The following is a 55,668-nucleotide window of genomic DNA, read 5'->3' on the forward strand; positions in this document are numbered from 1 at the left end:
ATCGCCGAGCGCGCCAAGCCCCGCAAGGTCAGCATCGGGGCCGGATCCGGCCGCAAGCAGATCTCCGGCTGAACCACCCCCCCAGCCGGTCGCGGGGGGGGGGGGGGGCGCGCCCCCCCCCCCCCCCCCCCCCCCCCCCCCCCCCCCCCCGGACAGGGGTACGGGAGCGGCGGTTCAGCGGCGGCGGGCGCGGGTGCGCTTCACCTTCAGCTCCTCGAAGCGCGGCAGGTCGCCGTCCCGGATCCGCCGCCAGGCCCGGCGGTAGAGCTCCGCGGCCGGTTCGACCGGCACCAGTACGCCCAGCGAGGGCCGGTGACCGGCGCTCAGGCCGTACATCGGGAGCTTCCACTGCTCCACCGGCAGCGTCGGGGAGGGCATCTCGGCCCACCCGCCGGGCAGGAACAGCGTGCGTCCCGCCCGGCTGCGGCCGGCCGTCACCACCAGGTCGGTGGCGGCCAGTTCGGCGCGGGCGGCCTTGATCCGGGCCGGCTTCCAGCCGGTCCACCGCGCGGTGTTGCGGTCGGTGGGGTCGGGCATGGCGAGCAGCATGAGGTAGACGGTGGCCGCGTCGGCGCCGATCCCGTGCCGGGTGCTCGCCTCCTCCACCACCTCGGGCACGGAGCGGCTCGGGTCCTGCGGCCACCAGGTGCCGTCCGCGGTCACGGCGCCGGCCGCGGGGGCGCCGGGGTCGGCGAGCAGCTCGGCGAAGCGCGGGTCGTGGGTGGTGCGCAGCGCCGCCTCGGCGGCGGAGGGACGCTGGTCGTCGCCGCGCAGCACCGGCAGGTACGGGTCGGAGCCGGTGGAGTCCAGCAGCGCCGGGCGCACCGCGGGCTTGGGCTGGTCGTCGTGGGTGGCCATCACGACGGCGCCGTAGCGCTCGTAGCCCTCGCCGGTCTCGGTCGGGGTGCCCGCCGCCTTCCGGAAGTCGGGCAGGCTGGTGTAGTGCCCGATCTCCAGGAGCAGTTCGGGCGCGGCGAGCCGCTGCCGGACGGCGGTCAGCACGGGCGGCAGGGCCGCTCGTACGGGATCGCCCGCGGGCAGTCGGTGGGCCAGCCAGGACGCCATGGCCACCGTTCCGCTCAGGACGGACACGGTGAAGAGGCCGGTGGCCGGCTCGGCGGGTTCCACGTGGTCGCCCTTCACCGTCCAGGGCACGTCGACCGAGAGCTCGGGCGAGGCCGCCGGGTCGAGCAGTGCGGCCAGGGCGCGGTGCGCGGGCCAGGAACCGCCCACGGCGCGCGCGGCTTCCGTGGCCAGCCAGTCGGGGACGGGGGTACGGCGGCCCACGCGCCGGTTCCAGAGTTCCGCGGCGGCGGCGACGTCGGGACCCTCGCTCCACAGCTTCGCCGGATCGGCGGGCAGCAGGGCCGCGACGACGGCGCGTCGCAGCTCGGTGTCGAGGGCCTTGAGCTCGTCGCGGGCGTACGCGGCGTCGGTGGCCTTGACCCCGAGGGCGGTGCGCAGTTCGGGGGTGAGGAAGTTGCGTTCGTGGCTGTCGACGCCCGGGAACCCGGCGATCACCAGCCGGGCGAGGGCGCCGGAGACTCCGGTGAGCTCGGCGAACTCCTCCGCGGCTGCCGGGTGGAAGGGCACGGGGCCGTGCTCGGCGGCCGCGCCGAGGAACGCGGTCAGCCAGTCGGCGCCGCGTTCGCGGTCGCCGAGCGGGGCGTCGCCGCGCACGGTGTAGGGGCCGGGGACGGTGAACCGGCCGGTGGGGTCGTACAGCAGGGCGCCGAACTCGTGGCCTTCGGGCACGGAGGCGCTGTGCTCGGTGAGCGCGAGGACGCCTCCGCCACCCAGCGGCAGCAGACTGCGGTGGTGGACGTTGCGTTCGCCGTCCGGGGTGACCAGGTGCTGCTTGTCGAGGTGGAGCAGGACCCGGCGCCAGCGGTCGGCGGAGCCTTCGGCCGAGGCCAGGCCGAGGCGGTCGACGGCGGCGAGCAGGGTGAGCAGGCCCTCCCGTTCCTCTTCGGTGGGCGCGACGGTGACGGCGCGGTAGGCGACGGCCGCGGGCTGGTCCAGGAGCGGGGTCCAGGTGAAGGACCAGTACGGGAGCGCGGGCGTGTCGAAGTGCAGCAGGCCGGGCACCGGGGCGTCGTCGGTCCGCGTGCGGGCGGCGGCGAGTCGGCTCAGCGTGTAGTGGGCGGCGTCGCTCTCGCCGCCCCAGCGGTAGTAGCCGGAGCCGATGAGGCCGCTGAGCCCGTCGGCGATCAGCCGGTCGCCGGGACCCTGCTCGCGCTCCTCGACGGGGGTGGTGTCGGGGTGGAGCCGGGCGGCGATGTCGTCGAGTGCCTTCTGCTGGGTGAGGGTGAAGCGCAGGACCTCGACGACACCGCCGATGATCTTGGGGGCGGTGATTCGGGGCAGGGCCGCGCTCACCAGGTCGGGCAGGTCGGCGGCCTTCTCGGCCGCGGCCGCCGTCTTGAGGAGTGCGGCCACGGTCTCCCGGTCGACGGCGCGCAGGACGGCCGAACCCTCGGTGTCGCGGGGGCGCAGGGCGTACCAGTGCGTGAGCGGCGGGAGGTCCACGCTGCCGGTACCGAAGGCGGAGCGGTGGTTGTGGCCGTCGCGCGACCGGGCGGTGAGCACACCGTCCGGGTCGGTGATGCTCAGCTGCCGCCATTGCTGGGACAGCGCGCGGGGCCGGTCGTCGCCGGGGAAGACGAGGGCGGCGACGGGCATGTCGTGGCCCTCGGGGACGACGACGGTGCGACCGCCGGTGTCCGTGCCTTCCCAGCCGTTGTCGCGGACGCTCACGGTGCGCCAGCCGAGCAGGCCGTCGGTGGGCTCGCCGAGCACGGAGCCGGCCACGGTGGGCGTCGGCCGCAGCCGGTTGGAGTATCCGCCGCGGCGGCCGGTGGCGGCGTCGGCGCGCAGCGCGTCGGCGAGGAAGGCGGGCAGGGAGGGTCGCCCGTAGGTCCCGCCGACGGGGTCGTACTCCAGCCAGCCGGTGTCCTCCTGCTGGTCGCGGCGCTGCCACACCCAGTACGAGGTGCCGTCGGACAGCAGGGGGCGCTCGTCCGGCAGCTTGGTGTCGCCGCGGTGCAGGACTCCGCCGCCGGTGGCGCGCCCGCCGCCGGGGAGCGGCAGGGTGAGGTGGTCGCCCCGCAGCGACCAGTGGTTGCGGTCGGTGTCCAGGGTGAGGACGTTGCCGGGCGAGTGGTGCCAGTAGCCCTGCACTCCGTCGGTGCTCCAGGAGGACCAGAAGACGAGCAGTTCGCCGTCGACGTAGTGGAAGCCGTAGTTGTACGAGTTCCCGGTCGGCACCCGCAGGTCGTGCGTGAGGACGGTGGACTCGGCGTCGATGACCCGGACCTGGGTCCGGTTGGCGACGATCAGGTACGGCCAGGCCTCCACCACGGTCAGGGCCTCCCGGCCCTGACCCGGGGCCAGTTCGGTGAGGGCCTCCTCCCAGGAGGGCCAGGCCAGCTCCTCGAAGAGGCCGCCGCGCAGGGTACGGGCGAGGGTTTCGGCGAGGTCCACGGCCGCGGCGGCGGCCACTTCCTCGGGGGCGAGTTCCAGGGCTTCGGTGGGCAGCCACTTCAGGCGCGCGATGGCGTCGGGGACTCCGGGCAGACCGGCGGCGGTGGAGGCGAGGGCGACCTCGCGCATCCACGCGGCCAGCAGCGGGCGACCGCCGGGCGAGGCGGCGACGGACCGGACGACGTCGGCGCAGCCGTCGCCGAGGTTGCTCAGCGCGCGACGGAAGGCGGGGTGGAAGCGCTGGTCGGCGCCGATGGCGAGCAGATCGCGGCGTCGGTCGCCGTCGGCCCACTCGGACAGGTTGAAGTGGTCGTAGCGGTGGCGCCGGCCCTCGGCGCCGGCCTCCGGGTCGATGACCGGGACGTCGAGGGCGAGGAGCAGGTCGAGGAGGTCGGCGTCCTCGACGCCGATCCGCAGGCCGGTCTCCCGCTCGGGGCGGTCGAGTTCGGTGCGCAGCCGGTCGGCACAACGCTCGACGAGGTCGAGGAGGAGCGGGAGCGTGGGGCGCCGGCCCCAGCCGGAGTGGCGGGCGGCGTGGAAGCGCTCCAGCCAGCCGGCCGTGCCGTCGGCGCAGCGCTGCTCGGCGGGCAGGTCGCCGTCGGCGAGGCCGGCCGAGGCGCCGGACTCGTCCAGGATCTCCAGCCACAGGGCGGTGAACTCGCCGCCGTCCCCGCTGGGCGGAGTGAGTCCGAGGAGGGTGCCGCGGACCGCGGGAACGCGGTGCGCGAGGGCCACGAGGGCGCCGCGGTGTGCCTTCCACCAGCCGAGCGCGGCGCGCAGGGTGGCGGGCAGGGGCAGCAGTTCGGCGAGGTAGTCCTGCTCGGGTTCGGTGCCGGTCAGGCCCGCGGCGCGGGCGAGGCGGCGCAGTTCGGCGGCGGCCTGGGCGGAGGGCGCCAGCCCGCCGGCGGTGCGGCGTACGCACAGGCGGCGGAAGCGCTCGTAGGCCTCGGCGGGGGTGACCCGGGCGGCCAGGGCCTTGCCGTAGCCGGTGAGCACCTTCACCGGCAGGGCGCCGACGAGGGCGAATTCGAGGAAGACGGCGTCGAGGCGGTCCTCGTCGATGTCCAGCCCGTACTGGGCCTCGGCGGCGCGGGCCTTCCCGAACAGCTGGGCGGCGTAGGTGGTGTTCTCGACGGCGAGGAAGAGGCGCGCGGCCTGCTCGTGGAAGAGGGGCAGGAAGTGCGGGACGGACGCGGCGAGCCGGCCGGCCAGTTCGACGCAGGCGTCGAGGGCGGCCTTGGGCTTGGTCTTGGCCTGGCGGGCGATCCGGTCGAGTTCGGGGACGACGGCCAGGGCGTGGTGGCCGTCCTCGGGGTGGTGCACGAGGACCCATTCGGGGAAGCCGAGGGCCTGGCGCCGGCTCAGGCCGACGACGGGCGCCTCGCCCTCGTCCCGTACGAGTCCCAGGAATCCGGCGGCGAGGTCCTCGGCGGCTCCCAGTTCGGCGGGCGCGAGCCGCACGACGACACGGTCCTCGCCGAGGCCGGGGTGGCGGTAGGAGCGCGCGGTCAGATCCACGGCGTCCGGGCCGGCGCCGGTGGTACCGGGCGGCAGTACGGCGCCTGCCTTGAGCAGCAGTTCGGCCTTGTTCATCTCGATGTCTTCCTGGTTGGTGCTCACGCGTCCCCGCCCTCCTCGATCGTCCGCCCGGCGTACAGCGCCGCGGCCATCCGCATGCCTTCGGACCAGGCCACCGGTCCGACCTCGGTCAGGCGTACCGCCCGGCCGTCCTCGTCGTGCCAGCTCAGCGCGCCGGTGGTCGTCCCGTCCTCGTAATAGGGTTCGCCGATCCACACGGCGGCCTCGGCGGCGGACCCGGAGTCCCGGACCTTGCAGGTGGCGTAGCCGCCGGAGACCCGGTAGCCGAGGCTCGTGGCCCGGGCGGCGAGGCTGAAGCGGGTGGGGAAGGACCCGCCCGCGTAATCGCGGACCTCGGTGGCGGTGGCGGCGACCTCGGCCGGCTTGTGCCAGGTGGCCCGGTGGATCTGCTCCACCCGCTGGACGATGCCCAGCTCGGCCGCGAACTCCCGTACGTCGTCCAGGTCGGGCAGCAGCACCGGGTGCGGCAGGGTCACCGTGCGCGGGGAGAGCCGTACGGTCTCGCCGTCGAGGTTGACCACCTTCAGCTCGCCGGAGGCGGTGGCGTCCCGCAGGAAGCCGACTTCGTCCGGGTCGTCGCCGACGACGGCCACGTCACGCAGGGCGCTCTGCCAGGCCTCGTCCGGCCAGACCCGGGCGAGCAGTTCGGTCGGCACGGGCAGCGAGGAGACCATCCAGCTGTCGACCTGTGCGGCGCAGGCCGCCTCGTGCCGGTCGAGCCATGCGGCCAGCCTGCGCAGCCGGTCCACCTCGGGATGGTCCTTCAGGGCCTTGGGCAGTGTCTTCAACTGCCGTCCCGCCGTCCGCCCGGTGGCGGACCTCGCCGCCACCCGTCCCTCCACCAGGGCGATCTCGTACCCCTCGCCCGCCGCCAGCCATGCCATCAGCCGTGCCCCTCCGCCTGTACCGTTCCGGTTCCGCGCAGCCTTGACAGGGGGGAGCCGACCCCCCTGAGCTGCGGTATGTCGGGAGACTAGCGAGAGCCACTGACAACGGCCGCCGGAGGGGCCTCGGTAGGTTGATTGTCCGGTTCTGGGTAGGGTTTCCGGGACAGCGTGCGGAGCGGTACCGGCTCGGGGTGGGGTTATGGGACGTCAGATACGTGTGTCGGGTGCGGTGCTGGTGGCGCTGCTGCTGGCCGCCGGCACGGGGTGCTCCGATCCGGCCGCGCCGGGCGGCGGGGACCCGAAGGCGTCCGCGCCCGTGGGATCGCCGTCCACCGCGGCGCCGAACGCGCCGAACGCACCGGGCGGTGGTGCCGAACCGGCCGGTGGGGACGTCCTGCCCGGTATGGTCAGCGCCGCGGTGGCGCGCACCCAGTTGGCGGCGCTCCAGGTGGCGCCGGTCGGCACGATGGCGGGCTACAGCCGGGACAAGTTCACGCACTGGGCGCAGCAGGGCAACAAGTGCGACACCCGTGAGGTGGTGCTGAAACGGGACGGCACCGAGGTCACCCAGGACGCCGAGTGCAAGGCCGTCTCCGGCAACTGGAAGAGCCTCTACGACGGGGCGGTCGTCACCGAGGCGGGGAAGATGGACATCGACCACATGGTGCCGCTCGCCGAGGGCTGGCGCTCGGGCGCGGCCGGGTGGGACTCCGCGCGGCGCAAGGCCTTCGCCAACGATCTGACCCATCCCCAGTTGCTGGCCGTGACCGCGGCCTCGAACCGTTCCAAGGGTGACCAGAGCCCCGACCTGTGGCAGCCGCCGGACAAGGCGAGCTGGTGCCGGTACGGGCGGGCCTGGACCACCGTGAAATCCACGTACGGACTGACCGTCACCGAACCGGAGAAGAAGATGCTCGCCACGATGCTGGACACCTGCGCCTCATGACGGAACCGCACCGGTGGCAGGACGAGGTGCTCGCCGGGCCGGGCGGCGCCATGACCGACGAGGTCGGCGTGATCACCGGCCCGCTGACGCTGCGCACCACGGTGGTGGCCGGGGGCCTGGTCCGGTTCGACGTCCGGTACAAGGACGCCGACGAGTGGTACGTGCTCACCGGCAGCCCCCGGGCCCACCACGACGCCCCGGCGGCCCTGCACACCGCCGCCCTCGCGGCGATCCGCGCGGGCGGCGGGGCCGAGGCGCCGGGAGGCGACCCCGGCTGAGGCGCGGGGGGTCAGAGGACCACGATGCCCAGGGGCCGGGCGCCCGCCGCGAGCCGGCGGGTGGTTCCGGTGTCGAGGTCGACGACCGTGATGCCGTTCCAGTAGCCGTCCCGGGTGTAGCCGCCCGTGACGTAGGCGGTCCGGCCGTCGCGGGAGACGGCCACGTCCTCGTGCGGGCCCTGGAGCGGGTGCACCCGCTCGGTGCCGTCCGGAGAACGCACCGTCAGGGAGGGGCCCTGGCCGTCGCCCGGCCGCACGGGGCCCGTGCCGACCACCAGGAGCCGTCCGTCGGCCGTGGTGGCGGCGCCGTGCTGATGGGTGTCGGCGGTCATGGGTTCGATCCGGGTCCGTCCGGTGCGCGGGTCGACCACCGCCGGCCGCTCGCCCTCGAAGGGGAGCAGCAGTTGTCCGTCGGAGGGGCGCACGACGCCGTGGTGCGGCTTCAGCCAGGAGCCGAGGCCGCCCTCGGTGCCGTAGGGGGCCACCTCGATCCGGCGGGGGCGGAGCGAGTCGGCCGCGACGGCGGTGACGTCGAAGGAGTCGTGTCCGGTGACGTAGACCTCGGCGCCGTCCGCCGACACGTCCACGTCGAAGGGGCGCCTGCCCACCGGCACGACGGCGGTGACCTCGCTCCTCGCCGTGTCGAGGACCTCCAGGACCCCTGTGGTGCCGGGGACGTTGACCCCGACGTAGGCGTGCGCGCCGTCGGGCGACAGCGCGATGCCCATCCCGCCGCCTCGGTACTCGCCGTCGGTGACCGGGCCGGTGTCGGTCCGGTACGGGATCCGGGCCACCCGTACCCGGGTGCGCGTGTCGACCACGGCCACGCCCTCGGCGGTGGCGACCCACGCCCGGCCGTCCGCGCCCAGGGCCGCCCCGTACGGGGCCCTGCCCACGGTGACCTGGGCGACCGTGCCGCGCTCCGGGTCCACGAAGGAGACGGTGTCGGCCCCGAAGTCGGCGGCCAGCAGCAGCCCCTGCGGGGTGGGGGCGGTGGCCGGCAGCGGGGAGGCGGCGGAGGGCGCCGGGGTGGGCGACGCCGACGGCGCGTTCCCGGCGCAGGCGCCGAGCAGCAGGGCAGCGGCCGTCGCCACGAGGGCGCCGCGGGTACGGGTACGGGCACGAGGGCGGGTACGGGCGCCCCTCGTGCGGCGGTTCATCGACCGGACCCGGTCGCCGCGGTGTCGGCCGCCGCCTTCAGTGTCCGCGCCATGCCGTCGAAGCCCCGGCGGGCGGCATGCTCGTACGCGGTCACCCCCTCGTGGTCGGGCAGCAGCGGATCGGCGCCCGCCGCGATCAGGGCGGTGACGACCTCCTCGTGGCGCGGGCCGCCGTCGCCGAGGATCACCGCCTCCAGCAGGGCGGTCCAGCCGAGCCGGTTGACGTGGTCGACGTCGATGTCCGTCTCCTCGATCACGGCGCGCACGTACGCGGTGTGCCCGCGCTCGGCGGCCGGGATGAGGGAGATCCCGCCGAAACGGTTGCGCTGCTTCAGGTCGGGTCCGGCGGGCAGCAGCACCCGCATCATCCGCACACTGCCGGTGACGCCGGTGACAAGCCAGGGGCTGTCCTCCCGGGAGTCCGGGGCGTTCGGGTCGGCTCCCGCGGCGACCAGCAGTTCGGCGACGGCCACGTGGTCGCCGAGCGCGGCGAGCAGGAGCGGCGTGCGCAGTTCCTCGTCGCGGGCCTCCACGGCGGCGCCCGCGGCGAGCGCCGCGCCCACCGCCGCCGCGTCACCGCGGCGTGCCCCGTCGAGGAGGAGTCGGTCGTGCGCGTTCATGGTGTCCCTCTCGGCTCCGGGGCGGGGAGGGCCGGGTACGTCCTCCCGCTCCCCCGGTCCATGGTCGCCGCGCCGCGCCCACCGGCGGGTCCGACCGGCGGCCGGAGCCCGCGAGCGGTCCGGTCGACCCGTGGGTCGACCGATCGGCTGATGCGGCCGCGCCCGGCTCACCGTCCACCGATCACCGTTGGCCGTCGTAAGGGGGTGTCACGCACGCTATTGCGTATCACCCACACGAGTTATAACCTCTCACAATCGATTGAATATCTATCGTTCAGTAAGGTCCGCCCACGGAACGCCCAAGGGGAACTCCATGTTCGGCACACTCCGCACCGGCATCCGCACCACCCTGGCCATCGTCCCGCTCGCCGTCGGCCTCCTCGCCACCACCGCGGCACCCGCCGGGGCGACCGTCGACCCTCACCCCCGGCCCTCCCTCACCTGTCGCGGGGCCGGCGTCGACCCGGACGCCCGCGTCCGGTACCGGGCCGAGATCGTCATCGACGCGCCACTGCGCACGGTCTGGAATCTCCAGACCGATGTGGAGCGCTGGCCCTCCTGGCAGGCACCCGTGACGACCGCGGAGCGCCTCGACGGCGGCCCGCTCCGCCGGGGCTCCGCCTTCCGGTGGACCACCCCGGTACCTCCGAACCCGACTCCTGCCACCAGCCTGGAGATCACCTCGACCGTCGAACAGCTCGGGCACCACGCGTGCATCCGGTGGACGGGTCCCGCGACGGGCGAGGGCCTGCACATCGACGGCGTCCATGTGTGGAACTTCGCGAGGACCCGCGACGGCGGCGTCCGGGTGAGCACCGAGGAGACGCACACCGGCCCTCAGGTCGACGCCGACGTCCCCACCGCGACCGCCATCCTCCGCCAGGGACTCGAAGGATGGCTGAGCGACCTGAAGGTCACCGCCGAGGCCCGCACCCACCACCAGCCGCACTGACCCACGGCGCCGGATCCGGCGCCACCGCCCTCGCGGTTCGGGTTCACGCGCTCACCGGGGCGGCTCGCACCGCTGAGGAAGCGTCACGGTCCCGGGCCGGTGCTCGAAGGTGTCCATGACCAACCACTCGTCCAACTCGGGGTCGTAGAGGTTCTGGACACCGAACTGCAGCACCTGCCAGAACGTGCCCCGATCGTTCTCGTCGACGTAGATGTCGCCCAGCGCGAGCGGCAGGCGCGGGTGGTTCCCGGGGGGCAGCTCCGGGAAGACCACCCCCACCCGCCAGTGGTTCACACGCCGCTCCGGGGTGCGCCGCAGGGTCTCCCGCCCGACGAACCGGGCGTTCTCGAACCCCTCGTTCAGCTCTTCCAGATCGAAGCCGGGGATACGTGAGCAGGGATGCTCGTCCAGACCCGGCCATTTGTACGTCAGCGTGTAGAGCGTGTCGTGGTAGATCAGGTTGGTGAACCAGATCGGGTACTGCGGGCCGCCCGCGGTCATCTGGCTGTCGCCGTCCCTCCCCTCCCAGGTGAACGGCACGGTGATGTCCAGGTCCCGGACGATCCACTTGCCCTTTCCACGGAAGTCACGGGGCAGGCGGGGCGGAGGGGGCGTCGAGGTCGGGGAGGCACCCTGCGCCACGGCCACACCCCCGAACGGCGGCACGGTCCCCGTCCGAGGCTGGGCGCCGACCGGGGCCCCCGCCGCCAGGACGAGGGTCACCACTCCGGCAAGAGCGGCCGATACGGCCTTGCGACGTGCGCCTTTCCAACCCATGGTCTCCCTCGGATGTCGCGTCGGGCGCCGGCGCGGCGCGGCTTCGATCACGGCGATGCGGGGACACCGTCCCCGGAATGACAGATTCCGAAACCGTCGGTCGCGGGGGGCGCACCGGCGCTGGGGACCTGCCGGTGGTCGCTGGAACGGCCGCGTCCACCTGGTCGGCGGCGGCAACGCCGGAGCAGTTGGGGGCCATCGGAACCACCGTCGCACTCGGCAGCCGTGACCCCGCCGAGGCCGAGGCGGCCATGGCCTCGATCCGTGCGCACGTGGCCGGGGCGCGGGTACGGGCCGTACGGCTCGACCTCGCCGATCTCCCGTCGCTCGGAACAGTGGCGCACGCCCTGGACGTGGCGCGCCTGGACCCGGTGGTCCACGACGCCGGCGTCGCGCTCGAGGTCCCGCCGCGCAGGGTGACCGAGCACGGTCGCGAGCTCATGTTCGGCACGAACCGGATACTTCGCCTCGGCCCGGTGGCTGAGGCTCCTGCTGTCGGCCGCGCCGGCGGCCCGCGTCGTGACCGTGGGCACCTTCGCGGCGAAGTCCGAGCGGCTCGACCCGGACGATCCGGCAGTCCCGGAAGGACCACCGGCCCAAGCGCGCCTACGGACGCTCCACGCCGGCGCAGATGTACTGCGCCGCCGGGGTACGACCGGCCACGGCCCCCGCGGTGAACCGATGTGGCACCACCTCGTCGACCCGTCGGTCGCGGCGCGGTGGTGGGGCGCGAGCTGTGCCCTGACCGGCGTGGACCCCGGCGCCGCCTTCGGGTGAGCGCTCACGGCCGCACGGGCACCGGCAGGCTCAGGCCTCGTACTCCGTGAGGTCGATGCCGTGGACCCGCACCGCGGTCCCGTACCGGGGATCGGTGGTGTCGCGCTCCTTCACCATGCCCAGCTTGCGGATCACGTTCTCGGAATCGGTGTTGCTCAGCCGGTTGACCGCGACGACCCGGTCCAGGCCGCGGTCCTGGAGCGCGAACTCCAAGGTGGCGTGGGCGGCCTCGGAGGCATAGCCCTGACCCCAGTACTGGCGGCCGAGCCGCCAGCTGATCTGTACGTCCGCCCGAGCGTCCGGCAGGTTCTCCAGGACCGACAGCCCGACGGCACCGATGAGCTCGCCGGAGCCGAGGAGCTCGACGGCGAAGAGCCCGAAGCCCTCCTCGTCCCACTCCTCTTCCCAACGCTCGATCTCCCCGGCCGTCTCGTCCAGGTCGAGGGTCTCGCCCTCGGCGATCCAGCGCATCACCTCCGGGTCGGCGTTGATCTCCGACAGGGGGACGAGGTCGTCGTCGGTCCAGCGGCGGAGGAGGAGTCGGGGGGTAAGGATCTCGGTCATGCCCCCATCCTGCCGAATCTGCGCCGACCAGCGGTAATCGGCCGTTGCGGCGGTGTCTCGGGGGCGCGGACCTCGCCGCGGGCAGCTCCCCGCCACCCGCCCCTGGTCCCGTACGGCGGCGGTGCGGCGGCGGTGCCGCCCGGGCCGCGCCCGTCGCCGACCCGGTGCCGCGCCCCCTCGGACCACTGCCGTCCGAGCTGGTCCGACCGGACCCCCGCGGCCGCCTGTCAGGGGGTGTGGAAGCGGACCTCCGGCGCGTCGGGGGACGGGCCGTCGAGCACGGGCTGCGGGCTGCCTCCCAGGTGCTGGTCGAAGAAGGCGACGACGTAGCGCCGGGTCAGTTCGACGGAGCGGGCACCGGGCAGCGGGGCCTCGTCGTCGGGCAGGCCCAACTGTTCCGCGATCGCCGGGAAGTCGGTGAAGGTGAAGTGGCCGGAGTCGGCGAAGGTGATCCAGCGCTTCCAGCCGTCGAGCAGCGGCCAGTCGCGGTCCCAGCTCGCGTTGCCGCCGGGGCCGCGCTGCTGTGCGCCCAGCAGCATGAAGGGGCGACCGCCGAGTCCGGTCGCGGGCACGGGGGTGGAGAAGCCGCCGTCCATGTTGACCCCGGCCCGGATCCTGGGGTCGGCGGCCATCGCGGCCGCGGTCGAGGAACCGCCGATGGAATGGCCGGCCATCGCGATGCGGCTCTTGTCGATGAGTCCGGCGTGGCGCCAGACGGGGCTGCGTCCGGTGAGGCGGTCCAGGAGGAAGGAAACGTCACGGGACCGGGTGTCGCTCACGGTCCGGTAGCCCGCCTCGTCCTGGACCTTCTCACAGGCCAGGCACCGCAGTACGCGCCCTCCGGGGAAGGCGGTGCCCACGCTCTCGTAGGCGTGGTCCACCGCGGCGACGACGTAGCCGCGGGATGCCAGGTCCTCGGCGAGCGCGGTGAGGGTGGCCCGGTGGACGGTGAACCCCGGGGAGAGCACGATGAGCGGGTACCGCCCGGCGAGCGGGCGGGCGCCCGACCGGTCGTGGGTCCGTGTGCCGGTCAGGGTCTCGACCGGGATCACCTGGTCCAGCCCTCGATCGACGAGCAGCAGGCGGGCTTCCTCGGAGGTGAGGTAGCGGGTGGTGCGGCCGGTGTCGTGCCGCGCCGGGTAGCGCATGGTGACCATGAGCTCGCGCGGACCGGAGCCGGCCCAGGGGTCCGTGCGGCTGCGGTCCACCAGGTGCAGGTCCTCCCGGCCCACCGCGAAACGGCCGGTGGGGCGCGGGAGTTCCACCGTCGTGCCGTGACTCTCGGGGCCTGCCGCCGGGCGCCCGGCGACGACCACGGAGGCCTCCGCCGCGAACGAGGTGCCGGCAGTGGCGAGCGGGAGCGGCAGCAGGAGGGCGAGAAGAGCCACGGAGGCGGCGGTTCTGCGGCTCGGCAGAGTCATGGGCTTCATCGACTTCATGGACGTCATCGACTTCATGAACGTCACGCTATGCGCGGCATCTTGGCGGATCGTCAGCTACGAGAGCGATCCGCCGTCCGACCCCGGGCGGACGAGGATGCTCCCCGTCACTCCTGAGTATGACCCACGCTGATCGCGTCGAGTTTGCCGCGCAGGTACGTGTGCGAGTCGACGGGGTCGTGCACCACCCGGCCGACGGGGGCGGGCAAGGACTCCACCCGGGTGTGCGGATCGCATTCGTAGAAGTAGACGAGGGAGAGCAGTTCCTCCGCGGGGGTGTCGGTGGGCGGCGGCAGCACGCGGTGGCGGCCCGCGCGCCAACGGTCGCCGGTCCAGCGGGCCATCAGGTCACCGATGTTGACGGTGAGCGCTCCGGGGTCGAAGGGCGCGTCCTGCCAGCCGTCGGCGTCGGTGTGGATCTGGAGCCCGCCCGCGCCCAGCTGCCGGTCGAGGACCGTGACCGTACCGAAGTCGGTGTGCGCGCCGATACGGAACTGGCCGGGCAGCGGCGGCCCGAGGACCTCGGTGCCCGGGTACCAGTTGAGGTTGAACCCCCAGGTGGGGTGTGAGGTGTGGCGGGTGAAGTGGTCCTCGCCCAGGCCCAGGGCGCCGGCCAGGAGCTCCAGCAGCTCGTCGGAGAGGCTCCGCATCAGGCGCAGGTACTCCGTCACCAACGGTCGCAGTCGCGGTACTTCGGCCGGCCAGATGTTGGGCAGGAACCATTCGGCGTCCACGGAGGGAACGCCGGTGGGCTCCTCGGCCGCGAACGACCAGGATTCCTTGAGGTCGGGTGGCGAGACCGTCCCCTCGGCGTAGCTGTTGGCCTCCGCCCCGGGGCCGAGCCAGCCCCGGCCGCCGACCGTGACGGCGTACGGGGTCTTCGCGCTCGCGGGCAGCCGGAAGAACTCACCCGCCGCCTCCCGGATCCGCGCGGGCAGCGAGGGGTCCACGCCGTGCCCGGTCACCAGCAGGAAGCCGGCCGCGCGCAGCGCCTCGTCCACGCGGGCGGCCGTTCGGGCGCGGGCCTCGGGTCCGCCGGACCGCCACGGCCCGAGATCGATCACGGGAATCTGGGATCCGGCCATGCGAGACCTGCCTTCCGGGGCTGCGGGGCGTCCGGGACCGAGGTTATCGCCGTGCGCCACCGGCCGGGATCGACACGGAGCGTGATTCTCGGACACCTTCTGTGCGCATTCACCCTTGTCATTCGCGAGGATCCTCCCGAGAAGGACCAGAATGAGGCGGAGGGTGAGCGGGTCGTCAGGGACGGAGCGAGTGGTGGAGATTTCGACGAGGGAAGTCTTCGGGGCACCGTGCTGGGTGAGCCTGATGACGCGCGACCTCGGTACGGCCCAGCACTTCTACGGTGCGGTCGTGGGCTGGAGGTTCCGCCCGACCCGCCTCGGCGAGGCGTTCTCGGTGGCCTTCCAGGGCCGGGACCCGGTGGCGGGCATCGGAGCACTGGCCGCGGACCTGGGCGTCGCGGCGGCCTGGACCCCGTACTTCGCCGTCGACGACGCCGATGTGGCGGTGGACCGGATCCGGGAGCGGACGGGCACGATCGCGGTCGGCCCGGTCTCCTTCGAGTCCGGCGGCCGCGCCGCGCTCGTGGCCGACCCGGACGGCGCCGTCTTCGGGATCTGGGAGGGCAATGTGGAGGCGGGCTGGCGGGTGGGCAGGGGCCCGTCACCCGCCTGGCTGGAACTGCGCACCAGGAACGCGCTGGACGCGGCGATGTTCTACGGCGCGGTGCTGGAGTGGGCCACCGGCCGAGCGGGCTGCTGCGAGGTCTCGTACGAGGAGGACCAGGTCGTCCTGCGGCAGGACGGCGAACCCGTCGCCCGGCTGAACAGCGGTCCCGTGGAGATCGCCTCCTACTCCCCCCACACCCGGCCGCGCTGGCACGTCCACTTCCGGGTGCCGAAGCTCCGGCCGGCGATGGAGGCGGCCGTCTCGCTGGGTGGGCGGCCCGTCTCGGACATCACCTCGAACGCGGTGGAGCGCTGGGTGACGCTGCGCGACCCGGACGGGGCCCTGTTCACCCTGACGACGGCCCTCGGGTCGGACACGGACTGACCACCCCGTCGGTCGGCCGTGGTCGTGGGGGCGACTCACACTCGGGGACGCTTCGAGATGCGGGCGCACGGCAGTCCTGGTTCGCTGAATCCGCCCGCTCTCCCCCACAGATCCAGGAGCGAACATGAGCGTTTCAGGTGAGTCCCGCGGCCGGTCCCAGCAGATGCGCGCCAAGGCCAAGGAGCTGAACGACGCGGCCGAACGGTCCACCGACCCGGAGGAGCGCCGCCGGCTGAAGGAGAAGGCCCGCCGTCTCCAGGAGCAGAGCGAGCAGGAGGGCCGTATGGACGACCGGGGCATGGACCCCATGTAGCCGTCCCCTCCCGCACACCCGCGCACCGGCCGGTGTCCGCCGCGACTTCCTGTCGCCGCGGCCACCGGCCGGCGCGCGGCCACCGGCCGGATCGAGCCGTCCGGGACGTGTGTCAGAGCATGATGAGCAGACGTGTCCTGGCCTTGAGCTTCCGGTTCACCGAGCGGCTCTGCACGTACACCTCCAGCTCGGGATTGCGCCCCGCCTTCACGGAGACGGTCCCCTGGATGCCCGTGCCGAACAGGAGAGTGCGTGCCGCGTCGCCCGTGTACGCGCGATCGGTGTCCTTCTCGACCACGACGACTTCCTTGTCGGGCTGCACCTGGACCCGGGTGCCCAGCTGGTAGTAGCAGGAACCGCGTTCATAGGTCACGCCCGGATGCGAGTCGACGAAGGACCGGATCTCGACCTCCTCGTCGACCTTCAGGAGCCGGTACTTGTCGGCCGGGACCGGCTCGAGGTTCGCCCGTACGTCGTCGACCGAGAGGTCCTGTCCGACCGCGAACAGGTTCTTCGTCCCGCGCACCCCCTTCTCGCGGCCCCGGAGGAAGCTGGTGGCGGCGGCGCGGACGGTGCCGATCGCCTCCTCGACGCCTTCCCGCGAATCCGCGTCCCAGATGGCGATGTTGCCGGCCGGGAAACCGTAGTTCTGGGCGGTCCGCTTCGCCAGGGAGTTCGGGACGAGGATCGCGGAGGTCCAATGCTCCGGTAGCGCACCCATCTTCGCCGCGATCTTGTCGAGCCACGGCCCGAGGATGGTCATGTCCCCGTCGTGCCGCCGGTCCCCACCGGAGGCGTTCTCCTCGCCGTCCGTCACCACGATCTGGAGGAAGCTGTGTTCGCCGTACTCCTCCCAGATGTGGCCCAGGTCGTCCAAGGACTTCAGCGAGGCTTCGATGAGGGCGGTCGCGCCGTTGTTGACCTTGTAGAGACCCCGCATGGACGGGAGATGCTTCACGTCCATGTCCCAGACCAGGTTCTCCACCTTGTGGTCGAAGGAGTAGAGGCTGATCCGGGTCTCGTGCCCGAGACTGTCCGACTCCGCCTTCAGGCCGGCCACGAACTCGTCGACGACACGGACGAGTTGCCCCTGGTGCTGCCGCATGGACCCCGAACAGTCCACAACCAGCGCGACGTGGTTCACCTTGTGCTGGATCTTGTTTGCGGACATGACTCTGCTCCTTCTCCGAAGCTCCCCGAGTGATGTGTTCACACTAGGAGGGGCCACTGACATCGATCCCTGATGCCGCGCCGCCTCGTCGGACGTCCGGCAGCCGGGCCCGGCCCGGTACGGCGACGGTCCAACGATCGTCTTTTTCGGAATGAAGTTCAGGATGCACATCCTGGAAGACCTGTCCCCGCTCTCCGAGCGTGCACAGGAACTGTTGCGACGTACGGGCCGACAGGAAGAACCGACTCGGTTCGGGCTGCCGATAGAACTCTGGCGCGTGCGGGACCGTACGGGGACGCAGGACACCTGGGATCCCCGGGACACGCTTCGCCACACGCTCGTGCCGTCTCGCGGTGAAGCCGGTCACCGCCGGGTACAGGACGTCCTGGACCGTTCGCGATGACCGGCTCACCGGGGGACGGCGGACCGGTTACCGCGTCTTGGGTTTGGTGGCCGGCCGCGGGCGAGGTGCCTCCACCGGCTTCTTCTGCGGCGGAGGCGACTTCGGCGGATAGCTCGGTGGCAGCTTGGGCCCCTTGGCCTCCGAACCGGTCAACTCGTCCTCCTCGCAGCGCGGAACAGCGGCCGGCACCGTCGTGGCCACCGGTGGGCAGGGTAACCCGTAGCCTTCGCTCGCCCGCACCGTTCGGGGGTCTCGGAGAGGACCCTCAGAGTCGGACGTTCCAGTCGACCGAGGAACGCAGGGTGCGCTTCACCTTCGGATCGCGCACCGACGGGGTGCGGTCCTCGGCGGTGACCGTCAGGCGGTGGGTGCGGAAGTCGAAGAGCCACAGTTCCGCCACCGAGACCTCGGTACGACCCTCGAAGCGCCTCAGCTCCCGGCCGTCGAGGTACCAGCGGACCACGGGCTGGCGGCCCTCCGCTCCGGCCAGCTTCGGTACGGAGGCCTTCGCCGTGTGGCGCAGCCGCAGGGTGCGGTCGGTCGGGGTGAGCGGGGTGACGATCCGGGCGTGCTGGTAGAAGCCGGCGATCATGGACTCGACACCGGGCAGGTTGAAGGGCTTGCCCAGGACCCGCATGAGGGAGTTGTCGGTGGGCCGGTACAGCCCGGTCACGAAGTAGTTGCCGCCCTCGTACGCGCCGACGGTGCCGCCGTCGGGCGATTCCTCGCCGAGCCAGCGGTACCACTTGGCCCGCTGCGCGGCCATACGGTCGGCCGGCAGGGCCGAGCTGTTGGATTCGCCGGGCTCGGGGCCGGTGTACTTCTCGTACTCCGGGACGCCCGGGTAGAAGTACTCGTCGGCGAGCTTGCCGAGCGAATGCCCGGTCTCGTGGATGGCGACCTGGCCGGACTTCGGGTGGCCGGCGGAAGCCGTCGATATCCCCTCGTACCCGAGGGTGGCGCTGCGCTCGTTGTAGCCCGCTCCGCCGTACTTCGCGCTGTTGGCCAGGACGATGACGAGGTCGGCGGCGGGCGCCTTCGCCACGTACGTGTCCACCTTGGGCTGGTCGACGCAGAGCAGCCGCTCGATGTCCTCGCACCAGAAGTAGGAACCGAGGGCGGTGTCGCGGACGGTGGCCGGGTCGGGGTCGCCGGAGACTCCCGACTCGTGCGAGACGGCGTCGACCGTCCAGACGTTGAAGAGGTTCCGGTACGTGGTGTAGGGCTCGACGGCGGTCACCTCGGCCCATTTCTGCTCGGCGTCGGCGTGGAACCGGTCCAGCTCGGCGGCGGTGTATCCGTCGCCGATGACCACGACGTCGAGGCGGTCGGTGGTGGAGCCGTTGTCGATCATCTTGGTGACCTGGCCGTCGGCCGATCGCTCGGCCGGGGACGGCCGACCCGTGGCCTTGGCGGGGCTACCGGCGGCCGGTACCCGGGCGTGACCCGATCCGGCGTCGCCGCCGTGCTCCGGCCCCGGTATCTCGACCTCCACCCGGGGGCCCGTCGCGGCGCCGGCGGCATCGGCCACGCCCACGGGTCCGGCGGCCACCAGCGCGGCGGTCGCGCAGATCGCCGCTACGGCCCCGCGCAGCGCCGCTCGTCTCGCGGAGCGTCTGACCGGATTCATGAAGTCCTCCCCGAGGAACGGAAGTTAAGTCGTTTGTTAAATCCAGTGAACTGGTTGCTTAAACTAGGTGGCGCGCGGGGCGTGCGCAATGCCTGCTCCCCCTGAATACTGGGGAGTTCGAACGACCAGGGGGATTCCATGGACGAACCGGCCCGAATCGGCCGCAGGGTGCAGCGCAAGCGCGGTGAACTTGGATTGACCCAGCGGCAGTTGGCGGAGCCCTCCTACACCCCCGCCTACATCTCCACCCTGGAGTCGGGCAAGGTCCGGCCCTCCGAGACGGCGCTGCGCTTCCTCGCCGCCCGCCTGGGCACCTCGTACGAGGAACTCGCCACCGGCCGCCCCGCCCACCTGGCCACCGAACTGCGGCTCGCCCTCACCGACGCCCAGCAGACGCTCGCCACGGGCGCGGCCGACGAGGCCGCGGCGCGCTACCGGCGGCTGCTCGCCGAGGCCGAGGAGCTCGGGCTGGTCCCCGAGCAGGCGGAGGCCCGACTCGGCCTGGGTGAGTGTGCGCTGGAGTGCGGTGAACTGCCTGACGCGATCGGCCACTTCGAGGCCGCGGAGCGGCTGCTCGCGGATGAGCCGCTCCCCCGCCGGGCCCGCCCGATCCGCGGCAGGGCCGTCGCGCACCTGCTGGCCGGTGAGCTGCGCTACGCCTGCTACCTGCTCGAGTCCACCATCGACGAGCTGGGCGCGAGCGGGCTGGCCGACCCCGAGGCGCTGGTGCTGCTCAACGCCGCGATCATCGGGCCGTACCTCGACATGGGCGCCCATGCCCGGGCCGCCCGCGCTGCCGAGCTCGCGCTGGCGCTGGCTCCGCAGGTCGGCGACCCGGCGCTGGTGGCGGGCATGCACCGGCAGGTGGCCCGGACCTTCCTGGCCGGCGGGCGGGTGGCCGAAGCCGATGCCTCACTGGCGAAGGCCCAGGAGATCTACGGGCAGTTGCGCCTGCGGACCGATCTGGCGCACTGCCACTGGATGCGCGGCTACGTACTGGCGCAGAACAGCGATCTCGCCGCGGCGGAACGCGAGTTGCGCATCGCCCGGGACATGCTGTCGGCCCGTCGCGCCGGGCTCTACACGGCCCAGGTGGAGGTCGAGCTGGCCGACGTACTGCGCCAGCTCGGCCGGTACGAGGAGGCCGCCGGACTGCTGTCCGCGTTGCTGGAGCTGGGGGACAGCCACGGCGCCGTGCACGCGGGCGGCGCGCACCGGCTCCTCGGCCTGATGGCCGAGGAGCGCGGTGAGTCGGAGGCAGCGGAGGAGCACTACGTCCAGGCGCTGGCGCTGCTGGAGCGCAGTGGGGCGACCGGTGATCTCGCGGACCTGTGCCGGCTGTTGGGCGATCTGTTGCGGCGTACGGGTCGGGTCGAGGCGGCCATGGACGCGTACCGCACGGGCCTGGGGCACCAGGCGGCGCCCGGCACCACCACCCTGGGCCCGGCGCCCGCCGCGCCCGCGGTGCGACCGGCTCCGGTCAGTGGTTCTCGGTGGGCTGCAGGTCCCGCGGAATGAGGGTCCAGGTCGTGGCCGCCGCGGCGACCGCGAGTACGGCGGCCAGCAGGAACGCCGGGGTGATCGCCAGGGTGTAGGCGTGCGAGGCCGTGTCGAGCAGGGCCTGGCCGACGGCGCCGCCGATGCGTTCGGCGGTGTGCGCGGCCTCGCCGACGGAGCCTTGGACGGCGGCGGCGCTCGGGCCGTCCAGCTCCAGGACGGGCAGGTTGCCCCGGTAGAGCGCGGCCGCGGTGGAGCCCAGGACGGCGACGCCCATGGCCGAGCCGAGTTCGTAGCAGGTCTCCTCGATGGCGGCGGCGCTGGAGACCTCGGCGGCGGGGGCGGCGGAGACCAGGGTCACCGAGGCCACGGTCGTGGCGAGGCCGGCGCCCAGGCCCATCACGGTCAGGGCGGTGGCGAAGGCCGGGTAGCCCAGGTCGGTGAACTGCTGGAAGGTCCACGGCAGGGCCATGCCGACGGCCAGGACGACCAGCCCGGCGCCGAGCACGTGGCGGATGGCGAAGCGGTGCATCAGCGAGGGCGCCACCATCGAGGCGACGATCAGCGCGAGCGGGGCCGGCAGCAGGCGCACTCCGGCCTCCAGCGGGGTGTAGCCCTCGCCGTACTGGAACCACTGCGTGACGAGGAACAGGATCGCGCCCATGCCCACCATGGGCAGGAAGATCGCGGTGGCCGCGACGCCGAAGGCGGGCTCGGCGAACAGCCGTACCTGTAGCAGCGGGTTGTCCAGGCGCAGCTGGCGGCGTACGAAGACGGTCAGCAGGACGGCGGCGGTCAGGAGCAGGGCCCAGGGCAGCGGGTCGGCGATGCCGCTCTTGCCGAGCTGCTTGATTCCGCCCGCGAGGGCGAGCATGCCGACGATCGACTGGCCGACGCCCCACCAGTCCCAGGTGCCGCCGGCGCGCGGTGAGCGCGATTCGGGGAGGTAGCGCAGGCCGGCCGTGACGATGACGGCGACGACGGGCAGGTTGAGGAGGAAGGCGGAGTGCCAGCCGTGGTCCTGGACCAGGAGTCCGCCGACGACCGGCCCGAAGGCCATGCCGCCGCCGAACACGGCCGCCCAGACGGCGAGCGCGAAGGCGCGCTCCTTGGCGTCGGTGAAGACGGTGCGCAGGATCGAGACGGTGGAGGGCATGATGGCCGCGCCGCCGATGCCGAGCAGGGCGCGGGCCGCTATCACGTGCCAGGCCTCGGTGGAGAACACGGCGATGAGCGAGGCGAGCGAGAAGATGCCGAAGCCCGCCATGAGCAGCCGCTTGCGACCCCAACGGTCACCGAGCGCGCCTGCGGTGACCAGCAGTCCGGACAGGGCGAGCGCGTAGACGTCGATGATCCACAGCTGCTGTACGGCGCCCGGCTGGAGGTCGCCGACGAGCGAGGGGAAAGCCACGTTCAGGATCGTGGTGTCCATGGAGATGAGCAGGAGGCTGCCGGAGAGGATCGTCAGGACGATCCACCGGTGGGGGGCCTGCGCGGGGGTGTGCATGAGGTTCCGTTCAGAGGTGCGCCTCGTGCGCACGGTGGAGGGGAGTTTCAGGGCGCGGGATCGCCGGCGGGGGGCTGCGCGGGCGGCCGCGTCCCGCTGAGGAAGGAGGTCAGCACCAGGTGGGCGATCCGGCGCGGGGCGAAGTGGCCGTCGCGCACGCCCTCGGCCGCGGCGTCGAGCAGGCCCCAGAGCGAGTACCAGATCCAGTACGGCGGCAGGTCCGCGCGCAGTCGGCCCAGCCGCTGACCGAGGGCGATGAAGGCCACGGCCTGTTGGTCCTGACGGTCCACGCCGGCCCGGAACTCCGGGTCCGCGAGGACGGTGGCGTCACGTGAGGTGAAGCCGTAGAGGTGGGCTGCGGGCATCAGGGCGACGACCAGGTCCTCGATGGCGACGTCGAAGGCGGCGGCGTCGACGTCGCGCGTCAGGTCGAGCGGGGCCAGGCACCCGTCGACCACCTCGATCGCCCGGACGGCGACGGCCTTGAGCAGGGCCTCGCGGGTCGCGTAGCGGCGGCTCAGCGTGGCACGGCTGGTGCCGATGCCGGCGGCGATCTGCACCATCGAGGCGCTGTGATCGCCGGCGAGGACGCGGGCGGCGCCGTCCAGCAGTTCTTCTTCGTTCACCATGAGTGAGCCTCCTTCGCCTCGAACGATACAAGATTGTCTCATTCGAAGCAAAGAACACTCAATCGCAAGCCTCTATTGAAAATGGCAATCATTTCCGTATACTGCCTGCATGGCACGCAACGAAGTACGCCCGATCATCAAGCTCCGCTCCACCGCGGGTACCGGCCACACCTACGTCACCCGCAAGAACCGGCGCAACGACCCCGACCGCATGGTGCTGCGCAAGTTCGACCCGGTCGTCCGCCGGCACGTCGACTTCCGCGAAGAACGCTGACCCGGCCCCTCCTGCCCGACCCACCCCGTCCCTCCCGAAGGAGCGCACCGCCGTGAAGCCCGGAATCCACCCCGCCTACGGCCCCGTCGTCTTCCGCGACAAGGCCGCCGACTTCGCCTTCCTCACCCGGTCGACCGCCACCGGCAACGGGACCGTCGAGTGGGAGGACGGCCACACCTACCCCGTCGTCGACGTCGAGATCTCCTCGCGGAGCCACCCCTTCTACACCGGCACCGCCCGCGTCCTGGACACCGCCGGCCGCGTCGAGCGCTTCCAGCGCCGCTACGGGAGCACGCGGTGACCCTGCCGGTCGTCATCGTCGGCGGACTCCACGCCGACGCCCGCCGCGGCGCGGTGCGGGAGCTGTTGGCCGCCGTACCGGGCAGCGTCGCCCTCCACCACGACCTGGCCACCGCGGCCGAGAGCCCGTACGGCGCCTGGTGCGCGACGCCTCGGGCGAACTGTCCCGGGGCGAGGCCCCGCTCGTGAACGACTGCGCGTGCCGCGCGCTGCGGGCGGACCTGCTCCCGGAGCTGTGGCGCCTCGCCGCGGACGGGCCGACCCGGCTCCCCGCCGTCGAGCTGTGGGACTCCGTCGAACCGCGCGCCATGGCCGAGGTCGTGGCCGCGCACTACGGCGAGGCGTCGACCTCACCCATGTGATCACCGCCGTCGACGCCGCCCTCGTCCTGCCGTACCTGGCCAGCGGGGACGATCTGGCGGAGGCGGAGCTCGCGGCGGCCCCCACCGACCGGCGGACGGTCGGGGACACCTGGGCCCGGCAACTGGAGTACGCCCCCGTCCTCGCGCTCGCCGCCTGCGCCGAGGCGGACGACGAGAACCGGGCCCTGCCGGCCCAGTTGCACCCGACCGCCCACAGGGTGGAGGCCGGGGTCCGGTGAGCTGGCCCCCGTGGCCTTCGCCGGGTTCGACATCGCGGCGGCGGCCGCCGCTCAGCATCCGTCCTGCCCCTTGTCGCCGCAGGAGGCGGACGAGGCGGGGGTCGCCACGCTCGTCCGGCACCGCCACCGCCCCTTTCCACCCGGAACGGCTCCACGACGCCCTGGAGCACCTCGCGGCCGCGGCCGCCCGCAGCCGCGGCCCTTCTGGCTCGCCGACCGCCCCGACACCCTGCCGGCCTGGGACGCCGCGGGTGGTGCGCTCCGCGTCGAGAACAGCGGCCCGTGGCCGGCCTCGCTGCCGGACGCCGCCTGGGAGTTGGTGCCTCCCGCACGCGCGACCGCGAAGGCTTGGTGCGGCTACTGGACTCGTGCCTGCTCACCGACGCCGAGTTCGCCGCCGGGCGGGAGGCCTGGAAGCGCCTGCCGACGCGCTTCGGCGCCTTCCTCGGACCCGTCGCCTGACCGCGTCCGACCGGCCGGAACGGGAGACGGCCTAGTCCCCGGCGCCGCGGGCGCGGGCTCCTGAGCGGGTGCGGCCCGCGGTCTGGGCCCGCTGCGGGTGGCGGCGTACGTACTCGTGCTCCAGCTCGTTCATCCGCTTCGTGTGGGTGACCAGAGCGTCGTCGGACCCGTGCAGCAGGGTCTCGTGACGCGTGCGGTGGATGGCCTCCAGCTCCTTGAGCAGCCGGCCCTCCTCCAGTTTCTGCGCCGACGGACCGCCGTCGTGCTCCGTCATGGCACGTGCACCTCCTCCACCGGGCCGCGGGATCACGCTGGGCCTACCTCCCCGGCCTCTCCATCATGCCCCGCACCGCGGGAGGGGGCCTCCGGGGCCGGACGTGCCGCGCGGAAGGTGCGGCGGTAGGCGTGGGGGGAGACGCCGATGGCGGTGCGCAGGTGCTGGCGCAGCGAGGTACCGGTGCCCAGGCCCGCGCGGGCGGCCACCGTGTCGACCGGCCAGTCCGTGGTCTCCAGCAGGTGGCGGGCCCGCTCGATCCGCTGCTGTACGAGCCACCGTCCGGGGCTCGATCCGACCTCGTCCCGGAAGCGGCGGGTGAAGGTCCGGACGCTGACTTGCGCGTGCGCGGCCATGTCGGCCAGGGTCACGGGTTCGTCGAGGCGATCCAGTACCCAGGCACGCGTGGGTGCGGTGCCGTCGGCCGTGGGCGCGGGAACGGGGCGGCGGATGTACTGCGCCTGCCCGCCGTCGCGCCACGGCGGGACGACACAGGCGCGTGCCACGTCGTTGGCGATCTCGCTGCCGTGGTCGCGGCGGACGATGTGCAGGCACAGGTCGATTCCGGCGGCGACCCCGGCCGAGGTCAGGACGTCGCCGTCGTCGACGAACAGCACGTCGGGGTCGACGCGGACCCGGGTGAACGTGCGCCGCAGCCGGTCGGCCTCACGCCAGTGGGTGGTCGCCGGACGGCCGTCGAGCAGACCCGCGGCGGCCAGGACGTAGGCGCCGGTGCAGATCCCCACCATCCGGGTGCCGGGGCGGACGGCAGCGAGGGCGGTGCGCAGGGCGTCCGGGAGGCTGCCCTCGGTCCGGATCGGCCCCAGACCGCGGGAGGGCGGAACGACCACCGTGTCGACGTCGGCCAGCAAGGCCGCGTCATGGCCGACGGCGAGTCGGTAGTCGGCGTCGGTCCGCACCGGGCGGCCGTCCAGGCTGCACGTGGTCACGGAGTACAGGGCGTTGCCGTCCGGGTCGTGCGCCGCGCCGAAGACCCGGGCCGCGATGCCCAGTTCGAACGGCAGCACACCGTCCAGGGCGAGGACTCCGATGCGGTGCATGACCCGATCCTTTCAGGTGTTGACCATCGGGCCACTATCCGGCCCCTCCCGCTCGCGGCAGCCTGGGAACGTGCCCCGGCGAAGGGGTACGAACCCGCCGATATTCCCTCTGAGAGCGATCACCATGAGCCACGAAGCCCGCCCGATGATGCGCGCCGTCACCCAGGACCGCCCCGGTGGACCGGAGGTGCTCCGGCTCGTCGAGACCGAGCGGCCGAGCCCCGGCCCGACCGAGATCCTGGTCCGGGTGCACGCCGCGGGCGTCAACCCGGCGGACCGGCAGATCCGGTCGCGGGGCGCCTTCTCCACAGGTGCCACGACCCCGTTCACCCTGGGCTTCGACGTCTCCGGCGTCGTCGAGGAGGTCGGTCGTGGTGTCACCGTCTTCCGGCCCGGCGACGCGGTGTTCGGCATGCCGCGCTTCCCGCATCCGGCCGGCGCCTACGCCGAATACGTCACGGCCCCGGCCCGTCATTTCGCCCACCGGCCCGAACGGCTCGACCACATCCACGCGGCGGCCCTTCCGCTGGCGGCCCTCACCGCTTGGCAGGCCTTGGTCGACACGGCCGACGTCGGGCCGGGCACCCGCGTCCTGGTCCACGCGGCGGCGGGCGGGGTCGGCCATCTCGCCGTGCAGATCGCCAAGTCCCGGGGCGCGTACGTGATCGGCACCGCCCGCGAGGCCGGGCACGACTTCCTGCGCGGGCTCGGCGCCGACGAACTCGTCGACCACACCCGTCAGGACTTCGCGGAGGTCGTCCGCGGCGTCGATATCGTCCTCGACGCCGTGGGGCCCGCCTACTGGTCCCGCTCCCTGCGCACCCTGCGACCCGGCGGGACACTGATCTCGATCGTGCCGCTGGACGAGACCTTCCCCGCCGAACACGCCCGCGCGGCCGGGGTGCGCGCGGTGTTCATGCTCGTCGAGCCCGACCAGGCAGCGCTGCGCGCGGTCGCCTCCCTGGTCGACAGCGGCCGACTGCGGGTCGAGGTGGCCGAGGTGGTCCCCCTGGCGGAGGTGGCCAGGGCCCACACGCTCGGGGAGGGCGGGCGCACCCGGGGAAAGATCGTCCTGTCCGTCGTCCGATCTGCCGTCGCACCGTCCTGACACCTCGTCGGCACGAGCGCGCACCGGCTTCCGCAGGTGAGTAGACAGTGTCTACTCACCCCTGGTAGACAGGGTCCATGGACCAGGAGAGATCGCTCCGGGAGCGGCTGATCGACGTAGGGGTGGACCTCGTCATGAGCGAGGGCGCCGGCGCTCTCGGGCTGCGGGAGATCGCCCGCCGGGCGGGCGTCTCGCACGGGGCGCCGCGCCGGTACTTCCCCACGCACCAGTCCCTGTTGTCGGCGATCGCCCGGCGCGGGTTCGAGGATCTCGGGGTACGCGTCGCGGCGGTGGCCGGCGCGCCGGAGCTGTCCGCGCGCGAGCGGGTGCGGACGATCGGGGTCGCGTACGTCGGCTACGCGCTGGAGCACGCGGGGATGTTCGCGCTGATGTTCCGGCACGATCTGCTGGACAGCACGGGCCAGGGTCCCTCCGAGGGGCCTCGGCTGCGCGAGTCGACACTTCCGATGTTCGACCTCTTCGTCACGCTGGTCCGCACCTGTGGGGCGGCCGAACCCTCCGTCACCGCGGCCGCGTTGTGGGCCAACCTGCACGGCGTGGCGCAGTTGTGGCGCTGGGGCAGCCTGCAGCTGGCTCTCGGCGGCGCGCCGGTGGACGGCGTGGAACGGCTCGTCGCCGCCGCTGTCGACGCGCACCTCGGTCCGGAGCCCGCATGAGGCAGCGGATCTCACTGCTCGTCAGCGTGGCCGGGGCCATGCTGGTCGCGCTGGACGGCACCGTGCTCACCGTGGCCCAGCCGAGCCTGCGGCACGACCTGGGGGCGAGTGTGGCGCAGGTCCAGTGGACCAGCACCGCCTATCTCCTGGCCGTGGCCGCGTTCCTGGTGGTGGCCGGGCGCCTCGGCGACCGGTACGGGCATCCCCGGCTGCTCTTCGTCGGCGTCCTCGGCTTCGCCGCGGCCTCGGCGGGCATCGTGTTCGCGCCGGGCGTGGGCTGGGTCATCGCGCTGCGCGCCGCGCAGGGCGTCTTCGGCGCGCTGTTGCAGCCCGCGACGCTGGCGCTGCTGCGGCTCGCGTACCCGCCCGACCGGCTCGCCACGCCGGTCGCCGTGCGGACCGCCGCGATCGGCCTGGCCGCGGCCGCCGGTCCGCTGCTCGGCGGCCTGCTGGTCTCTCGGTGGGACTGGCGGGCGGTGTTCGTGATCAATGTGCCGGCGGCCCTGGTGATCGCCGCGCTGACGCTCGCCGTACGGGCCCCCGCGCCGGCGCGCGCGGAGGCCGGGCGACCGGCGCTCGGCGGCGCCGCCCTGCTGGCCACCGCCCTCGCGGTGTTCGTGCACGCGCTGGTCGGTGTGCCCGCGTACGGGTGGACGACCGCGCCCACCGTCATCGGCTTCGGCGGTGCCGTCGGGCTCGCGGCCCTGTTCGTACGGCGTGAACGGCGGGCCGCGCAGCCGTTCGTACCGCGTGCCGTGGCCCGGTCCAGGGCGGTCACGGCCTCGATGGGGCTGCTGCTGGTCGTCTCCGCGGGGATGTTCGGGGCGCTCTTCACGGCCACGTTCCACCTCCAGGACGTGGAGGGGCTGGACGCGCTCGCGACCGGCGTGCGGGTGCTGCCGCTGACCGCGCTGATGGTCGCTGGAGCGCCGGTGGCGGGCTTGGCGTCGCGCCGGTTCGGGGCGCGCCGGACCGCCCTGGTCGGTACGGGGCTGGTCGTGGCCGGGATCGCCGGGCTGGGTTCCGCCTCGGCGGTGGCCTTCGGGGTGCTCGGTGCCGGGTTCACCACGGTCATGGTCACGGCCACCGGGGCCGTGGTCGGTGAGGCCCCGGCCGGATTCGCCGGAGTGGTCGGGGGGCTCAAGCAGACGGCCATGAACGTCGGCCCGGCCCTCGGCATCGCGGTCGCCGCGAGCACCGCGGCGCACGGCTCGTCGCTGGTGGCGTTGGCCGCCCTGACGGCCGTGGGGTTGGTGGCGGCGTCACTGTTGCCCGGCGGCGCGCGCCCGGCAGCTGCGGGCGACCTCGTCGGCGAAGACCAGGGCGGGCGGGGCGAGGGCGGACCAGCGCCGGACGGCCCACCCGACCGCGAGCGGCGGCAGGGCGGCGATCGGCACGAGGCGCAACGGGCCGTCGGAGCCGGGGACCTGCCAACCGGGCAGCGCGGGCACCACGGCGTGTCCGAGGCCTAGTTCGGCGAGCAGCAGGGCGGTGTCCCAGTCGGCGACGCTGGTGTCGGAGCTGACCCGGACACCGGATTCGGCGAAGGCGGCGTCGAGGTGGGCGCGGGAGGCGGAGTTCTCGGGCAGCCGGATGTGCCGGATGCCGGCGAGGTCGGCGGGGTCGATACGGGCGCGGGCGGCGAGGGGGTCGTCCGCGCCGACGGCGAGCACCCAGGGCAGTTCCATGACGGGCCGCAACTCGATGCCGCGGACCGGGCCGCCGATGGTGATCCAGGCGAGGTCGAGGGCGCCGGCGGCGAGGGCGTCGAAGCAGCTGCGGCTGGAGTTCTCGGTCTGGAACTCCAGGCTCACCCGGGGGTGGCTTCGGCGGAAGGTGACGACGGCCTCGGACATGAAGTGCCGCACCGTCGTCGCTCCCGTGGTGACGCGGACCGTGCCGCCACCGCCGTGGACGAGGTCGTCGACGCGGCGCAGGGCGCCGTCGAGTCCGGCGATGCCGTCGGCGGCGGCCGCCTGGAGGATGCGGCCGGCCTCGGTGGGCACGACGCCACGGGCGTGGCGCTCCAGGAGGCCGGTACCGGTCTGCTTCTCCAGGCGGCGGACGTGTTGGCTGACGGCCGACTGGGTGCAGCCGAGGTCGCGTGCCACGGCACTGAGGCTGCCGGCGCGGCAGACGGCAACGAACACACGAAGATCATCGAGAGTCACGAGACCCAAGGTATCGCTTGGATATAGGGAGTAAATCGGAGGATTGACTTGGGGGTGGGGTGGGATCAAGATCGATGCAGGCCCGGGCGGCAACCCGGTCCCCGCCTGCGCCACGGGGTCCGGAACCCAGGCTCGGGCGGGACCGGGTGCCGACCCGTCCGGCCTGCCGAACCAACTGTCGCCGACCGGAGGGACACGCCGGTGTCGGAGCACGCCGTCGCATGGCCGCACGCCGTCGCACGGCTGCGGGAACTCGGTGCGGGGGCGATCACGTATCCGGGCGGGACCCTCCTCGCCCCTCTCGAACGGGTGGAGCACCTCCTCGCCTCCTGGGGAGCGCGCCCCGCGCTCCGACGGTCGGGGCTGTGCCACGCGTTCTACGGGACGGACGGTTTTCCCACCGCCCTGCTGCCGCTCGCCCGGCGGGCCGAACTGGCCGCGGTGATCGGCGACGAGGCCGAGGAGATCGTGTACGCGTACGCCGCCTGCGACCGCGCGGCTTCGTACCCGACGCTCGCCCGCGAGGAGTCGGCCTTCCGCGACCGGTTCACCGGGCTCGTCCACTCCCCCACCCCACGGCTGCGGCGGGACCTCGCCGAGCTGTCGGCGGCCGACGAGCTGGACCTCGCGCGGATCGATCCCGTCTTCCGTGACGTGTGGGGGGACGAACTCCGCCTGCTGTTCACGCGCTTGGCCGGACTGCTGAGCGAGCCGGCCCGGCGGGAGTGCCGGGCCGTACTCGGCGACGGGGAAGGTTGAGGCGGTCAGGGAGCGGGGCGTACGGTCAGGGAGCGGGTCGGCCGGTGAGGGTGATCTCGGCGGCGCTGGACCAGGGGCCGCGGCCGCCGGCCTCGGTCAGTGCTCTCAGGCGGAGGTAGCGGCCGTTCTTCGAGGTGAGGGCCGTGGTCTTGGCGGCCGCGGTGTCGTCGAACGTGCCGGTTCCCACGGGTGGCCCCCAGTCGGTGGTGCTGTCGGAGACGTAGACCTCGTAGCCGCCGATCCGGCCGTTGACGCCGCCGTCCTGGCGGGGCAGGTAGCCGAGGCCGTAGACCGCGTAGCGGGCACCGAGGTCGATCCGGATCTCGTGCGGGAGGGCGGCGGGCGTGCCGGAGGACCAGGCGGTGTGCCAGATCGTGGCCGGGTTCCCGTCGAAGGCACCCGCGGCCGCCCCGTTCTCGGCGGCGGTCTCCTGACTGTCGGCGTGGACCAGGGACCATGCGGCGCGGTCGATCGGGCCGGTCGTGGGCAGGGGTTCGGCCGCGGGAAGGCCGATTCCGGTGGCCGTGACGGTGAAGGCGCCCGCCTTCGTTCCGGTCTTGATCCGGAGGACTCCGGAGCGGTCCGCCGGGTCGAAGAACCAACCGGACGCGGCGGAGTCGTAGGCGGCCTTCGAGGGCAGGCCCGTCACGGGGGCCCCGTCGACGGTGACGGTGGCGGGCGCGGTGGCCACGTGCAGGCTGAACTCGTAGCCGCGGGAGGCCGGTTTGCCGCTGTAGTCGCCGGTGGGGGCGCCCACCGAGACGGTGACCGCGCCGGAGCCGGCCGTGGGGGCGGTGACGTCGACCCGCTGGCGGGCGTAGGCACCCGACCGGTACGCGCGGGTGAGGCCGTCGTCCTCGTAGAGGTCGAAGGAGGAGGTGCCGCGCGGGTGGATGTCGTAGGTGAGGGTGGAGACGGGCTTCTCGCCGGTGTGGTTCATCTGCGGCCACATCGGCACGACGGCGCCGCCCTTGACGAAGAGCGGCAGGGTGTCCAGGGGTGCCCGGTACCCGTTCAGCCACCCGGGTCCCGCGTAGGTCCGGCCCGTCCAGTAGTCGGTCCAGGTCCCGGCGGGGAGGTAGATGCCGTCACGTACCTCGGTGTCGGAGACGACGGGTGCGACGAGGAAGGAGTCTCCGGCCATGAACTGGCCGCTGGTGAGGTTGCCGCGGGCCACCGGGTCGTCGGGGTACTCCAGGACCATGGCGCGGGTGCTGGGGACTCCGCTCTCGTGGGCGATGCGGCTCATCGTGTACAGGTACGGCATCAGGCGCATCTTGAGCTGCAGGTACGTACGGTTGATGGACAGGTACGGCTCGGCGAAGCGCCAGGGCTGCTTGTCGTGGTAGCCGGCGGTGGGGTTGGTCGCGCCCCAGCCGGACATGGTCATGAAGGCGGGGGTGAAGGCCTTCCATTGGAGGTCCCGGGTGTACGTCTCGGGACTGCCACCGAAGATGCCGTCGATGTCGCCGGCCGCGTAGTTGAGGCCGGAGAGACCCGCTCCGGTGATGGCGGGGACGTGCCAGCGCATGTCGTCCCAGGTTCCGTGCGTGTCACCGGTCCAGACGACGGCGTTGCGCTGGGTACCGGCCCAGCCGTCGACGGTCCAGACGTAGCGGCGGGCGTCGGAGTTCTTCTCGATCCCGTCCACGGCCTGCCGCACCCCGTCGAACGCGTACTTGTAGCCGCTGCCGATCCAGGCCACGTCGGTCTTCACGCCGCGACTGCCGGCCGTGCCCACCTCGTCGGCGATGGAGCCGAGGCCGGTGGAGGTCCACAGGCCCGTCTGGAAGCCCTTCGCCTTCAGGGCGTCCACCGTCGACTTCAGGGGCGCGGTGTAGCCGCAGCCGTAGCCGTCGTTGGGCAGGAACCAGCCCGAGGGCATGTCGGCGGCCCGGGCGTCGGCCGCGTAGCCGACGACGTCGGGCGTGGTCTGGTGGCGCGGCCTGTCGTGATCGCCCTGGTAGTCGGGGTCGGAGGCGTTGAAACAGTCGGCGTTGCCGAGCTCGAAGCCCCACATCGGCGCCATGAACGGCTTTCCGCTGACGTCGGTGTACGCGTCGAGCACGGACTTGAGCGAGTCACCGGTGAAGTACCAGGCGTCGAAGCGCTTCTCGTCGTGGGAGAGGGTGGTGGGCGCGCCGAAGCCGTAGGAGCCCGGGGCCCAGGTGTTGCGCATGACGCCGTAGCCGTTGGTGGACATGTAGAACGGGGCGGGGCTGGCGTTGTCGTTCTCGCGCCACTTGTTGTCGACGGCGATCGGGACGGTCTTGCCGCGCAGTGCCCATTCGCCCAGGCGTAGGCCGGTTCCGTAGAACTGCTCGTCGGCCCCTCGGGCCAGGTACTGGGTGGTGCGGCCGCCGGTCCAGCTGGTGGGCCGCGTCTCCTGCCAGACGGGTGTGGTGTTGTCGGCGCGGAAGACCGAGAAGCGCAGGGGCTTCTTGTTCACCCGGATGGAGAGCGACCCGGTGGTGATCCGGTAGTGGCTGCCTGCGTCCGAGTAGCCGGTGGTCACGGGCCCGAAGTCGGTGGTGGGGGCGAGGTCGGCGCCTGCGGGGTCGTCCGTGAAGGACCCGTCGGGTGAGAGCCAGAGACGGAAGATGTCGGCGCGGGCGACGACCACTCGGGCCTTGGCCCCGCCGGAGGCGGTGATGGTGAAGGTGTTCCCGGACCGGGTGAATCCGGTGACGTCGCCCGCCGTCGCCACGGCTCCGGCGGCATCGGCGGGGGCGGCCGAGGCGGGTAAGGCGACCGGTCCCGCGGCGGCCAGACCCGCCACGGTGAGTGCGGCGGCGAGCAGGGCGGCGGCCGGGGAGCGTCGCCCTCGGCGGCGCCGCACCGCTCGGACCCGGCTGACCGACGGGCCGTGCCGACCCTGGCTCCTGCGGATGCTTGGCAGTCTCATGGGGCAGCTCCTCGTGCGGTCCCGGACACGGACACAGCTCCTTGGCATGCTCCCGGCAAGATAGCGCCCGGACGGGACTTGATGAAAGATGATGCTCGAAATCGACTTCGACCACGCATCTTTGAGCATGCGTCAGGTGACGAGATCGTCCGGACAGCCTGAGCGCCACACTGCTCCTCGCCCGGGCCGGGCTCGGTGTGGTGGTGCTGTAACGCCGTCCCGGGCCGGTCACCGAGTCCTGGGCGACGGACCTGCACGCGCGCACCCTGGAGGCCCTGACCCCGAGCGGAGTGGCCGAATCCCCGCTCCCGCTCGGCCGCCGCGTGGTCGCGGTGGAGATGTGGTCCGGGCGGCGCCGCCTCGGCGGCTTCGACCTCGCCCGATCCCGCTCCCCGTACCCATACATCCTCACCGTTCCGCAGTGCGCGACCGAGGCCCTGCTCGCCGCGGAGGCCGAGCGCGGGGGTACGCGTACACCGCTCGACGGCCGTCGGAGCGGTCGACGAGGATGCCGAGGGCTTCACCGTACGGTCGGACGCCCTCGGCCCCCTGCGCACCCGCTGGGTCGTGGCGGCCGACGGCGCGGGCAAGCAGCGGAACACCGTCGAGAGGTGCATCAACCAGCTCGAGCAGTGGCGCGGCCGTCCACATCTGGGCCGCGAGGTGATCGCTGAGAGACGGCCTAGTCCAGGGGCGGTGGCGTGACCGCCAGGATCGGAGGGGCCGGGGAGGACCAGCGGTGGCCGCAGGGGTCGAAGACGAGGGTCACCGGCCGCCCCGGGCGTTGGCGCCAGGAGATGCGATCCGGTGCGTCCGCGCACACCGGGCAGCAGGGCAACGGGCGGGGGTCCGGCAGGCAGTCGGGGGCGGCCGTGAGCGGCGTGGTGTGCGGATCGCGCATGGAGGCTCCCTGGTCGTGCGGTTGGGCTGATCGCACTGTGCCACGGACAGGCCGCCGTGCGCATGGGCGGATCGTCCAGTGTTCCGGCTGGTCAGAGGTGCGGTCAGCAGGAGGAATCCGGTCCTCTTACGGGCACTTGGTGATCAACCGCTCGCGCTGCCGGCCTCCACCAGCCCCGATTCGTACGCCGCGATCACCGCTTGCGCGCGGTCACGGACGCCCAGCTTGCCGAAGATGCCGGTGATGTGGTTCTTGACCGTGGAGACGCTGATGTCCAGTTCCGCGGCGATCTCGGCGTTGCCCCGGCCAGTGGCCATGAGCCGCCAGATCTCCAGCTCGCGCGGGGTGAGATCGGAGGGGGTCTCGGCCGCCCACGACCGCGGCCGCTCGGGGGTCCGTACGTAGGCGGAGAGGAGCCGGCTGAGCAGCCGCGGCGCGACGGCCGCCTCGCCGGTGTGGACGATGCGGACCGCGGCGATCAGCTCCTCCGGGGAGATGTCCTTGGGCAGGAAGCCGTACGCGCCCGCGCGCAGGGCGGCGACCACGTACTCGTCCATGTCGAAGGTGCTGAGAGCCAGGACGCGCGTGTCGGGGAGCGTGCGCGCGAGCTCCTCGGTGGCCTTGACCCCGTCCATGACCGGCATGCGGATGTCCATGACGACCACGTCGGGCCGAAGCTCATGGGCGAGGGCCACGGCCCGGGCCCCGTCCTCGGCCTCGCCGACGACCTCGAACTCCGGGTCGGGGCCGAGGATCAGGGCCAGGCCGCGCCGGACCAGCGGCTGGTCGTCGGCGATGAGTACGCGGATCATGCGTGCGGAACCTCTCTGTGGAAGGCGTCTTGGACCGGGAGAGGGATCCGGGCCGCCACCCGGAATCCGCCGCCGGCCACGGCGGCGGCCTCCAGGGTTCCGCCCTGCAGGGCGACCCGCTCGTGCATACCGATCAGACCGTACCCGGAGCGTGCCGTGGGGCGGGCGGGCGGTACCTCCGCTCCCGCTCCGTCGTCGCGCACCTCCACGCCCACCTCGTCGGCGTGGTACGTGAGTCGTACGTGGGCCCGCGCCCGGCCCGCGTGCTTGCGGGTGTTGGTCAGGGCTTCCTGGACGATGCGGAAGACGGTGAGGCCCACGGTGGGCGGGAGCGGGCGGACCGGCCCGTCCACGGTGAACTCGGTCTCCGTACCGGCCAGCCGGGACTCGGCGATGATCCGGCCGAGGTCGTCCGTACCGGGCTGCGGCGCCGGCGGGGTCCGGTCCGGCTCCTCCCCGGCCCGTAGCACGTCGAGGAGTTGACGCATCTCGCGCAGAGCCATCCGTCCGGAGTCCTCCAGGGTGACCAGCGCCTCCCGGGACACCTCGGGGTCGTGTGCCAGGTTCGCCCGCGCCCCGCCGGCCATCAGCTGCATGGTGGTGATGTGGTGGGCGACGATGTCGTGCAGTTCGCGGGCGATCCTGCGACGCTCCTCGGCCACCGCCCGGTCGGCGAGCCGGGTCCGGTGGGCGGCGGCCTCCCGCTGCCGGTGTTCGACCACCCAGGCCGCCGCGACGGAGATGAAGGCGGCGGTAGCGCTTCCGGCCAGTCCCCACCAGCCGAAGGGCAGTGGCCATCCGCCCTGCCCGGCGGAGGCGAGCACCGCCGACGCGGCCCCGGCCATGGCGACGACGCCGGGCCGGTGCGCCCGGGCCACCGTGTAGAGGGCGATCGTCAGGCCGAGGGTGAAGTGCGGGGACTGTGGGGCCGCCAGGTTCACCAGCACCCCGATGGCCAGGATCGCGGCCAATACGGCCAGCGGGCGGACGCGCCGGGCCAGCAGGGTCATCGCCGAGACCACCAGCAGGACCACCGCGGTGACGCTGAGGGTGCCGCCCTCGGTGAGCGTGCTCAAGGAGAAGCCCACGAGGTCGGCGGCGGCCGCCGCCACCGCGACGAGCGCGTCGTTGCGCGTCCAGTGCCCCCGGCCCTCGTCGCCCGCCGCGCCGTCGACCGGGCCCTCGACCGGACCCCGCACCGCGCCCTCGGCGACACCCGGCCACGTACTCATGATCCCGCCCCTACCCCTGCCCACACCCATGCCGCGTCCGTGCCCGCCCCCCGTGCCGCCGGTCCTGTTCCCCGGTGGTCGAGACCCATTCTGGCACCGGCGGTCCCCCGTGCCGCCCGACCGCGGTCGGGCTTCGGACCAGGACCGGAGTCCTGGTCGGGGCCGAGGGCCGGACCCTGGTCCCGGAGTGCGGATCCTCCCCCGACCTGACGTTTCGCCCGCTCGCCCCTGATGGTCTGGGGTCAGGCCGGAAACCCCTGGCCGGCACCGCACAGACCGGAGGAAATGTGATCCGCGCCCTGACCGGATTCTCGACGAGAAGTCCGTGGAAGGTCATCGCCCTGTGGGCGGTCCTGGGATTGGCCGCCGCCGTCCTGGGCCAGGCGTTCGTCTTCCGCGCCGTCCAGGCCGGCAACGCCGGGTTCCTGCCCGCGCAGTACGACTCGGCGGCCGCCCTGAAGATCGCCGAGGAGCGGTTCGGGGCGAAGCCGGACGCCAACCTCCTGACCGTACTGGTGGCCCGGTCGGACAAGGCGCCGCTCGACGCCGCCGACGAGCGGCGCATCGACGCACAGGCCGCGCGGCTCGCCCAGAAGCGCGTCGTCATGCCGAGGACCGAGGAGACGATGCCGCTCGCCCGGGACCACTCCCAGGTCCCCCGGGTCGTCCCGGCCATGACGGCGCCCGACCGTTCCTTCCGGCTGCTGTCCGTCGAACTGACCGGCAATCCGGCCGACCCCGGGGTCCAGGACACCTACCGGGCCTTCCGGGACTCGGCCCGGGAGGCCTTGGCGGAGGAGGGGCTGCGTACCGGCTTCACCGGCGGGATCGCCGACCGCGTGGACGCGACGGAGGCCGAGAAGACCCGATCGACGGTCGTCGGCATCGCCATGCTCGCGGTCATCGTCCTGTTGCACGTATTCGTCTTCCGCAGTGTGGCGGCCGCCCTGCTGCCGCTGCTCGCGGTCACCGTCATCGGGGGCGCCGCGGCGGGCGCGGTGGTCGGCGCCGCGCTGCTCACCGGCATCGGACTGTCCGAGTCCACACCGAGCCTGATCAGCGTGGTGCTGATGGGCATCGGCATCGACTACTTCCTGTTCCTCCTGTTCCGCTTCCGGGAGCAACTGCGCCGCCACCCCGAGCAGTCCGGGCGCGAGGCGGCCGCCGAGGTCGCCGGGCGGGTCGGAACGGCCATCACCTCCGCGGCCCTGACCATCGTCGCCGCGTTCGCCACGCTCGGGGTCGCCTCCTTCGGCCAGTTCCGGGTCCTCGGGCCCGCCATCGCGCTGTCGGTGCTGGTGATGCTGCTCGGTAGCCTGACCCTGATGCCGGCGCTGCTGGCGGTGACCGGCCGCAAGATGTTCTGGCCGTCCCGGGCCCTGCGGCGCGAGCCCCGTGCCGGGTCCGCCGCACGGATGGGCGACCGGGTGGTGCGCCGGCCCTTCACGCTGGTCCTGGCTTCGGTGGCACTGCTGGGCACCCTGGCCGCCGGGGTCCTGGGGATGCGCATGGACTACGGGCAGAGCGGCGGGGGCGGCGAGCGGACCGCCGCCGTGAGCACCGCGGCCGAGATCTCCCGCGCCCTGCCGGCCGGGGTGTCGGACCCGACCAGCGTCTTCGTCACCGCTTCCGACGGCGTCGCCCTGACCGCCGAACGCCTCGGCGGACTGTCCAAGGCGCTCGCCGGGGTCGGCGGCGTGGGCCAGGTGGCCGAGACGGTCCTGACCGAGGACCGCCGGGCCGCCCGGATCGACCTGTTCCTGACCGCCGACCCGCAGCGGCAGGAGGCCCGCGATCTGGTGACGGGTCCGGTCCGGGCCACGGTCCTGGCCCACACCCCCGCCGGTACGGAGGCTCATGTGGGCGGCACGGCCGCGGTGTTCGCCGATATCGCCACCGCCGTGGACAAGGACCTGCGGGTGGTGTTCCCGGTGGCGGCCGCGCTCATCGCGCTGATCCTGATCGCCCTGCTGCGCAGTCTGATGGCGCCGGTGATCCTGCTGGCCTCGGTCGGGCTCGGCTTCGCCGCCACCCTCGGCGCCTCGACCCTGGTGTTCCAGCACGCGCTCGACCGTCCCGGGGTGGACTTCACCCTGCCGCTGGTGCTGTTCCTGTTCGTGGTCGCGCTGGGCACCGACTACAACATCCTGATGAGCGACCGGATCCGGGAGGAGATGGCCCGGCCCGGTCCGGCCCGCGCCGCGGTGGGCCGTGCCGTCCGGCACACGGCGCCCGCCATCGCCACGGCGGGCCTGGTGCTGGCCGCGTCCTTCGGCAGCCTGGCCGTGACCCCCGCCCCGTCCACCCAGCAGATCGGTTTCGCGACGGCCCTCGGAATCATGCTGTCCGCCTTCGTGCTGTCGATCGTGCTGGTGCCCGCGCTGTCCACCGTCCTCGGTCGGTCCATGTGGTGGCCTGTGCTCCCGCGTCGCCGCACGCAGGAGGCCGACACGGAGACGCGGCCGGCTCCGGACCGGGTGCCGGTCGGCTAGGCCGCGTCCTCCGGATCCGGGCATGACGAAGGCGCCGCCGCGCGGAGGACCGTACGACGGTACGGGTCCTGCGTGCGGCGGCGCCTTCGTCGCCGGACGGGCTTGGGCCGGCGGGCGGCGGGCGGTGGCCGGTCGGGCGTGCCGGGGCCCGGCCGCCCGCGTGTTACGCGAGCTTGTCGATCTCGGGGTGGTCCTGGAGCCAGGCACGGACCGCCTGCTGCTCCTTGCCCTTCCCGGTCTCCTGGATCTTCGCTTCCAGGCCGGTCAGCTGCTCCTCGGTGAGCTTGAAGGACTTCAGCCATTCGGCGACCTTCGGCTCGTCCTCCGCGAAGCCCTTGCGGGCCAGGGTGTGGATCCCGTCGCCCTTGCCCCAGGCTCCCTCGGGGTCCTCGAGCTTGGTCAGCTCGTAGGAGGAGTACGCCCAGTGCGGGGACCACAGCACGACCGCGACGGGCTCCTTCTTCTCGTAGGCGCGCTTCAGCTCGGCGAGCATGCCGGGCGTGGAACCGTCGACGACCTTGTACTCGCCGTCGAGGCCGTAGTCCTTCAGGACCTTGTCCTTGAGGATCGACATCTCGCCGGCGCTCGGCTCGATACCGATGATCCGGCCCTTGAACTGATCCGCCTTGCCCTTGAGGTCGGCGAGCGAGCGCACGTCCTTCATGTACGAGGGAACGGACAGCTCCAGCGAGGTGGGGCCGTACCAGGAGCCGAGGTCCTCCAGCTTGTTCCCGTACTTCTCCCAGTACTGGGCGTGGGTGACGGGCAGCCAGGAGTCGGTCTGGAAGTCGAGCTGGCCGCCGGCCAGGCCGGTGTACAGCGCGCCGGCCTCCAGCTGGCGGGCGTCGACCTTGTAACCGCGGCGCTCCAGCAGCTCCTTCCACAGGAAGGTGGAGGCGATGCCCTCGTCCCACGGGATGTAGCCGACGGAGAGGGTACGGCCCTTGCCGATGTTCGCGGCCCCGGCCGGGCCGTCCTCGGCGGTGGAGCCGCCGAAGGTGTTCAAGCCGCCCGCGACGAGCGCGAGCACCACGGCGCCGCTGATCGCGTACGCGGGCTGGGGGCGGTGGTTCCACAGCTTGGCGGCGCCGGTGGCGGCGGCTCGCGCCTTGGCGAGCGTACGACGGCCGATCGGGGAGACCTGCCGGCCGAGGGCCCCGGTCATCCGGTCCAGGTACATGGCGAGGATGACGATGGAGACGCCCGCCTCGAACCCGAGGCCGATGTCGACATTGCCGATGGCCTTGTAGACGGCGCCGCCGAGCCCGCCGCCGCCGACCATGCCGGCGATGACGACCATGGACAGGCCCAGCATGATGACCTGGTTGACGCCCGCCATGACCGTGGGCAGGGCCAGCGGCAGCTGAACGCGTACGAGGGTGTCGCGTGGGCTGGTGCCGAAGGCCTCGGCGGCCTCGACCAGTTCCCCGTCGACCTGGCGGATGCCGAGCTCGGTCATCCGTACGCCCGGCGGCAGCGAGAAGATGATGGTCGCGATGATGCCGGGCACCACGCCCACCCCGAAGAAGATGATTCCGGGGATCAGGTAGACCATGGCCGGCATGGTCTGCATGAAGTCCAGGACCGGCCGCAGGAGGGCGCTCACACGATCGGATCTCGAGGCCCAGATGCCGAGCGGGATCGCGAACGCCAGGGTGACGAGCGTGGCGACCAGGACCAGGGACAGGGTGGACATGGCGTCCTCCCACAGACCGAGGGAGTCGACCAGCGCGAAGCCCGCGAAGGCGAGCAGGCCCGCCAGCAGGCCGCGCAGCCACCAGGCGCCGACGGCGAGGATGCCCGCGAAGAGCAGCGGGGCGGGGGCGGAGAGCACGGCGTCGATGCCGTCGTAGAGGCCGTTGACGAGCGAGCTGATGGCCTCGAACAGCCAGGAGAGGTGGCTCTGGAGGAAGTCGACTCCGCTGTCGACCCAGTTGCCGAGATAAAGGCGGGGCATCAGGCGGCCACCTCCGCGCAGTACATCGGGGGCCGTTGTTCGTCGCCGATGAAGGCGATGAGGCGGTCCTGGGGTACGGAGCCGACGACGGCGCCGTCCTCGTCGGTGACGGCGACCGCGTGCGGGACCCGGGCGCTGACGGCGCACAGGTCGGCGAGCGGGGTCCCGGCGGTGACGGTCGGGCAGTCGCAGGCGTCCGCGGCCGGTTCCGGATCGTCCATGACGGCGTCGGCCGTCAGGACCCGGGAGCGGTCCACGTCCTGGATGAAGGAGGCGACGTAGTCGTCGGCGGGGCGGGTGAGGATGTCCTCGGCGGTGCCCTGCTGGACGATGCGGCCGTCGCGCATCACGGCGATGCCGTCGCCGAGGCGCATGGCCTCGTTGAGGTCGTGGGTGATGAAGACGATGGTCTTCTTCAGTCGCTTCTGGAGCTCCAGAAGCTGGTCCTGCATGTCGCGGCGGATCAGCGGGTCCAGTGCGCTGAAGGACTCGTCCATCAGCAGGAGGTCGGCGTCGGTCGCCAGGGCGCGCGCGAGACCGACCCGCTGCTGCATGCCGCCGGAGAGCTCGTCGGGCCAGGACTTCTCCCAGCCTTCGAGCCCGCACAGGGCCAGGGCCTCGGCGGCCCGCCGCTCGCGCTCGGCGCGGGGCACTCCCTGCACCTCCAGCCCGTAGCCGGCGTTCTCCAGCACGTTGCGGTGCGGGAAGAGCGCGAAGTGCTGGAAGACCATGGAGATCTTCGTGGACCGTACGCGGCGCAGTTCGGCCGCGCTCAGCGCGGTGAGGTCCTGGCCGCCGAAGAGGATGCGTCCCGAGGTGGGTTCGAGCAGTCCGTTCAGCATGCGCAGCAGCGTGGACTTGCCCGATCCCGAGAGACCCATGACCACGAAGATCTGGCCGGGCTGGACGTCGAAGGAGGCGTCGATCACGGCGGCCGTCGTCCCGTCCGCGCGCAACTCGTCACGGTCGGCGCCGTTCTGGAGCGCACGGACGGCGGCGGCGCTGTCGGCGGGGCGCCTCCCGAACACCTTGTAGACGTGCTCGGCCTGGAGCGTGGACACATACACCTCACGGGTCGTACCAAGTACGGCGCGCGCCGGCGGACCGGCGGGACCGTGGAGCGGGACGGGATCGGCCCGCGTGCGCCATGTCCTCCGGCGCGATCGGCCGGAGGACATGGTTCCGCTCCAGCAGCGCCGATGCCCGACATTCACCTGAGCAAACACCGGGGTGATCCACCTCACTTACGGGGTACGCACGCCCCGCACACGGAACCGCACGCCGGATCGGGGGGCTGTGGACGACCACGGACCGGTACACCCCCGCCTCGCGGTGGAGTTGGGACCGGTGCCCGGCGCCCGGACCGACCGCCGGACCCGGTACGCCACCGCGCGGGCTGTGGCCGAGGCCACAGCGCGGGACGGGCCGGTCCGGCCGTCACGTGATGCGGAAACCGGTGGCCGCGTGGTCGCGGCGGTCTCGATGGAACGTGAGGCGGTCCCAGGTGGGAAAGGCCAGGTCCGTGACGGTCAACAGCCGGCCGGAGCTGTCGTGCAGGGTGCGGCGCACGGACAGGCCGCAGGCCGGGGCGGCGGCCCGCGGATGGGTGACCCGGGTCATGGTGAGGGTCTCGGCGACCCTGCCGCCCCCGGCGGCGCGGTCGAGCCAGCGGTGCAGCGCGGCCAGGTCCCGCTCGCGGGCATGCGTCGCCGCCGCCCGGTTCCGCAGGGCCGCGAGCTCCGGACTCCGCGCGACGACCACGGGGCTGAAGTAGGTGACGGCGTCCCGGAGGGTCTCGCCGGCCGGTCCGCGTTCGCGGTGGTGATGCACCAGGGTGCGCTCGCCCCCGGTCATGCCGAGAAGGGCGCCGAGGGAGGGTGGGACGGTGACGTAGGTGGCCCAGCTCCGGGCCGGCGCGGGTCTGCCGGAGGGCCCCACTGTGGCCGGGCCGCCGGAGACGGCCGCGACGGTCGGGCCCTCGACGACGGTCGGGCCCTCGACGACGACCGGGACGGCGGCGGTGACGGGGACGGCGGGGCGGGTGCCGCGGCGGCCGGTGACGACGAGTCCGTCCTCGCGCAGGCACTGGAGGGCCGCCCTGATGGTCTGCCGGTTGACCTGGTAGCGGGCGGCGAGGCTGCGTTCGGACGGCAGTCTGCCGCCGGGGGTGTGCGCGGCGCGGTCGAGATCGCGGCGCAGCGCTGCGGCGATCCGCTGGTACTTGGGCATGGCGGCTCGGCCGCCGCCCCGCGAAGGGGAGGGCATGGCTTCTCCTCTGACGGGTGGTCAAGGACTGCGCGGTCTGCCCGACCAACCTAGCATTGGTCTATACCTTTCGGTGAGGTGGATCCCGGCGCATGCCGCGGCTTGGCCGATTTCCCACCCACGCCCGAGCACCCCCAGGAGCAGCCGACAGAACGCGGAGCGGCCACATCGCCGAGGATCACACGCGACCACCGGCGGATCGGACCCCCGGGAAACCGACGGAAGTGGCTCACGGAGACCCGTAGGCCCCGCAACCCGTGGCGGGATCCTTGACAGGGCAAATGATTAGCCGCCATATTACTTTCATGGCGACGAGGGACGACATCGACGACGAGGCACCCACACCGGATCAGGCCAGGCGCCAGGTCGAGCACTACGGCCTGACGGTCGACCCGCAGGCGGTGCTGGTCGCGGTGCGGCTGATCTCGGCGGGCGCGAGGGTCGGCCGGGCGGCCGAGGCGCACTTCGCCCGGTTCGGCCTGTCGACCGGGCGCTACCGCCTGCTCGCCGACCTCGAGGACCACGGCGGGGAGAAGTCCCCCTCGCACCTCGCGGTCGACCTCGGTGTCTCCAGGGCCACGGTGACCGGGCTGCTGGACGGCCTCGAACGTGAGGGCCTGATCGCCCGCCGCCCGTCCACGGAGGACGGGCGGGGCACGGTGGCCGTCCTCACCGCACGCGGGGCGCAGCGCCTGCACGACATGGCGCCCGAGCATTTCGGGCGGCTCGAAGCGATGGTGGGCGGGCTTTCCGTCGACGAGCGCGCCGTGTTCCTGGATCTGCTCGCCCGCGTGGTGCGCGGCAGCGCGGCCCTGACCGCGGACTGACCCGACCCTTGGCCATGTCGGCCCCGCCCTCCGGGCAGGGCCGCTTTTCACGCCGTAATAGTTAGCCACCTAATTACATCTTCTCCATCCGACCGAGAAAGAGACCGGCATGCCCGCAACGAAGCACAGAACCGGCCGCCGCGACCGGGCCGCCTCCCGCCCGCGCAGGCCCTTCACCCTCTGGCGCGAGGTGCTGACCGCCTATATCGCCCCCGCGCTGACGGCCGGCACGGCCGGGGTCGTCACCGGGCAGCGCGACCTGGTCATGGCCGCCTGCACCTCCATCGCCGGCACCTCCGCCGTGGTGGCGTTCCTGGTCGGCCGTTGGCTGCGGCACGGCGGACGGCCTCGACCGTGGACCCTCGCCACGCCACGCGCCGTCCTGACCGCCGGGCTCGTCGTCACCACGGTCGGCGCGGCGGCCCTGCTGGGATGGTTCGCCGCCCGATGGCTGCCCGCCCTGCCCGCCCTGCCCGCCCCCACCCCGACACCCGCCGCCGCGTGGCTGGAGCGTCTCCGCGTGGACCTGCCCGTCTCCGCGGCCCTCGCCACCACCGTCGTCACGCTGCGCTGGCGAGGCAGCACCTCGGCATCCCCTGTCTAGGCCGTCCTGGGGCTGTCCGCCCCGTGATCCCCGGCGGGCCCACCCCGGCGACACCCGTCGCCGGCACCTCACCAAGGAATGAGCACACGATGATCGTTGTCATGGGAGCGACCGGAGCGACCGGTAACGCCCTGCTCCACAGCCTCCGCACGCTCGGCGTACCCGTCCGCGCACTGACCCGCACCCCGCACACCCCGATCGCCGGCACCACGGGTGCGTATCCAGCGCCCGTCGAGGTCCGGTACGCCGACGCCTCCGACCCGCACTCCCTGCACACCGCTTTCCAGGGCGCCGACCAGCTCTTCCTCGCCATGGCCAACGGCCCCGCACAGGTCGAACTCGAAACCCGTGTCATCGACATCGCCGCCCACGCCGGCGTCGGACACATCGTCAAGATCTCCGCACCCGCCGCCGAGCCGGACTCCCCCGTCGCCGTCTCCCGCGGACACCACGCCGTCGAGGAACACCTGCGGGCCACCGGCCTCACCCACACCGTCCTGCGCCCCTACGCGTTCACCCAGAACCTGTTGCGCCTGGCTCCCGCCGTCGCCCAAGGCGTCATCCTCGGCACGACGGGCGACGCGCCCTGCAACTACGTCGACTGCCGCGACATCGGCGATGTCGCCGCCGCCGCTCTCACCAGGTCGGAGATCGCCGGCCACACGTACACGCTGACCGGCCCCGAGGCCGTCTCCTCCCCCGAACTGGCCGCACGGCTGTCCGCCCTGACCGGCCGTACGATCCGCTACGTCGACCTCACCCCGGCCGAACTGCGCGACAACCTCGTCCGCACAGCCCGCATGCCCGGCTGGCTCGCCGACCACGTGACGGAGATCCAGCAGCTCACCGTCACCCGACCCGAGACCCCGACCACCACCGTCGCCGACGTCCTGGGCCGCCCGCCCCGCACCGTGGACGCCTTCCTCCGGGAGCACCGGACCCACTTCCGCCGGTAGGACGCCGCGGCGGGGGCGGAACGCGGGAGGAGCGGTCAGCGCAGGCCGGCGAAGAGATCGTTCTCGGGCACGGCCGCTCCCGTGGCGTCCTGGACCCGTACGAAGGTCTCCATGCCCATCAGCTCGCCGAACCTCTCCTTGCCCATCCTGAGGAAGAAGATGTTCTCGCCCTGACTGGCGTGTGCGGCCAGCGCGTCGAACTTCTGACCGCTGAACGCGGTGGTGTCCACCCACGTGGTGATCTCATCGTCGGGGAGGCCGATGTCGGCCAGCGCGGCGGCCTCGGCCGGGTCCGGCTCCGGCATGTCCTCGCCGAACTCGCGCATGATCTTGCCGAACCGCTCCATCGCCGAGCGCGGCATGGTCGTCCAGTACACCTTCGGTGTCAGCTCGGTCAGCTCGACCGCCGCCATCGTGATGCGGTGGGCCTGGATGTGATCGGGGTGGCCGTAGAAGCCGTTCTCGTCGTAGGTGACGACCACATCGGGCCGGTAGTGCCGCATGAGGGCCGCGAGCCGGGTGGCGCCTTCCTCGACGGGGGTCTGCCAGAAGGATCCAGGAGCGTCGTTGCTCGGCCAGCCCATCATCCCGGAGTCGGCGTAGTCCAGCGTCTCCAGGTCACTGATGCCCAGGACCTCACAGCTCGCGTCGAGTTCACGACGGCGCATCAGGGCGACGGCCGCCGGATCGTGCCCGGGACCACCTGGCTTGACACCCCCCGGCCCGTCGCCGCAACCACCGTCGGTACACGTCACCAGGACCGTGCGGATGCCCTCCGCGGCGTACCGCGCGAGGACGCCTCCGGTTCCGGTGGCCTCGTCGTCGGGGTGGGCGTGCACTGCCATGAGGGTCAAGGGCCGTTCGGTCATGAGGAGTCCTCCTGAGGGAGCGATGTGTCGGGCCGCGTACGCGGAGGGCGTTCCGCGGCCCCCGGTCGGTGCAACGATGCCGGCCTGACCTGCTGTTCCCGCCGCGGCCGCCCGACTTCCCCGGGATAGCGTGCGGTCATGGCTATGACGAACAAGCAGCGGGTGCTGTACCGGCAGGGCACCGGATTCTGGTGGATGACGGCGAAGTGGGTGCTGGTCTTCGGGGCCCTGAGCCTGGTGGACGGCGGGCTGCTCCGGTCGTGGGGCCACGCCGTGATCTGGCCGATCATCGGGTTCATCCTGTACCTGCCGTTCGGGATCGGAATCGTCTGGTACGCGAGGAAGGACCAGCGGGTCGCACTCACCGCGCAGGAACTGCGGGTGCGGCGCAAGCGGCTGTCCATGGAGAACGTGAACCTGCTGCACGTGGCGCGGCTGTGGCTGGAGGGCCGGTCGACCGTGGACGACGTGCCGGTGCGGGAGTGGCGACGGGCCGTCCGGGTGGTGTGGGTGCCGCTTCTGGACGGCCGGGCGTACGGCGTGGAGTTCCGCGACCCGGCCGCGTTCGCCGAGGTGTTCGGTGCCTTCGCGGTGGCGGCGTGCGGCGGACCGGAAGTCGTCCGCGCGAGGGCCTCGACGGAGACCTACCCGGATCCGCGCCCGAGGGTGGCCCGCTCAGACGACCAGGGCGGATCCTGGCCGGACGTCCTGGACGTCTTCAACTGAGCTCCGAGAACGCACCGTACGGGGCGGCGGTCCGTCACGGGGCGACGAGAACCGCGCAGGGGCGCCCGGCCCCGAGCCGGTCGATCTCGGGTTGGGGGAGGATGCCGCACATGACACACATCCGAAGGGCCCGTGCCGCGTAGAAGACCGTCTTCGCTCCGACCTCGGGTACGCGGTCGAGGAAGCCCCTGGGTGCGGTACCGCGATGTCCCAGGCCTGTCGGGAGCCGCGAACGCCGCCGTCCGCCTGCTCGAACGGGAGCGGTTGGCCCCGGGCGTCGTATCGGTGGCGCTGAGCGTGTGGTCCGTGCGGGTTCACGGCACCGGGCGCCGGTGGAGGCGGTGGGAATCCGAGTTCACCTGCCCGTGCTGCGGGGAGGGCTGGGCCCGCGACAAGCTGCGGGAAGCTCTGTTCCTCCTGCCGCCGAGGGCCGCCGCCGCCCTCCGGATACGGGTCGAGGAGCTGGACCTGGTCCTGCTCAGGCGAACGCACCATGAGCCGTCGGCCGATCCCGACGCGGCGTGGTGGCATCGTCGATGCTGACCGCGCCGGACCGCGGACCGAGGATCCGGGGTGCGCTCGCGATGTGTGGGGGTGTCGGCCGATCACTCGTGCGATGCGCGATCGGACACCCCCGGGCCGCGCAGCGGGTTCGGCAGGGGTAGGTAGCGGGCGTCCGCGCCGTCCGCCCGCGTCCAGCGCAGCAGCAGGTTGGTCTTGCCCGGCAAGGTCTCGGCGGCGAGCAGCTCCGCGATCTCGGGGAGCCCGCGGGTCGCCCCGTAGCGCAGGAACTCCTCGCGCGCGGCCGGCCACAGGAGCGGCTCGCTGTCCGGACAGCGTCCGGACAGCGCTCCCGCGATCTCCATCAGGTTGTTGACGACCAGGCAGTAGACCAGGCGCTGCCAGGCATCCGCCCGCGGCAGGTCCGCCGGCAGCTTGACCCCTTCCGCGTCCCGGAAGAGGGCCTGCACCGGCAGGCCGGCCGCGTCGACGGCGACCAGGGTGTTCTGGAGGTGGGCCTCCAGCACGATGCCGTGCCGGGCGAACAGTTCCAGCACCGGCGGTACGACCTGGCGCAGGTACGCCCGCCACCAGCGGACCGGGTCGACGGTCCCGGCGGGGGGACTTCCGGGGTAGCCCTCGGCGAGCGCGGCGGCCAGCAGCGGGGTGGCCCCGGGCACGGTGTGCGCGCGCAGGCCGTCGCGGACCAGGACGGCGAGCTCCTCGAAGGCGAAGCCGGCGGTGCGGTAGCCGCGGTCGGGGAGCCAGGCCGCGGGCGAGCCGGTGCGGCGCAGGGCGGCGAAACCGGCTTCGACGGCCGCGTCGGTGCGGCGCAGCTTCAGCAGGTCGTGGCGCCACAGCCGACGTACGTCGTTGGTGATCCGGACGTCGAGGCTGAACTTCACGAAGACGTCGGCCACCGCGTCCGGTACGTACAGGGTCCGGATCGAGGCGGTCGGCCAGGCCGGCCGCCGGCTCGCGCCGAGCCTCAGGAGCCGCCCGTCGGCGAAGGCCGCACGCACGGCGGGCCGGTCGTGGACCAGGTCGAGCTGCCAGGGGTGGGCGGGCAGCAGCCGGTATCCGGCGGGAGCGCGCGGCCCGTCGAGGGCGTCGGCGAGGGCGTCGATCGCTGCGGAGGCGGCCGGGCCGCCCTCCTCCACGACCTGGTCCTCGCGCAGCCCGAGGAAGAGCAGCGGGAACCGGGCGTAGGCCTCGGGCGCGTACGGAAGCCAGCTGCCGGCCGGCGCTCCGCCGCGGGCCTTGGGGGCGGGGTGGTGCGGGTGGCCCATCACGAGGGACTGTTCGGAGAGCAGGTACGGGTCCGCCGGGGGGTCGACGGCGGCCCGGGCGGCCAGCAGCGCGGCGACGGCGTCGCGGCTGTCGGTGATCTCGACGGGGAGCTCGTCGTTGGCGACACCGGTGAACCGGCCCAGTTCGTCGGCGACGAGTTTGGCCAGTTCGGTGTGGCTGAGCGGATGCCAGCCGTCCGCCGCGCGCAGTTCGGGGTGCACGGGGCGGCGCCCGCCGCGCACGCGGAGCAGCCGCCCGCTGCCGCGCAGCCGGTGGACGCGCACATCCGTCCCCGCATCTACTCCTTCTGCCTCGGCGGGCTCGGCCGCCTCTCTGAGCAGGCAGTTCAGGAGCGGTGCGGCGGCGTACGCGTCGGCGGCGGCGTTGAGGTCCACTGTTTCCATTCGGTCCATCCGGTGCCCCGGGGGTTCGCGGTGCGCAACCACCAGTCGTGATCTTCGGTATCCGCAATCATTACTTGATCATCCCGTAAAGCGATATTCCGATGCCGGAGCCCCAGCATGCATCTTTCCCCCTCCCCGGCCGAAGAGGCCGTGGCCGCCGAACTGGCCGACGTACGCCCGTCGCTCGTCACCCCGTACGCCGCCGCGCTCGACGGGGCCCGCGCGGCCGTACTGACCCGGCTGTGGCGGGCCCTGGCCTTCGAACCGCTGCCCTGGGTCGTGGGCCGCGAGCGCGCGCCCGACGGCCTGGCGCTGCTCCTGGCCGGGGGCGCCCGGCTGGAGGGCCCGCTGCCGGATCCGTACGCGACCGAGCCCTACGTGCGTGAGCTGCTGCTCGACGGCGTGCCCTACCGGCAGGCCGCACGGCTGGTCACGGCCCTCGGGCCGGCGCACGGAGAGCAGTTCGCCGCCGAGTTGGACGCCTGTACCGCCTCCCTCGCGCTGTCCAGGGCCGGTCAGCCGCCCACCGGGCGGGACCGGGCGCCGCTGACCACCTGGGAGTGGGAGCAGCGGGTGGTCGACGGGCACCCCTACCACCCGAACTGTCGCTCCCGGCCCGGTTTCTCGGTGGCCGAGCAGCTGGCGTACGCGCCCGAGCACCGACCGGTGGTGGAACTGGGACTGGTCGCCGTACGGGCCGAGGAGTGCCTGGTCACCGGTGACTGGCCGGTGGAGCTGCGGGACGCGGGACGGGTCCTGGTCCCGGTGCACCCGTGGCAGGCGGCGCACGTCCTGAAGCACGAGCGGGTACGGCCGGGAGCCGCCGGTTTCGCGGCGCATCCGCTGATGGCCCTGCGCACCCTGGCTCCCGCCGACGGCGGGGCGCACGTGAAGACCGCGCTGAGCGCCCGGCTGACCTCGTCCGTGCGGGACATCTCCGTCTACTCCATCGAGACGGCGGCGGCCGTCTCCGCCTTCGCCCAGGGTTTGTCCGAACGACTCGACGGCCGGCTGCACATCACCCGGACCCTGGGTGCCACGACCGCGCACAGCCCGGACCTGGCGGCCGTACTGCGGGAGCCGCCGGAGGTGTACGCGGACGCCGCCGCCGGTGAGCGGGTGCTTCCGGTGGCGGCTCTGGCCTCGTTCGGACCGGCGCGCTCGGCGCTCTGGCGAGCCGAGTTCGCGCGGCTCGCGCTCTCGGTGTGCCTGCGCGTGCTGGAGCTCGGGGTGGCGCTGGAGGCGCACGGCCAGAACCTCCTCGTCGTGCTGTCGGCGGACGGCGCCCCGCTGCGGCTGGTCTACCGCGATCTCGCCGACATCCGGATCAGCCCGGCACGGCTGGCCCGGCACGGCCTGCCGGTGCCGCCGCTGTCCGGCAGGCTGGTCACCGACGACGTGACCGTGCTGCGGCGCAAGCTGTTCGGGTCCCTGCTGACGGGGGCGCTCGGGGCCACGGCCGGCTCGGCCGAGACCTTCGCCGAGGCTCTCGCCGAGGTGACCGCGCTGCCGGCCACCTCGGACACCGAGGCGCTGCTGAGCGGGCCACTCCCCACCAAGGCGCTCACCTTGATGCGGCTGAGCCCCGGGGTTCCTGGCGATCAGTGGGCGGAACTGCCCAATCCGCTGGTCGGGGGGTGAGCGGGAGCACTCGAACGGTTTCCCCTCGGAGGGGCTCCGGGGGCTACTGTTCAGGGGCATGACAGAGACCTCGTACCTCAGCTCCGTACGGGCGTCCTACGACGCCGTCGCCGTCGACTACGCACGGCTGTTCCGTACGGAACTGGCCGGAAAGCCGCTGGATCGAGCCATGTTGGCGGCCTTCGCCGAATACGTGCGCGAGGACCCGGGCGGCGGGGGCCGGGCGGTGGCCGACCTGGGCTGCGGTCCGGGCCGGGTGACGGCACATCTGAACGAGCTCGGCGTACGGGCCTTCGGCGTCGACCTGTCCCCGGCGATGGTGGCGGTGGCCCGCCGGACGTATCCGGGGCTGCGGTTCGAGGTGGGGTCGATGGCGGCCCTGGACGTGGCCGACGGGGTCCTCGGCGGGGTGCTGGCCTGGTACTCCACCGTGCACACCCCACCCTCGGAGCTGCCCGCGCTGTTCGCGGAGTTCGCCCGGGTACTGGCGCCGGGCGGCCACCTCCTGATCGCCTTCATGGCGGGCGACGAGCGGTTCCGGCTCGACCACGCGTACGGGCATGCGGTCGACCTCGACGTGTACCGGACTCCGCCCGAGCTGATCGCCGACCTCTTGCCGGGGGCCGGACTGACGGAATGGGCCCGACTGGTGCGGGAGCCCGGCCCTGACGAGAGGTCCCACCACGGCTTCCTGCTGGCGCGCAAGGGCTAGCCCCCTAGACATTCACGACATGTGCGACATACAAGGTGTCGACCATGCGGCAATAGGACAAGTCGAACCGTTTCGGCTGTGCGCCGTTCAGGGGGCACCCCGGTGCGTGTGGGACCCGCCTGCACGGCTATCGGCCCGGGCGGTGGCAGGAAGGAGGTATGACCCTCAATCGCCGCCAGGTACTGGGCAGCGCGGCCGCGGCCGTCCTCGCCACCGTCGGGGCGGCGGCCCGGACCCCGGACTACGGTGCGCTGGCGCGCGGGATCGACGGGCGTGTGGTGCTCCCCGGGGACCGGGACTACCCGGAGGCCCGCCGGCTCTTCCAGCCCCGGTTCGACACGGTCGCCCCGGCCGCGGTGGCCTATCCCGCGCACGCCGGGGACGTGGCCGTCTGCCTGGAGTTCGCCCGCCGATCCGGCGCGCCCGTGGTCCCGCGCGGCGGTGGGCACAGCTACGCCGGCTGGTCCACGCGATCCGCCGGGCTGGTCGTCGACACCGGTGCCATGGCCGCGGTGTCGGTCGAGGGCGAGGGCGACCCCGGTGAGGTACGGGTCGGCGCCGGCGCCCGGCTCACGGACGTGCACGCCGCCCTCGCCGGACGCGGCCGGTCCGTGCCGACCGGGCTGTGCCCCTCCGTCGGCATCGCCGGACTCACCCTCGGCGGCGGCCTGGGTCTGGCCTCGCGGGTTCACGGGACCACCGCCGACCGGCTCACCGGGGCTCGGGTGGTCACCCCCGACGGGATCGTCCGCGAGGTATCCGCCGACCTCGATCCGGAGCTCTTCTGGGCACTGCGCGGCGGGGGCGGCGGCAACTTCGGCGTGGTCACCGAGTTCCGCTTCCGCACGCACCCGGTCGGCACCTGCGCCTTCGCCGAACTCCACTGGCCCGGCGCCGACTCCGCGGCCGTGCTGCGTGGCTGGCAGCGCTGGCTGGGCGGGCTGCCGGACCCGTTCTGGAGCCAGGTGGAGTTCACCGTCGAGGTGGCTGCCGGAGCCGGGGCGACGCCGGCGGTGCGGGTGGTGTGCCTCGACGGGCGTCCGGAGCTGGAACGAGAGTTGACCCGGCTGTCCGACCTGGTCGGTGGGGCACCGCGGGACAGCTGGATCACCGTACGCAGCCACGAGGACACCGTCCGGGCCATGTCCGGCTGCCCCGAGGCGAGCCCCGCCCGGTGCCGGCTGCAGGGCGCCCTGCCCGGCCGGGACCCGCAGGGCCGGCTCGGCCGGGACTCGTACGCCGCCCGGTCCGACTTCTGGGCGGGCGGCGGACTGCCCGACGCGGGGATCGCCGCGGTCCTGGAGGCCGTGCGGCGGTACGGGACGAGCGTTCCCCCGGGCGGCCGGGGCGTGGTCCAGTTCGACGGGGTCTGCGGAGGTGCGGTGAACCGTGTCCCGGCCGGCGCCACCGCCTTCGTGCACCGCGACAGCCTCTTCCTCGCCCAGTACCTGGCCTACTGGCCCGACTCCGCGCCGGCCGCCGAGGTGGCACGGCACCAGGGCTGGCTCGACGGGCTGTGGCGGGACCTGCGCCCCTGGGCGGGCGGCCGTGCCTACCAGAACTACATCGACCCGAAGCTCACCGGCTGGCGCGAGGCCTACTACGGCCCGAACCTCGCGCGCCTGCAGGAGGTCCGGCGTGTCCACGACCCGGACCGGCTCTTCCGTTTCCCCCAGGCCGTTTAGGGAGTGTCCGGCATGCGACGTACGTTGACGATGGCCGCGGTGGTGGCCACTCTGCTGGTGCCGGCGGGGCCGCTGCCGGTGGCCGAGGCCGTGGGCGGCGCCGCCCCGGTGGCCGTCGGTCGCTGGTCGGCGCGTGAGGCGCAGTCCTTCTGGACCGCGGAACGGATGGCTTCCGCCGCCCCGTTGCCGCCCGGGCCGGCCGACCGGGTGGATCCCGCGCCGCCCGAGTTGCCCGAACCGCCGGAGCCGGTCGAACCCGCCGAGCCCGTCGAGCCGGCCGAGGAGGTTCCGGTCGTCACGCCGTCCCCCTCGGCGACCGGGCTGCCGCTGCCGTCCTCGTCCCCGGCCGCCACACCGACGCCCACGCCCGCTCCCGCACCCGTGCCGTCCGCCACCACCGCTCCCACGCCCACCCGGGCTCCGGCGCCCCCGACCCCGGCTCCGCTCCCGGCACCGGCGCGCGCGGCCGTTCCCCCGCTGCCCGCCCTCACCGCCGGCATCGGGAAGAACTTCGACGGCATCCCGGTCGCGGGCCGGATGTTCCTCGTCAAGAACGGCGGGGCCTACTTCTGCACCGCGAGCGTGGTCTCCTCCCCCGGCCGCGACCTGGTGCTCAGCGCGGGGCACTGCCTGCTCGGCTCCGACACCCAGCAGGTGGCCTTCGTACCGCAGTACACGCGGGCCAAGCCGCGGCCGTTCGGCATGTTCCCGGTCCTGCGGGACGCGGGCGGCCACTCGAAGATCTGGATCGACCCGCGCTACCGTTCCCAGGGCGTGGACCGCGCGGCCGCCCTCGACGTGGCCTTCGCCCAGGTCGGTCCGGACGCCCGCGGCTTCCCGGTGGAGGCGGTGGTCGGCGGGAACCGGCTGGTGACCGGCGCCGGTTACGCGCACGCGCGGGTCACGCTGATCGGTCACCCGGCCTCCGCCGCCCGGCCCCGCGTGTGCGTCAACCGGACGACGAAGTTCACCAGCGCCGACGCGCGGATCCCCGGGTCGTTCCTCCGCATCAACTGCACCGGCTATCCCGGCGGGACCAGCGGTGGTCCGTTCCTGACCCGCTACGACGCGCGCACCGGGACCGGTGACGTGGTGGGGGTCATCGGCGGCTGGAAGACCGGCGGGGACACGGCCGACACGTCGTACAGCTCCTACTTCGGCGCGGACATCAGGAAGTTGTACGAGAAGGCGGTTGCCGGGGCGAAGGCGGGGCGGTGAGCACCCGCACCCACCGGGTGCGGCGCGGGTTGCCGACCGTGCGCGGGGTCGCCGGCGGCCCGTCCCCGCTCAGCCCGTCGGCGGGCGCGAGACCGAGCCGGCGGCGCAGGTCGGCGAGGGCCGCGTGTACGGGCGCGAGGACCACCTCGGCGTCCGGATCGACGGAGGCGAGGGCGTGGGCGGTGGTCTCGATCGCCTCGGCGGCGTCCTCCGCGGCGGTCCGGCTCCATCCGCCGGGCGTGCCGGTACCGCCGGGGGCGATGGTGTCGTAGAGGTGGCAGGCGGCATCGGCCACGGCGTCGGCCCGTTCACCGACGCCCGGCGCCGCGATGGTCGGCAGTTCCATGCCGGGTCAACGAGCCGATGCCGCCCGGGGGTACGTACCGGCGCCTGCCGAGGCGTACGGGCGGATGCCGTGGGGCTACGGCGCGGACGCGGCCCGGTGGATCCGCCGGGCGACGGCGTGCGAGACCGCGGTGGCCGCGCCCGCGAGGGCCAGCCCCGAGACGACGTCGCGCGCCCGCGTGGGCCGCAGGACCCCGGCCCTGCGCAGCCGGCCGCGCGCCCACAGGGTGAAGGGGACCACGAGCAGCGGTGAGGTGACCACGCCGGGGGTGTAGCCCCGGGTGGCGGCGGCCTGGGCGACGTGGACGAGGCCGTGCAGGCCGAAGCCGTTCAGCGAGGCCTGGTAGAAGGCGGAGCGCCCGCCCGTGCGGTACCCGTCGGCGGAGGCGGCCGCGACCACGAGTCCCATCACGGCGACGGCGGTGGCGAACCGGCGGCCGTCGACCGCTTCCATGCTCCGCCAGACCCGGTCGGGTACGCCGGGGAGGCGCTCACGCAGGACGGGGACCCGGGTTCGGGACCAACGCGCCACGGTGGCCATTTCTTCGAGGTCGTGCACGGTCCAGGCGGCGAGCAGTCCTAAGGTGACGGCGCTCGGCGCTGTCGAGGGGCCGGAATCATTGGCGTTCATACGACCACAGTCTGCAACCACAGGGGCAACAGCAGAAGCGACACCAGCGAACTCTTGATCACGATCGACGCGGAGAGGTCGACGCCCACGTCGTAGCGCTGGGCGAAGATGAACAGGTTCTGCGGGGTCGGCATCGCCGCGATCAGCACGAGGTACGCCAGCCACTCGCCCCGCACGCCGACGAGCGGCCCGCAGACCGCCCAGGTCAGCAGCGGGAACGCCAGGCATTTGAAGCCTATGAGGGCGAGTTCCTCGCGCGTGGTGCCCCGCAGGTCGAGGCCGAGGCCGCCCAGGTGGAGG

Annotated in this window: 49 protein-coding genes and 3 pseudogenes (1 of these 52 only partly in view); 24 read left to right on the forward strand and 28 right to left on the reverse strand. The window is 73.2% G+C overall.

Features of this window, described 5'->3' with window-relative positions; genetic code table 11:
* Positions 1-174 precede the first annotated feature (174 nt).
* Entirely contained in the window at positions 175-5,103 is a 4,929-nt protein-coding gene (locus tag ACGFYY_RS08045) for a DNA-binding protein (protein ID WP_393707646.1), read from the reverse strand.
* A complete protein-coding gene (locus tag ACGFYY_RS08050) occupies positions 5,100-5,966 on the reverse strand; it encodes a DUF4132 domain-containing protein (protein ID WP_393707647.1) in 867 nt (288 codons plus the stop codon). Before ACGFYY_RS08050 ends, ACGFYY_RS08045 begins: the two co-directional genes overlap by 4 nt.
* A 202-nt stretch (positions 5,967-6,168) precedes the next feature.
* On the opposite strand from ACGFYY_RS08050, the gene ACGFYY_RS08055 reads away from it, so the two are divergent.
* Entirely contained in the window at positions 6,169-6,915 is a 747-nt protein-coding gene (locus tag ACGFYY_RS08055; RefSeq protein ID WP_393707648.1) for an HNH endonuclease family protein, read from the forward strand.
* Positions 6,912-7,193, forward strand: coding sequence for a hypothetical protein (locus ACGFYY_RS08060; protein WP_393707649.1), 282 nt, complete (start codon positions 6,912-6,914; stop codon positions 7,191-7,193). Before ACGFYY_RS08055 ends, ACGFYY_RS08060 begins: the two co-directional genes overlap by 4 nt.
* Before the next feature lie 11 nt (positions 7,194-7,204).
* Here ACGFYY_RS08060 and ACGFYY_RS08065 read toward each other — a convergent pair whose 3' ends face one another.
* The gene (locus ACGFYY_RS08065; RefSeq protein WP_393707650.1) at positions 7,205-8,353 is read right to left on the reverse strand and encodes a hypothetical protein; all 1,149 of its coding nucleotides are present in this window, start codon (positions 8,351-8,353) and stop codon (positions 7,205-7,207) included.
* On the reverse strand, positions 8,350-8,973 hold the full coding sequence (locus ACGFYY_RS08070; RefSeq protein ID WP_393707651.1) for an ankyrin repeat domain-containing protein: 624 nt from the start codon (positions 8,971-8,973) through the stop codon (positions 8,350-8,352). The genes ACGFYY_RS08065 and ACGFYY_RS08070 overlap by 4 nt, the downstream gene beginning before the upstream one ends.
* A gap of 313 nt (positions 8,974-9,286) precedes the next feature.
* Here ACGFYY_RS08070 and ACGFYY_RS08075 point away from each other — a divergent pair, with 313 nt between their 5' ends.
* A complete protein-coding gene (locus ACGFYY_RS08075; RefSeq protein WP_393707652.1) occupies positions 9,287-9,925 on the forward strand; it encodes an SRPBCC family protein in 639 nt (212 codons plus the stop codon).
* 51 nt (positions 9,926-9,976) lie between these two features.
* Here the strand turns inward: ACGFYY_RS08075 and ACGFYY_RS08080 are convergent, their stop codons facing one another.
* Complete coding sequence (locus ACGFYY_RS08080) at positions 9,977-10,702, reverse strand: hypothetical protein (RefSeq protein WP_393707653.1); 726 nt, start codon at positions 10,700-10,702, stop codon at positions 9,977-9,979.
* Between the two features lie 77 nt (positions 10,703-10,779).
* Here ACGFYY_RS08080 and ACGFYY_RS08085 point away from each other — a divergent pair.
* Positions 10,780-11,336: pseudogene (locus tag ACGFYY_RS08085) on the forward strand (short-chain dehydrogenase); the annotation flags it as partial.
* Between the two features lie 173 nt (positions 11,337-11,509).
* On the opposite strand, the gene ACGFYY_RS08090 reads toward ACGFYY_RS08085, so the two are convergent.
* From ACGFYY_RS08090 to ACGFYY_RS08100, 3 genes are all read right to left on the reverse strand, one after another.
* A complete protein-coding gene (locus tag ACGFYY_RS08090) occupies positions 11,510-12,043 on the reverse strand; it encodes a GNAT family N-acetyltransferase (protein WP_393707654.1) in 534 nt (177 codons plus the stop codon).
* Positions 12,044-12,270: 227 nt separating this feature from the next.
* Positions 12,271-13,500, reverse strand: a complete 1,230-nt coding sequence (locus ACGFYY_RS08095; RefSeq protein ID WP_393707655.1) for an alpha/beta hydrolase family protein — start codon at positions 13,498-13,500, stop codon at positions 12,271-12,273.
* Positions 13,501-13,589: 89 nt separating this feature from the next.
* Entirely contained in the window at positions 13,590-14,567 is a 978-nt protein-coding gene (locus ACGFYY_RS08100; protein ID WP_393707656.1) for an isopenicillin N synthase family dioxygenase, read from the reverse strand.
* A gap of 244 nt (positions 14,568-14,811) precedes the next feature.
* On the opposite strand from ACGFYY_RS08100, the gene ACGFYY_RS08105 reads away from it, so the two are divergent.
* Both ACGFYY_RS08105 and ACGFYY_RS08110 read left to right on the forward strand, forming a co-directional pair.
* Entirely contained in the window at positions 14,812-15,558 is a 747-nt protein-coding gene (locus ACGFYY_RS08105; RefSeq protein ID WP_365267409.1) for a VOC family protein, read from the forward strand.
* 124 nt (positions 15,559-15,682) lie between these two features.
* Positions 15,683-15,871, forward strand: a complete 189-nt coding sequence (locus ACGFYY_RS08110) for a DUF6381 family protein (protein WP_030718106.1) — start codon at positions 15,683-15,685, stop codon at positions 15,869-15,871.
* A 112-nt stretch (positions 15,872-15,983) separates the two neighbouring features.
* Here the strand turns inward: ACGFYY_RS08110 and ACGFYY_RS08115 are convergent, their stop codons facing one another.
* The 3 genes from ACGFYY_RS08115 to ACGFYY_RS08125 form a co-directional block, all read right to left on the reverse strand.
* The gene (locus ACGFYY_RS08115) at positions 15,984-17,042 is read right to left on the reverse strand and encodes a vWA domain-containing protein (RefSeq protein WP_365267405.1); all 1,059 of its coding nucleotides are present in this window, start codon (positions 17,040-17,042) and stop codon (positions 15,984-15,986) included.
* Between the two features lie 430 nt (positions 17,043-17,472).
* Positions 17,473-17,646, reverse strand: a complete 174-nt coding sequence (locus tag ACGFYY_RS08120) for a hypothetical protein (protein WP_393707657.1) — start codon at positions 17,644-17,646, stop codon at positions 17,473-17,475.
* A 64-nt stretch (positions 17,647-17,710) separates the two neighbouring features.
* Positions 17,711-19,075 carry a M64 family metallopeptidase gene (locus ACGFYY_RS08125; protein WP_393707658.1) on the reverse strand — a complete coding sequence of 455 codons (1,365 nt, stop codon included), beginning with the start codon at positions 19,073-19,075 and terminating at the stop codon, positions 17,711-17,713.
* A gap of 138 nt (positions 19,076-19,213) precedes the next feature.
* Here ACGFYY_RS08125 and ACGFYY_RS08130 point away from each other — a divergent pair, with 138 nt between their 5' ends.
* Complete coding sequence (locus ACGFYY_RS08130; protein ID WP_393707659.1) at positions 19,214-20,593, forward strand: tetratricopeptide repeat protein; 1,380 nt, start codon at positions 19,214-19,216, stop codon at positions 20,591-20,593.
* Here ACGFYY_RS08130 and ACGFYY_RS08135 read toward each other — a convergent pair.
* Entirely contained in the window at positions 20,556-22,079 is a 1,524-nt protein-coding gene (locus ACGFYY_RS08135) for an MFS transporter (RefSeq protein ID WP_393707660.1), read from the reverse strand. The genes ACGFYY_RS08130 and ACGFYY_RS08135 overlap by 38 nt on opposite strands.
* Before the next feature lie 47 nt (positions 22,080-22,126).
* Positions 22,127-22,708, reverse strand: coding sequence for a TetR/AcrR family transcriptional regulator (locus ACGFYY_RS08140; RefSeq protein ID WP_393707661.1), 582 nt, complete (start codon positions 22,706-22,708; stop codon positions 22,127-22,129).
* A gap of 109 nt (positions 22,709-22,817) precedes the next feature.
* On the opposite strand from ACGFYY_RS08140, the gene rpmG reads away from it, so the two are divergent.
* The 3 genes and pseudogenes from rpmG to ACGFYY_RS08155 all read left to right on the forward strand — a co-directional run bounded on the left by rpmG (position 22,818) and on the right by ACGFYY_RS08155 (position 24,345).
* On the forward strand, positions 22,818-22,982 hold the full coding sequence (gene rpmG, locus ACGFYY_RS08145) for a 50S ribosomal protein L33 (protein WP_351162087.1): 165 nt from the start codon (positions 22,818-22,820) through the stop codon (positions 22,980-22,982).
* Positions 22,983-23,034: 52 nt separating this feature from the next.
* On the forward strand, positions 23,035-23,283 hold the full coding sequence (locus tag ACGFYY_RS08150; RefSeq protein ID WP_365267394.1) for a type B 50S ribosomal protein L31: 249 nt from the start codon (positions 23,035-23,037) through the stop codon (positions 23,281-23,283).
* Positions 23,280-24,345, forward strand: a pseudogene (locus tag ACGFYY_RS08155) (GTP-binding protein). The gene ACGFYY_RS08150 and the pseudogene ACGFYY_RS08155 overlap by 4 nt, the downstream one beginning before the upstream one ends.
* 31 nt (positions 24,346-24,376) lie before the next feature.
* Here ACGFYY_RS08155 and ACGFYY_RS08160 read toward each other — a convergent pair.
* On the reverse strand, positions 24,377-24,619 hold the full coding sequence (locus ACGFYY_RS08160) for a DUF6158 family protein (RefSeq protein WP_365267392.1): 243 nt from the start codon (positions 24,617-24,619) through the stop codon (positions 24,377-24,379).
* Between the two features lie 32 nt (positions 24,620-24,651).
* Positions 24,652-25,680, reverse strand: coding sequence for a GlxA family transcriptional regulator (locus ACGFYY_RS08165; protein WP_393707662.1), 1,029 nt, complete (start codon positions 25,678-25,680; stop codon positions 24,652-24,654).
* 124 nt (positions 25,681-25,804) lie between these two features.
* Here ACGFYY_RS08165 and ACGFYY_RS08170 point away from each other — a divergent pair, with 124 nt between their 5' ends.
* The 3 genes and pseudogenes from ACGFYY_RS08170 to ACGFYY_RS08180 all read left to right on the forward strand — a co-directional run.
* Positions 25,805-26,788, forward strand: coding sequence for an NADP-dependent oxidoreductase (locus ACGFYY_RS08170; protein WP_393707663.1), 984 nt, complete (start codon positions 25,805-25,807; stop codon positions 26,786-26,788).
* A 77-nt stretch (positions 26,789-26,865) separates the two neighbouring features.
* Positions 26,866-27,465, forward strand: a complete 600-nt coding sequence (locus tag ACGFYY_RS08175; RefSeq protein WP_393707664.1) for a TetR/AcrR family transcriptional regulator — start codon at positions 26,866-26,868, stop codon at positions 27,463-27,465.
* A pseudogene (locus ACGFYY_RS08180) lies at positions 27,462-28,775 on the forward strand (MFS transporter); the annotation flags it as partial. The gene ACGFYY_RS08175 and the pseudogene ACGFYY_RS08180, both read left to right, overlap by 4 nt.
* Here the strand turns inward: ACGFYY_RS08180 and ACGFYY_RS08185 are convergent.
* A complete protein-coding gene (locus ACGFYY_RS08185) occupies positions 28,728-29,636 on the reverse strand; it encodes a LysR substrate-binding domain-containing protein (RefSeq protein ID WP_393707665.1) in 909 nt (302 codons plus the stop codon). The pseudogene ACGFYY_RS08180 and the gene ACGFYY_RS08185 overlap by 48 nt on opposite strands.
* 201 nt (positions 29,637-29,837) lie before the next feature.
* Here ACGFYY_RS08185 and ACGFYY_RS08190 point away from each other — a divergent pair, with 201 nt between their 5' ends.
* Positions 29,838-30,395, forward strand: coding sequence for a DUF6817 domain-containing protein (locus ACGFYY_RS08190; protein WP_393707666.1), 558 nt, complete (start codon positions 29,838-29,840; stop codon positions 30,393-30,395).
* A gap of 25 nt (positions 30,396-30,420) precedes the next feature.
* Here ACGFYY_RS08190 and ACGFYY_RS08195 read toward each other — a convergent pair whose 3' ends face one another.
* The 4 genes from ACGFYY_RS08195 to ACGFYY_RS08210 all read right to left on the reverse strand — a co-directional run bounded on the left by ACGFYY_RS08195 (position 30,421) and on the right by ACGFYY_RS08210 (position 36,245).
* On the reverse strand, positions 30,421-33,300 hold the full coding sequence (locus ACGFYY_RS08195; RefSeq protein ID WP_393707667.1) for a TIM-barrel domain-containing protein: 2,880 nt from the start codon (positions 33,298-33,300) through the stop codon (positions 30,421-30,423).
* Positions 33,301-33,982: 682 nt separating this feature from the next.
* Complete coding sequence (locus ACGFYY_RS08200) at positions 33,983-34,201, reverse strand: hypothetical protein (protein ID WP_365267378.1); 219 nt, start codon at positions 34,199-34,201, stop codon at positions 33,983-33,985.
* Positions 34,202-34,344: 143 nt separating this feature from the next.
* Entirely contained in the window at positions 34,345-35,013 is a 669-nt protein-coding gene (locus tag ACGFYY_RS08205; protein ID WP_393707668.1) for a response regulator, read from the reverse strand.
* A complete protein-coding gene (locus ACGFYY_RS08210) occupies positions 35,010-36,245 on the reverse strand; it encodes a sensor histidine kinase (protein WP_393707669.1) in 1,236 nt (411 codons plus the stop codon). Before ACGFYY_RS08210 ends, ACGFYY_RS08205 begins: the two co-directional genes overlap by 4 nt.
* 287 nt (positions 36,246-36,532) lie before the next feature.
* Here ACGFYY_RS08210 and ACGFYY_RS08215 point away from each other — a divergent pair, with 287 nt between their 5' ends.
* Positions 36,533-38,737 carry an MMPL family transporter gene (locus tag ACGFYY_RS08215; RefSeq protein WP_393707670.1) on the forward strand — a complete coding sequence of 735 codons (2,205 nt, stop codon included), beginning with the start codon at positions 36,533-36,535 and terminating at the stop codon, positions 38,735-38,737.
* A 163-nt stretch (positions 38,738-38,900) separates the two neighbouring features.
* Here ACGFYY_RS08215 and ACGFYY_RS08220 read toward each other — a convergent pair whose 3' ends face one another.
* From ACGFYY_RS08220 to ACGFYY_RS08230, 3 genes are all read right to left on the reverse strand, one after another.
* Positions 38,901-40,694, reverse strand: a complete 1,794-nt coding sequence (locus ACGFYY_RS08220; protein ID WP_393707671.1) for an ABC transporter permease/substrate binding protein — start codon at positions 40,692-40,694, stop codon at positions 38,901-38,903.
* A complete protein-coding gene (locus tag ACGFYY_RS08225; protein ID WP_393707672.1) occupies positions 40,694-41,755 on the reverse strand; it encodes a glycine betaine/L-proline ABC transporter ATP-binding protein in 1,062 nt (353 codons plus the stop codon). Before ACGFYY_RS08225 ends, ACGFYY_RS08220 begins: the two co-directional genes overlap by 1 nt.
* A 376-nt stretch (positions 41,756-42,131) precedes the next feature.
* Positions 42,132-42,959, reverse strand: coding sequence for a GntR family transcriptional regulator (locus ACGFYY_RS08230; protein WP_393707673.1), 828 nt, complete (start codon positions 42,957-42,959; stop codon positions 42,132-42,134).
* Between the two features lie 305 nt (positions 42,960-43,264).
* Between ACGFYY_RS08230 and ACGFYY_RS08235 the strand changes: the two genes are divergently transcribed.
* The 3 genes from ACGFYY_RS08235 to ACGFYY_RS08245 all read left to right on the forward strand — a co-directional run bounded on the left by ACGFYY_RS08235 (position 43,265) and on the right by ACGFYY_RS08245 (position 45,346).
* The gene (locus ACGFYY_RS08235) at positions 43,265-43,786 is read left to right on the forward strand and encodes a MarR family winged helix-turn-helix transcriptional regulator (RefSeq protein WP_393707674.1); all 522 of its coding nucleotides are present in this window, start codon (positions 43,265-43,267) and stop codon (positions 43,784-43,786) included.
* Between the two features lie 109 nt (positions 43,787-43,895).
* On the forward strand, positions 43,896-44,390 hold the full coding sequence (locus ACGFYY_RS08240) for a hypothetical protein (RefSeq protein WP_393707675.1): 495 nt from the start codon (positions 43,896-43,898) through the stop codon (positions 44,388-44,390).
* A 101-nt stretch (positions 44,391-44,491) separates the two neighbouring features.
* The gene (locus ACGFYY_RS08245; RefSeq protein WP_393707676.1) at positions 44,492-45,346 is read left to right on the forward strand and encodes an NmrA family NAD(P)-binding protein; all 855 of its coding nucleotides are present in this window, start codon (positions 44,492-44,494) and stop codon (positions 45,344-45,346) included.
* A 35-nt stretch (positions 45,347-45,381) separates the two neighbouring features.
* Here the strand turns inward: ACGFYY_RS08245 and ACGFYY_RS08250 are convergent, their stop codons facing one another.
* The gene (locus tag ACGFYY_RS08250; protein WP_393707677.1) at positions 45,382-46,215 is read right to left on the reverse strand and encodes a PIG-L family deacetylase; all 834 of its coding nucleotides are present in this window, start codon (positions 46,213-46,215) and stop codon (positions 45,382-45,384) included.
* A 138-nt stretch (positions 46,216-46,353) separates the two neighbouring features.
* Here ACGFYY_RS08250 and ACGFYY_RS08255 point away from each other — a divergent pair, with 138 nt between their 5' ends.
* Together ACGFYY_RS08255 and ACGFYY_RS08260 are read left to right on the forward strand one after the other, a co-directional pair.
* Positions 46,354-46,941, forward strand: coding sequence for a hypothetical protein (locus ACGFYY_RS08255; RefSeq protein ID WP_393707678.1), 588 nt, complete (start codon positions 46,354-46,356; stop codon positions 46,939-46,941).
* A gap of 192 nt (positions 46,942-47,133) precedes the next feature.
* Positions 47,134-47,484 carry a hypothetical protein gene (locus tag ACGFYY_RS08260; protein WP_393707679.1) on the forward strand — a complete coding sequence of 117 codons (351 nt, stop codon included), beginning with the start codon at positions 47,134-47,136 and terminating at the stop codon, positions 47,482-47,484.
* A 62-nt stretch (positions 47,485-47,546) separates the two neighbouring features.
* On the opposite strand, the gene ACGFYY_RS08265 is transcribed toward ACGFYY_RS08260, so the two are convergent.
* Positions 47,547-49,145: an IucA/IucC family protein gene (locus ACGFYY_RS08265; RefSeq protein ID WP_393707680.1), complete on the reverse strand. Its 1,599-nt coding sequence runs from the start codon at positions 49,143-49,145 to the stop codon at positions 47,547-47,549.
* 108 nt (positions 49,146-49,253) lie between these two features.
* Here ACGFYY_RS08265 and ACGFYY_RS08270 point away from each other — a divergent pair, with 108 nt between their 5' ends.
* From ACGFYY_RS08270 to ACGFYY_RS08285, 4 genes are all read left to right on the forward strand, one after another.
* Positions 49,254-50,777 (forward strand): IucA/IucC family protein, encoded by a 1,524-nt coding sequence (locus ACGFYY_RS08270; RefSeq protein WP_393707681.1) that lies wholly within the window; start codon positions 49,254-49,256, stop codon positions 50,775-50,777.
* 58 nt (positions 50,778-50,835) lie between these two features.
* On the forward strand, positions 50,836-51,489 hold the full coding sequence (locus ACGFYY_RS08275) for a class I SAM-dependent DNA methyltransferase (protein ID WP_393707682.1): 654 nt from the start codon (positions 50,836-50,838) through the stop codon (positions 51,487-51,489).
* 158 nt (positions 51,490-51,647) lie between these two features.
* Positions 51,648-53,174: an FAD-binding oxidoreductase gene (locus ACGFYY_RS08280; protein ID WP_393707683.1), complete on the forward strand. Its 1,527-nt coding sequence runs from the start codon at positions 51,648-51,650 to the stop codon at positions 53,172-53,174.
* A gap of 12 nt (positions 53,175-53,186) precedes the next feature.
* Positions 53,187-54,392 carry a trypsin-like peptidase domain-containing protein gene (locus tag ACGFYY_RS08285; RefSeq protein WP_393707684.1) on the forward strand — a complete coding sequence of 402 codons (1,206 nt, stop codon included), beginning with the start codon at positions 53,187-53,189 and terminating at the stop codon, positions 54,390-54,392.
* Here ACGFYY_RS08285 and ACGFYY_RS08290 read toward each other — a convergent pair.
* The 3 genes from ACGFYY_RS08290 to ACGFYY_RS08300 all read right to left on the reverse strand — a co-directional run.
* Positions 54,343-54,738: a hypothetical protein gene (locus ACGFYY_RS08290; RefSeq protein WP_365267351.1), complete on the reverse strand. Its 396-nt coding sequence runs from the start codon at positions 54,736-54,738 to the stop codon at positions 54,343-54,345. The two genes, ACGFYY_RS08285 and ACGFYY_RS08290, sit on opposite strands and share 50 nt — an antisense overlap.
* Positions 54,739-54,813: 75 nt before the next feature.
* A complete protein-coding gene (locus ACGFYY_RS08295; RefSeq protein ID WP_393707685.1) occupies positions 54,814-55,368 on the reverse strand; it encodes an HXXEE domain-containing protein in 555 nt (184 codons plus the stop codon).
* Positions 55,365-55,668, reverse strand: partial view of an AEC family transporter gene (locus ACGFYY_RS08300; RefSeq protein ID WP_393707686.1) — the 3' end only. The gene runs 659 nt beyond the window's last position; only the last 304 of its 963 coding nucleotides appear in the window; its start codon lies off the right edge, out of view; the stop codon is at positions 55,365-55,367. The genes ACGFYY_RS08295 and ACGFYY_RS08300 overlap by 4 nt, the downstream gene beginning before the upstream one ends.

Origin of the sequence: Streptomyces sp. NPDC048331 (assembly GCF_043201215.1) — a bacterium.
In the GTDB taxonomy this organism is placed as follows: Bacteria; Actinomycetota; Actinomycetes; order Streptomycetales; family Streptomycetaceae; genus Streptomyces.

Coding starts and splice junctions, on each gene's coding strand:
- ACGFYY_RS08200 (WP_365267378.1), bottom strand. CDS start 34,201: ATGCGCGATCCGCACACCACGCCGCTCACGGCCGCCCCCGACTGCCTG.
- ACGFYY_RS08235 (WP_393707674.1), top strand. CDS start 43,265: ATGGCGACGAGGGACGACATCGACGACGAGGCACCCACACCGGATCAG.
- ACGFYY_RS08105 (WP_365267409.1), top strand. CDS start 14,812: ATGACGCGCGACCTCGGTACGGCCCAGCACTTCTACGGTGCGGTCGTG.
- ACGFYY_RS08275 (WP_393707682.1), top strand. CDS start 50,836: ATGACAGAGACCTCGTACCTCAGCTCCGTACGGGCGTCCTACGACGCC.
- ACGFYY_RS08195 (WP_393707667.1), bottom strand. CDS start 33,300: ATGAGACTGCCAAGCATCCGCAGGAGCCAGGGTCGGCACGGCCCGTCG.
- ACGFYY_RS08290 (WP_365267351.1), bottom strand. CDS start 54,738: ATGGAACTGCCGACCATCGCGGCGCCGGGCGTCGGTGAACGGGCCGAC.
- ACGFYY_RS08125 (WP_393707658.1), bottom strand. CDS start 19,075: ATGAATCCGGTCAGACGCTCCGCGAGACGAGCGGCGCTGCGCGGGGCC.
- ACGFYY_RS08140 (WP_393707661.1), bottom strand. CDS start 22,708: ATGGTGAACGAAGAAGAACTGCTGGACGGCGCCGCCCGCGTCCTCGCC.
- ACGFYY_RS08090 (WP_393707654.1), bottom strand. CDS start 12,043: ATGACCGAGATCCTTACCCCCCGACTCCTCCTCCGCCGCTGGACCGAC.
- ACGFYY_RS08210 (WP_393707669.1), bottom strand. CDS start 36,245: ATGAGTACGTGGCCGGGTGTCGCCGAGGGCGCGGTGCGGGGTCCGGTC.
- ACGFYY_RS08065 (WP_393707650.1), bottom strand. CDS start 8,353: ATGAACCGCCGCACGAGGGGCGCCCGTACCCGCCCTCGTGCCCGTACC.
- ACGFYY_RS08205 (WP_393707668.1), bottom strand. CDS start 35,013: ATGATCCGCGTACTCATCGCCGACGACCAGCCGCTGGTCCGGCGCGGC.
- ACGFYY_RS08100 (WP_393707656.1), bottom strand. CDS start 14,567: ATGGCCGGATCCCAGATTCCCGTGATCGATCTCGGGCCGTGGCGGTCC.
- ACGFYY_RS08265 (WP_393707680.1), bottom strand. CDS start 49,145: ATGGACCGAATGGAAACAGTGGACCTCAACGCCGCCGCCGACGCGTAC.
- ACGFYY_RS08110 (WP_030718106.1), top strand. CDS start 15,683: ATGAGCGTTTCAGGTGAGTCCCGCGGCCGGTCCCAGCAGATGCGCGCC.
- ACGFYY_RS08170 (WP_393707663.1), top strand. CDS start 25,805: ATGAGCCACGAAGCCCGCCCGATGATGCGCGCCGTCACCCAGGACCGC.
- ACGFYY_RS08285 (WP_393707684.1), top strand. CDS start 53,187: ATGCGACGTACGTTGACGATGGCCGCGGTGGTGGCCACTCTGCTGGTG.
- ACGFYY_RS08270 (WP_393707681.1), top strand. CDS start 49,254: ATGCATCTTTCCCCCTCCCCGGCCGAAGAGGCCGTGGCCGCCGAACTG.
- ACGFYY_RS08055 (WP_393707648.1), top strand. CDS start 6,169: ATGGGACGTCAGATACGTGTGTCGGGTGCGGTGCTGGTGGCGCTGCTG.
- ACGFYY_RS08075 (WP_393707652.1), top strand. CDS start 9,287: ATGTTCGGCACACTCCGCACCGGCATCCGCACCACCCTGGCCATCGTC.
- ACGFYY_RS08165 (WP_393707662.1), bottom strand. CDS start 25,680: ATGCACCGCATCGGAGTCCTCGCCCTGGACGGTGTGCTGCCGTTCGAA.
- rpmG (WP_351162087.1), top strand. CDS start 22,818: ATGGCACGCAACGAAGTACGCCCGATCATCAAGCTCCGCTCCACCGCG.
- ACGFYY_RS08250 (WP_393707677.1), bottom strand. CDS start 46,215: ATGACCGAACGGCCCTTGACCCTCATGGCAGTGCACGCCCACCCCGAC.
- ACGFYY_RS08240 (WP_393707675.1), top strand. CDS start 43,896: ATGCCCGCAACGAAGCACAGAACCGGCCGCCGCGACCGGGCCGCCTCC.
- ACGFYY_RS08220 (WP_393707671.1), bottom strand. CDS start 40,694: ATGCCCCGCCTTTATCTCGGCAACTGGGTCGACAGCGGAGTCGACTTC.
- ACGFYY_RS08095 (WP_393707655.1), bottom strand. CDS start 13,500: ATGAAGTCGATGACGTCCATGAAGTCGATGAAGCCCATGACTCTGCCG.
- ACGFYY_RS08135 (WP_393707660.1), bottom strand. CDS start 22,079: ATGCACACCCCCGCGCAGGCCCCCCACCGGTGGATCGTCCTGACGATC.
- ACGFYY_RS08060 (WP_393707649.1), top strand. CDS start 6,912: ATGACGGAACCGCACCGGTGGCAGGACGAGGTGCTCGCCGGGCCGGGC.
- ACGFYY_RS08295 (WP_393707685.1), bottom strand. CDS start 55,368: ATGAACGCCAATGATTCCGGCCCCTCGACAGCGCCGAGCGCCGTCACC.
- ACGFYY_RS08160 (WP_365267392.1), bottom strand. CDS start 24,619: ATGACGGAGCACGACGGCGGTCCGTCGGCGCAGAAACTGGAGGAGGGC.
- ACGFYY_RS08050 (WP_393707647.1), bottom strand. CDS start 5,966: ATGGCATGGCTGGCGGCGGGCGAGGGGTACGAGATCGCCCTGGTGGAG.
- ACGFYY_RS08175 (WP_393707664.1), top strand. CDS start 26,866: ATGGACCAGGAGAGATCGCTCCGGGAGCGGCTGATCGACGTAGGGGTG.
- ACGFYY_RS08280 (WP_393707683.1), top strand. CDS start 51,648: ATGACCCTCAATCGCCGCCAGGTACTGGGCAGCGCGGCCGCGGCCGTC.
- ACGFYY_RS08255 (WP_393707678.1), top strand. CDS start 46,354: ATGGCTATGACGAACAAGCAGCGGGTGCTGTACCGGCAGGGCACCGGA.
- ACGFYY_RS08230 (WP_393707673.1), bottom strand. CDS start 42,959: ATGCCCTCCCCTTCGCGGGGCGGCGGCCGAGCCGCCATGCCCAAGTAC.
- ACGFYY_RS08130 (WP_393707659.1), top strand. CDS start 19,214: ATGGACGAACCGGCCCGAATCGGCCGCAGGGTGCAGCGCAAGCGCGGT.
- ACGFYY_RS08070 (WP_393707651.1), bottom strand. CDS start 8,973: ATGAACGCGCACGACCGACTCCTCCTCGACGGGGCACGCCGCGGTGAC.
- ACGFYY_RS08080 (WP_393707653.1), bottom strand. CDS start 10,702: ATGGGTTGGAAAGGCGCACGTCGCAAGGCCGTATCGGCCGCTCTTGCC.
- ACGFYY_RS08115 (WP_365267405.1), bottom strand. CDS start 17,042: ATGTCCGCAAACAAGATCCAGCACAAGGTGAACCACGTCGCGCTGGTT.
- ACGFYY_RS08245 (WP_393707676.1), top strand. CDS start 44,492: ATGGGAGCGACCGGAGCGACCGGTAACGCCCTGCTCCACAGCCTCCGC.